The sequence below is a fragment of the Nonomuraea cypriaca genome (genome assembly GCF_015645445.1).
Taxonomy (GTDB): domain Bacteria; phylum Actinomycetota; class Actinomycetes; order Streptosporangiales; family Streptosporangiaceae; genus Nonomuraea; species Nonomuraea cypriaca.
The window spans coordinates 1-44479 of the sequence record NZ_JADOGI010000075.1 but is presented as its reverse complement, the minus strand read 5'-3'; the positions used below and the strand labels follow the sequence as shown (position 1 = coordinate 44479).

General features: G+C 69.8%; 43 protein-coding genes and 1 pseudogene. 23 read left to right on the top strand and 21 right to left on the bottom strand.

The features are described 5' to 3' along the window. The 3 genes from ITP53_RS24380 to ITP53_RS24370 all read right to left on the bottom strand — a co-directional run. Positions 1-1174, bottom strand: a 1174-nt coding sequence (locus ITP53_RS24380; protein WP_195897761.1) for a site-2 protease family protein, incomplete at its 3' end; no start/stop codon positions are given. 582 nt (positions 1175-1756) lie between these two features. Further along, a complete protein-coding gene (locus tag ITP53_RS24375; RefSeq protein WP_195897760.1) occupies positions 1757-2326 on the bottom strand; it encodes a hypothetical protein in 570 nt (189 codons plus the stop codon). 241 nt (positions 2327-2567) lie between these two features. Beyond that, positions 2568-4565: a SpoIIE family protein phosphatase gene (locus tag ITP53_RS24370; RefSeq protein ID WP_195897759.1), complete on the bottom strand. Its 1998-nt coding sequence runs from the start codon at positions 4563-4565 to the stop codon at positions 2568-2570. Positions 4566-4754: 189 nt separating this feature from the next. Between ITP53_RS24370 and ITP53_RS24365 the strand changes: the two genes are divergently transcribed. Continuing rightward, positions 4755-5282 carry a GNAT family N-acetyltransferase gene (locus tag ITP53_RS24365; RefSeq protein ID WP_195897758.1) on the top strand — a complete coding sequence of 176 codons (528 nt, stop codon included), beginning with the start codon at positions 4755-4757 and terminating at the stop codon, positions 5280-5282. 7 nt (positions 5283-5289) lie between these two features. Here ITP53_RS24365 and ITP53_RS24360 read toward each other — a convergent pair whose 3' ends face one another. The 3 genes from ITP53_RS24360 to ITP53_RS24350 form a co-directional block, all read right to left on the bottom strand. Next, a complete protein-coding gene (locus ITP53_RS24360; protein WP_207756363.1) occupies positions 5290-6630 on the bottom strand; it encodes an FAD-binding oxidoreductase in 1341 nt (446 codons plus the stop codon). A 2-nt stretch (positions 6631-6632) separates the two neighbouring features. Next, a complete protein-coding gene (locus ITP53_RS24355; RefSeq protein ID WP_195897756.1) occupies positions 6633-7532 on the bottom strand; it encodes an LLM class flavin-dependent oxidoreductase in 900 nt (299 codons plus the stop codon). A 111-nt stretch (positions 7533-7643) separates the two neighbouring features. Further along, a complete protein-coding gene (locus ITP53_RS24350) occupies positions 7644-8162 on the bottom strand; it encodes a MarR family winged helix-turn-helix transcriptional regulator (RefSeq protein ID WP_195897755.1) in 519 nt (172 codons plus the stop codon). A 124-nt stretch (positions 8163-8286) separates the two neighbouring features. Here ITP53_RS24350 and ITP53_RS24345 point away from each other — a divergent pair, with 124 nt between their 5' ends. The 13 genes from ITP53_RS24345 to ITP53_RS24285 all read left to right on the top strand — a co-directional run bounded on the left by ITP53_RS24345 (position 8287) and on the right by ITP53_RS24285 (position 22757). Then, positions 8287-9330, top strand: a complete 1044-nt coding sequence (locus ITP53_RS24345) for a LacI family DNA-binding transcriptional regulator (RefSeq protein ID WP_195897754.1) — start codon at positions 8287-8289, stop codon at positions 9328-9330. A gap of 190 nt (positions 9331-9520) precedes the next feature. After that, positions 9521-10441, top strand: coding sequence for a carbohydrate ABC transporter permease (locus ITP53_RS24340; RefSeq protein ID WP_195897764.1), 921 nt, complete (start codon positions 9521-9523; stop codon positions 10439-10441). Beyond that, positions 10434-11261, top strand: coding sequence for a carbohydrate ABC transporter permease (locus ITP53_RS24335; RefSeq protein WP_195897753.1), 828 nt, complete (start codon positions 10434-10436; stop codon positions 11259-11261). Before ITP53_RS24340 ends, ITP53_RS24335 begins: the two co-directional genes overlap by 8 nt. A gap of 35 nt (positions 11262-11296) precedes the next feature. Then, positions 11297-12583 carry an ABC transporter substrate-binding protein gene (locus ITP53_RS24330; protein ID WP_195897752.1) on the top strand — a complete coding sequence of 429 codons (1287 nt, stop codon included), beginning with the start codon at positions 11297-11299 and terminating at the stop codon, positions 12581-12583. 20 nt (positions 12584-12603) lie between these two features. Beyond that, the gene (locus ITP53_RS24325; protein ID WP_195897751.1) at positions 12604-13704 is read left to right on the top strand and encodes a Gfo/Idh/MocA family protein; all 1101 of its coding nucleotides are present in this window, start codon (positions 12604-12606) and stop codon (positions 13702-13704) included. Then, a complete protein-coding gene (locus tag ITP53_RS24320; protein WP_195897750.1) occupies positions 13701-14600 on the top strand; it encodes a DUF6807 domain-containing protein in 900 nt (299 codons plus the stop codon). The genes ITP53_RS24325 and ITP53_RS24320 overlap by 4 nt, the downstream gene beginning before the upstream one ends. Next, the gene (locus tag ITP53_RS24315; protein WP_195897749.1) at positions 14597-15301 is read left to right on the top strand and encodes a cupin domain-containing protein; all 705 of its coding nucleotides are present in this window, start codon (positions 14597-14599) and stop codon (positions 15299-15301) included. Before ITP53_RS24320 ends, ITP53_RS24315 begins: the two co-directional genes overlap by 4 nt. A 35-nt stretch (positions 15302-15336) precedes the next feature. Continuing rightward, the gene (locus tag ITP53_RS24310) at positions 15337-19062 is read left to right on the top strand and encodes a carboxypeptidase regulatory-like domain-containing protein (RefSeq protein ID WP_195897748.1); all 3726 of its coding nucleotides are present in this window, start codon (positions 15337-15339) and stop codon (positions 19060-19062) included. A 5-nt stretch (positions 19063-19067) separates the two neighbouring features. Next, positions 19068-20120: a LacI family DNA-binding transcriptional regulator gene (locus ITP53_RS24305; protein ID WP_195897747.1), complete on the top strand. Its 1053-nt coding sequence runs from the start codon at positions 19068-19070 to the stop codon at positions 20118-20120. A gap of 77 nt (positions 20121-20197) precedes the next feature. Then, positions 20198-20632, top strand: coding sequence for a CBS domain-containing protein (locus ITP53_RS24300; protein ID WP_195897746.1), 435 nt, complete (start codon positions 20198-20200; stop codon positions 20630-20632). A 171-nt stretch (positions 20633-20803) separates the two neighbouring features. Then, entirely contained in the window at positions 20804-21178 is a 375-nt protein-coding gene (locus tag ITP53_RS24295) for an SPW repeat protein (protein WP_236051138.1), read from the top strand. A 65-nt stretch (positions 21179-21243) separates the two neighbouring features. Beyond that, positions 21244-21915 (top strand): phosphoribosyltransferase, encoded by a 672-nt coding sequence (locus tag ITP53_RS24290; RefSeq protein ID WP_195897744.1) that lies wholly within the window; start codon positions 21244-21246, stop codon positions 21913-21915. Beyond that, positions 21912-22757, top strand: a complete 846-nt coding sequence (locus tag ITP53_RS24285) for a hypothetical protein (RefSeq protein WP_195897743.1) — start codon at positions 21912-21914, stop codon at positions 22755-22757. Before ITP53_RS24290 ends, ITP53_RS24285 begins: the two co-directional genes overlap by 4 nt. Positions 22758-22869: 112 nt before the next feature. On the opposite strand, the gene ITP53_RS24280 is transcribed toward ITP53_RS24285, so the two are convergent. The 3 genes from ITP53_RS24280 to ITP53_RS24270 form a co-directional block, all read right to left on the bottom strand. Further along, positions 22870-23772 carry a nickel/cobalt transporter gene (locus ITP53_RS24280; RefSeq protein WP_195897742.1) on the bottom strand — a complete coding sequence of 301 codons (903 nt, stop codon included), beginning with the start codon at positions 23770-23772 and terminating at the stop codon, positions 22870-22872. Beyond that, on the bottom strand, positions 23769-24443 hold the full coding sequence (locus tag ITP53_RS24275) for a hypothetical protein (protein ID WP_195897741.1): 675 nt from the start codon (positions 24441-24443) through the stop codon (positions 23769-23771). The genes ITP53_RS24280 and ITP53_RS24275 overlap by 4 nt, the downstream gene beginning before the upstream one ends. A 66-nt stretch (positions 24444-24509) precedes the next feature. Beyond that, positions 24510-26189, bottom strand: coding sequence for a metallophosphoesterase family protein (locus ITP53_RS24270; protein WP_328815587.1), 1680 nt, complete (start codon positions 26187-26189; stop codon positions 24510-24512). A 216-nt stretch (positions 26190-26405) separates the two neighbouring features. Between ITP53_RS24270 and ITP53_RS24265 the strand changes: the two genes are divergently transcribed. The 5 genes from ITP53_RS24265 to ITP53_RS24245 all read left to right on the top strand — a co-directional run bounded on the left by ITP53_RS24265 (position 26406) and on the right by ITP53_RS24245 (position 30976). Beyond that, on the top strand, positions 26406-26903 hold the full coding sequence (locus ITP53_RS24265) for a hypothetical protein (protein ID WP_195897740.1): 498 nt from the start codon (positions 26406-26408) through the stop codon (positions 26901-26903). Positions 26904-27071: 168 nt separating this feature from the next. Continuing rightward, positions 27072-27719 carry a class I SAM-dependent methyltransferase gene (locus tag ITP53_RS24260; RefSeq protein WP_195897739.1) on the top strand — a complete coding sequence of 216 codons (648 nt, stop codon included), beginning with the start codon at positions 27072-27074 and terminating at the stop codon, positions 27717-27719. Positions 27720-28022: 303 nt separating this feature from the next. Beyond that, a complete protein-coding gene (locus ITP53_RS24255) occupies positions 28023-29369 on the top strand; it encodes a TrkH family potassium uptake protein (protein ID WP_195897738.1) in 1347 nt (448 codons plus the stop codon). 73 nt (positions 29370-29442) lie between these two features. Continuing rightward, positions 29443-30333, top strand: a complete 891-nt coding sequence (locus tag ITP53_RS24250) for an aminoglycoside phosphotransferase family protein (RefSeq protein WP_195897737.1) — start codon at positions 29443-29445, stop codon at positions 30331-30333. A 145-nt stretch (positions 30334-30478) separates the two neighbouring features. Continuing rightward, positions 30479-30976: a hypothetical protein gene (locus ITP53_RS24245; protein ID WP_195897736.1), complete on the top strand. Its 498-nt coding sequence runs from the start codon at positions 30479-30481 to the stop codon at positions 30974-30976. A 281-nt stretch (positions 30977-31257) separates the two neighbouring features. Here the strand turns inward: ITP53_RS24245 and ITP53_RS24240 are convergent, their stop codons facing one another. The 10 genes and pseudogenes from ITP53_RS24240 to ITP53_RS61215 all read right to left on the bottom strand — a co-directional run. Continuing rightward, complete coding sequence (locus ITP53_RS24240; RefSeq protein WP_195897735.1) at positions 31258-32187, bottom strand: phosphotransferase family protein; 930 nt, start codon at positions 32185-32187, stop codon at positions 31258-31260. A 41-nt stretch (positions 32188-32228) separates the two neighbouring features. Continuing rightward, positions 32229-32714 (bottom strand): hypothetical protein, encoded by a 486-nt coding sequence (locus tag ITP53_RS24235; RefSeq protein WP_195897734.1) that lies wholly within the window; start codon positions 32712-32714, stop codon positions 32229-32231. Between the two features lie 119 nt (positions 32715-32833). Then, positions 32834-33637 carry a hypothetical protein gene (locus tag ITP53_RS24230; protein WP_195897733.1) on the bottom strand — a complete coding sequence of 268 codons (804 nt, stop codon included), beginning with the start codon at positions 33635-33637 and terminating at the stop codon, positions 32834-32836. 40 nt (positions 33638-33677) lie between these two features. Next, positions 33678-34055: a hypothetical protein gene (locus tag ITP53_RS24225; RefSeq protein ID WP_195897732.1), complete on the bottom strand. Its 378-nt coding sequence runs from the start codon at positions 34053-34055 to the stop codon at positions 33678-33680. An 86-nt stretch (positions 34056-34141) separates the two neighbouring features. Next, on the bottom strand, positions 34142-35422 hold the full coding sequence (locus ITP53_RS24220) for a TniQ family protein (protein WP_195897731.1): 1281 nt from the start codon (positions 35420-35422) through the stop codon (positions 34142-34144). Then, positions 35419-36618 carry a TniB family NTP-binding protein gene (locus ITP53_RS24215; protein WP_195897730.1) on the bottom strand — a complete coding sequence of 400 codons (1200 nt, stop codon included), beginning with the start codon at positions 36616-36618 and terminating at the stop codon, positions 35419-35421. The genes ITP53_RS24220 and ITP53_RS24215 overlap by 4 nt, the downstream gene beginning before the upstream one ends. A 10-nt stretch (positions 36619-36628) precedes the next feature. After that, positions 36629-38767 carry a Mu transposase C-terminal domain-containing protein gene (locus tag ITP53_RS24210; RefSeq protein WP_195897729.1) on the bottom strand — a complete coding sequence of 713 codons (2139 nt, stop codon included), beginning with the start codon at positions 38765-38767 and terminating at the stop codon, positions 36629-36631. After that, on the bottom strand, positions 38764-39441 hold the full coding sequence (locus ITP53_RS24205; protein ID WP_195897728.1) for a TnsA-like heteromeric transposase endonuclease subunit: 678 nt from the start codon (positions 39439-39441) through the stop codon (positions 38764-38766). Before ITP53_RS24205 ends, ITP53_RS24210 begins: the two co-directional genes overlap by 4 nt. Positions 39442-39705: 264 nt before the next feature. Continuing rightward, on the bottom strand, positions 39706-40191 hold the full coding sequence (locus ITP53_RS57830) for a hypothetical protein (RefSeq protein WP_236051141.1): 486 nt from the start codon (positions 40189-40191) through the stop codon (positions 39706-39708). A 171-nt stretch (positions 40192-40362) separates the two neighbouring features. Further along, positions 40363-40812, bottom strand: a pseudogene (locus ITP53_RS61215) (TniQ family protein); the annotation flags it as partial. Positions 40813-40940: 128 nt separating this feature from the next. Between ITP53_RS61215 and ITP53_RS24195 the strand changes: the two are divergent. The 3 genes from ITP53_RS24195 to ITP53_RS24185 are packed head-to-tail and all read left to right on the top strand — an operon-like array spanning position 40941 to position 43031. Then, positions 40941-41558 (top strand): TetR/AcrR family transcriptional regulator, encoded by a 618-nt coding sequence (locus ITP53_RS24195; protein WP_195897726.1) that lies wholly within the window; start codon positions 40941-40943, stop codon positions 41556-41558. Then, entirely contained in the window at positions 41555-41755 is a 201-nt protein-coding gene (locus tag ITP53_RS24190; protein WP_195897725.1) for a ferredoxin, read from the top strand. Before ITP53_RS24195 ends, ITP53_RS24190 begins: the two co-directional genes overlap by 4 nt. A 1-nt stretch (position 41756) precedes the next feature. Next, positions 41757-43031: a cytochrome P450 gene (locus ITP53_RS24185; protein WP_195897724.1), complete on the top strand. Its 1275-nt coding sequence runs from the start codon at positions 41757-41759 to the stop codon at positions 43029-43031. Positions 43032-43096: 65 nt separating this feature from the next. Here the strand turns inward: ITP53_RS24185 and ITP53_RS24180 are convergent, their stop codons facing one another. Further along, entirely contained in the window at positions 43097-43303 is a 207-nt protein-coding gene (locus ITP53_RS24180; RefSeq protein WP_139637865.1) for a cold-shock protein, read from the bottom strand. A 485-nt stretch (positions 43304-43788) separates the two neighbouring features. Here ITP53_RS24180 and ITP53_RS24175 point away from each other — a divergent pair, with 485 nt between their 5' ends. Next, positions 43789-43992 carry a cold-shock protein gene (locus ITP53_RS24175; protein WP_195897762.1) on the top strand — a complete coding sequence of 68 codons (204 nt, stop codon included), beginning with the start codon at positions 43789-43791 and terminating at the stop codon, positions 43990-43992. A 99-nt stretch (positions 43993-44091) separates the two neighbouring features. On the opposite strand, the gene ITP53_RS24170 is transcribed toward ITP53_RS24175, so the two are convergent. Continuing rightward, on the bottom strand, positions 44092-44322 hold the full coding sequence (locus tag ITP53_RS24170) for a hypothetical protein (protein ID WP_195897723.1): 231 nt from the start codon (positions 44320-44322) through the stop codon (positions 44092-44094). Positions 44323-44479: the final 157 nt, after the last annotated feature.

Below are 44479 nucleotides of genomic sequence, written 5' to 3'. Positions count from 1 at the left end.
GGTGGCGGGTGGTGAGGTCGGCGCCGCGGGGGCCGGGGTAGGGGTCGGAGGGGTGCAGGCCGGATGTCTGGATCACCCGGCTGATGTCGCTGGAGGTGAGGAGGCCGATCAGCCGCTCCTCGGGGTCGAGGACCACTGCTCGGCCGTCGGCGCATCCGTTCATCCTGCCGAGCAGGGCGACCAGCGGCTCCTCCGGCCGGGATCGGGGCACCTCCTGAGGCGGGCAGGCGATGTCGCGCAGCAGCGTCCCCGCGCGCTCCTCGGGCTTCACCCGCCGGATGCGGTTGAGCGTGACCAGCCCGGCGAAGCGGCCGTCCTGGTCCACGAGCGGGTACGTGGACAGCCGCTCGCGCATCACAACCCGGTCGATGAGCCCGGCCACGCTCTCGTCCGGATGCGCGACGATGAGCCGGTCCGACATCACGTCACCCACCTTGATGCCGTGCAGGGCGGCACCGACCTGGGCCTGCTGCTCCTCCGCTGTGGCGGCGTTGACCAGGAACAGGCCGATCAGGACCAGCCACAGCCCCTCGAACCCGCCGCCGGTGACGACTTGCAGGAAGCCCAGCGTGATGAGGGCGTAACCGAAGCCCCTGCCCGCGCGGGCGGCGGTGATAGCGGCCCTGGTCCGATCGCCCCACCGCCCCCACAGCAGGGCCCGCAGCACCCGCCCTCCGTCCAGCGGTGCGGCCGGGATCAGGTTGAACACGGCCAGAAGCACGTTGACGGCGGCCAGATAGACGAACATCCCGGACACCAGCGGTGTGCCCCCGGCTGCGGCGAGCAGCATCGCGATGCCCCCGAACACGACGCCGCACAGCAGGCTGGTGACCGGACCCACCACTGCGATCTTCAGGTCGGCGGCGGGCGAGCGCGGCTCTCCGCGCAGCTCCGCCACCCCGCCGAGCAGCCACAACGTGATCTGGGCGACTTCGATGCCGTGGCGCTTGGCCACCACGGCGTGGGAGAGCTCATGGGCCAGCAGAGACGCCAGGAACAGCACCGCCGTCACCAGCCCGGCCAGCACATAGACCACCGGGGACAAACCGGGGAAGTCCACGGGGAAACGCCCGAAGGCCAGCCCGACCACCAGGATCGCGACGATGATCAACACGCTGTAGTTGAGCCCGACCGGGACTCCCGCGAAACGGCCCAGACGGATCGATGAGCGCATCTGCCCTCCCTGGGAATGAGACCGTGGGCTCCAAGTACCCTCATCTCGGGGAACGTCACGCCGCCACGACCCCCAAACCACCCCCCATACCTCCCCAAGGACCTTTGCGGCGCCCCGCACCACTCCGGAGGGCCTGGCGCGCCCCGCACCACTTCCATCCGGAAGGGGCCGGGTGGCGGCCCACGCTCCGCCCCGTCGTCAGAGGCGGCGGTTCACGCCCCTGCCCTGTGGTCAGGCGCAGGTTCATGCCCTGGTTCGTGGTCGAGTCCGGCCCCAGGCCGCGCCCGTGGTCAGGCCGGCCCGTGGTCATGCCCTGGTTCGCGGTCAAGCCCGCCCCAGCGGTCCCAGGCCGCGCTCCTGGCAGGCCCAGCCCGTGGTCAGGCCCACGTTCATGCCCTGGCCCGTGGTCAAGTCCAGCCCCAGGCCACACTGGTCAGGCCCGTGTCCGTGCCAAGGTCCGTGTCCGTGTCCATGCCAAGGTCCGTGTTCGTGTCCGTGCCAAGGTCCGTGTTCGTGTCCGTGCCAAGGTCCGTGTTCGTGTCCGCGCCAAGGTCCGGGGCCGGGGCCGGGGCCTGGGCGTGGTCAGAGGTGGCGGCACTGGCCTTCCTTGTTGCCGCCGACGGTGTTGTCGCCGCCCGTCACCCGTGAGCCGTTGTCCTCGCACTGCAGGTTCTCATTGACCGAGTTGCGGGAGACCAGCAGGCCGTCGTGATTCTTCTTGAGCTGGATGTCGCCCTCCACCCGGTTGCGCTCGACCCACACGTGGCGATCGTTGTCCTCGAGTTGGATGTCGCCGTCGACCCGTGTCGAGGTCACCGCGACGGAGCCGCCGTTCTTCGCCTGGATGTTGCCGCCCACCGTCGAGCCGCCGGCCACCGACATCGAGCGCGCGCCCTCGGCCTGGATGTCGCCGTGCACGCGCACCTTGTGGGCCACCAGGGTCGCGTCCTGCCCCACCTTGACGTTGCCGCCCACGTGGGTCCCGAGGAGGGTGCAGGTCACGCCCTTCGGCACGCGCAGGTTGTCGACAGATACCGCGCGCATCATCCCCGAGCAGGTGTGCGTGTCGGCGAACGCCGGAGCGGTGGCCACCAGGCCGCCGAGCACACCGCCCAGGACGGCGCCGGCCACAGTCAGTTTGATCTTGTGCATGTCGAGACCCTTCGTCAGCGGGGGCGGGCGGTCTGCCCGGCACAAGAAGGATCCCGATTCGGCGTGGGGACTGCGTTGGAGACGCGTTAGGGCCTTCTCATGAATTGGGCAAGACACGCCCGGCCGCACGCGGCTTTCGCCGGGTGGGGCCGGACGACCACACGACCTCCGCCGGCCGGGCACTGAAGGCCGGTAACCGGTGGTTGGGAGCGGCCGGAACGACGCTCGGGAGAAGCCGAGTTCAGGACGACCCGCGGGTGCGGGCGATGACGAGGGCGACGTCGTCATCGACGGACGACCCCCCGGTCATGGCGTCGATCACGGCGCCGCACAGGGGCTCCAGCGGTCCCGTGGCCTCGGCCAGTACGGCGCCGAGGCGGCCCATGCCCACGTCGATGTCGGCCTCGCGGGTCTCGATCAGGCCGTCCGTGTAGAGGACGATCAGGCTGCCCTCGGAGAGTTCGAGATCGATGGACTCGAAGGCGCCGAGCCCGACGCCGATCGGGGCGCCGCCGGGCACGCGGGGGAAGGTGACCCGGCCGGACGGGTCCACGACGGCAGGCGGCGGGTGCCCGGCGCGGGCCATGGTGCAGCGCCGGGTGGCCGGGTCGTAGACGACGTACACGCAGGTGGCTCCCATGGCGTCGCGCGGGAAGCCCTCGGCGCCGTAGTCCTCGTCCATCAGGCGTACGACCAGGTCGTCGAGGTGGGTGAGCAGCTCGTCAGGCGGGAGATCCAGGTACGCGAGCGTGCGCACGGCGGTGCGCAGCCGCCCCATGGTCGCCGCGGCGTTGATGCCGTGCCCCGTCACGTCGCCGACGACCAGGGCGACCCGGTCGTCGCGCAGCGGGATGACGTCGTACCAGTCGCCGCCGACGCCGTCGTGGAGATCGGAGGGCAGGTAGCGCGAGGCCACCTCGACCGCCCTGCCGCCCATCAGCCGGCGCGGCAGGAGGTTGCGCTGCAGCGCGAGGGCGGTGGTGCGTTCGCGGGTGTACTGGCGCGCGTTGTCCAGGCTCATCGCGGCGCGGTTGGCGAGCTCCTCGGCGAGGATCAGGTCGTCCTTCGTGAACGGCGCCGGGTTGTCGGTGCGTACGAACACGGCGATGCCCAGCACCTCGCCACGGGACCGCAGCGGCACGATCATCAAGCTGTGCATGCCGGTGGCGCGGATGGTCTTCGCCCGGTCCGGGTCGTCGTCGAGCCAGGTGCCCGGCGAGGTGTCCAGCACCGGTTCGTAATGGGAGCGTCCCGAGGACAGGACCTGGGTGAAGGGCGAGAGCGGCGGGACGTAGACCGCCTGCCCACGCCCCCAGAGGGATTCGCGCAGGTCGGGGTGGATCGAGGCGACGCCCGCGCGGCGGAACACGGGGATGCTCACCTCCGAGGCGACCAGGCGTTGCAGGGGCTCGCCGCCGGGCAGGACCGACTCGGCGAGATCGACCGTGACGTAGTCGGCGAGGAACGGCACGGTCAGATCCGCCACCTCCTGCGCGGACCGCATGACGTCGAGACTGCTGCCGATCCGAGTGCTGGCCTCGCCGAGCAGCGCCAGGTGCTCGCGCGCCCGGCTGTGGGTGACGTCCAGGGTCAGCGTGCACACGCCCAGCGGCCACCCGTCCACGCCTTCGAAGCGGAAGAATGAGCTGGAGTACGTACGATTCGCGCGCTCGTCCGGCGAGGTCCAGCGGTATTCGCGGTCGATCATGGGCACCCCGCTGGCGAGCACCCGCCGCATCACGGTTCGCACGGCGTCGGTCCTGAAGTCCGTCGCCTCCAGTCGCCGTCCGAGCTGGACGAAGGGGAAGATCTCCTCCAGACGCTTCGCCGTCTCGTTCAGCCAGACGCAGCGCAGGTCACGATCCCAGATCGCCATGGCCGCCGGGGATCGGTCGATGAGCGGTCCCCGGATGGTCTCCCCCGAGGCGTCCGACCGCACCTCGGTCGCCGACAGGCACCAGCCGCCACGCGCCTCGTCGGCGTGCAGCCGGCTGCCTTGGACGTGCACCAGGACCCGGCTGCCGTCGCGGTGGCGCGCCTCGACCAGGCCCGACCAGTGCTCCCCGAGGCTCCCGGCCGCAACGCGGTCCGAGGGCATGAGCAGCATCGCGCCGGACCGGTTGAGCACCTCCGAGGCGGGGTAGCCGAGCAGTTCCTGGGCGGCGCGCGTCCATCCGGTCACGGTGCCGTCGGCGTCGACCGTGATGATCGCAGGCGAGGCCGCGTCATCGCCGTTCATCGCGCCTCGCCCGGTGAACGCCTATGAAGCTCGCCATCAAGACCCCCCGCCGCTTATGCGGACTTCGGGCACATTGTACCGATGACCTGGGAGAATTCCTGACCGTCGCGATGCTCTCTGGGTGAAAACCCTTTGCCTCGCGCGTCCCGGCCTTGGTAGAGGAGAGCGGTCGATCGTTAGGAGATCCCCATGCTGACCGGAGAGCGCGTACGCCTGCGAGCCCTCGAACCGGCCGACAGCGAGGCCATGTGGCGCTGGTACCACGATCCCGAGGTGGGCCGGTGGATGGACGTCGCGCCGCCCATCTCCCTCGCCCAGAACATGGACAAGGGTGCGAACCGGCCGCGTAACACGTTCGAGCAGATGGTGCTCGGCATCGAGACGCTCGACGGCGGGAAGCTGATCGGATATGTCGCACTCGGCGACACCGACTTCATCAACGGCGAGGCCACCCTGCAGAGCATCGCCATCGGCGACCGCGGCCACTGGGGCAGCGGCTACGCGACCGACGCGGTGCGGGTGATCTGCGGGTACGCCTTCGAGGAGATGGGCCTGCACCGGGTGACGCTCTGGGTGGTCGCCGGCAACACCGCGGCCGTGCGCGCGTACACGAAGGCCGGCTTCGTCGAGGAGGGCAGGCGCAGGGAGGCGTTCCGCGCCCGGGGGGAGCGGCACGACCTCCTCATGATGGGCCTGCTGGAGTCGGAGCTGACGTGAGGCGTGCTCATGGAGTGATGTTGAAGTTGTCGCGGAAGACGTTGTCCGGGTCGTGGCGGCGTTTGAGCGCGCGCAGCCGCCGCAGGGTGTCCTCCGGGAAGGCGTCGTGCAGGCGTCCGGGTCGCAGGTCCGTCTCGAAGTTGATGTAGATCCCGGAGAAGTGCCGCCGCATCGCGTCCCAGGCCGGGTCCAGGCGGGCACGGCTGGAGCCCATGGCGACGAGTTGGAAGTTGGCCGACCGGCCCGCGTACGCGGTCGCGTCCGGGGCGATGTCGGACGCCGCCCCACCGACCGCGCGGATCTGGAAAAAGTATGACTCGCCGCTCATGATCAGGCGGGCGGCCGCCTCGGCCAGTTCGGGGGTGAGGTGGTCGGCGAGCGCGGAGCGGGCCACCGGCTCGCCGTGGCCGTCGTGCGCGCCGGGCGGCACGTGCATGATCGCCGCGTACGGCGTGATCCGGATGTCGTGGTCGAGCAGCGGCGCGGCGGCGGCGATGGGCTGCAGGCGGCTGAGGACCGTCTCGGCGTCGCCGGCGTCGACGACCGTCATGACCTGGGCGATCACCGGCTGCCCCGGCCGGGGACGCCCGATGACGAGGGAGCCGGTCACGTCGCGGGGCGCGGCCTCGATCGCGGCCCCCCAGCGCCCCAGGAAGCCCGCCGTGTCGGTGGCGTCCACGACGAACCGGGCGAACCCCACCTCGCCCACCTCGTACGCCTCGAACTCGAACGCGGTCACGATGCCGAAGTTGGCCCCGGCGCCCCGCACGGCCCAGAACAGCTCGGCGTTCTCGTCGTCGCTCGCCCGCACCCGCGAGCCCTCGGCCAGCACCATGTCCACCGCGCGCAGGTGGTCGATGGTCAGGCCGTGCTCGCGTACAAGCCAGCCGATGCCGCCGGCGGTGGCCAGCCCGCCGACGCCCACGCCGCCGTAGTCGCCCGAGCTGAGCGCCCAGCCGTACGGCGCCAGGGCCCGCGCCACGTCGCTCCAGCGCGCGCCGGGACCGAGACGGACCCGGCGGGTGCGCTCGTCCAGCACCTCGATGGCGTTCAATCGGGAGACGTCGAGGACGATGCCGCCGTGGTTGGTCGATCGGCCGCTGATCCCGTGACCGCCGCTGCGTAACGACAGCTTCACCGGCTGGGCGCGGGCGAAGGCCAGGGCGTCGGCGACCTCGGCGGGCGTGCCCGGGCGCAGGACCAGGCCGGGCGACCCGCCGCGCAGGTAGGTGGAGCGGACGTGGGCGTAGCCGACGTCGCCCGGCTCGATCGCCGTCAGATGAGCGGGTACGCCGTCGTAGTCGATGCCCGCGTGCCGGCCGGCCCGCAGGGTGGAAGCGTGGTCCATCGTCACTTGGCCGTTCGCTCGGCGGCGACGAGTTCGCGCGTGGCCGGCGCGACCTCCTGGCCGAAGGTCTGGATCATGCCCGGGTCGTCGCTCATGAGGACGTAGGCGCTGAAGCCGTACTGGAGGGTGAGCTCGGCGAGTTGCCCGGCCCACAGCCGCGGCGGGCCGGACAGGAGCCGGCCGTCCTGCTCGCCGAACCTGCCGCTGACGTTGAGCAGCCGCCGCACCGCGCCGGGGTCGCGCCCGGCCTCGGCCGCGGCCTCGTCGATGATCGCGTTGCTCTCCGCGAGCTGGTCCAGGCTCTTCATGTAGGGCAGCGACGGCAGCCACCCGTCGGCCTTGCCGCCGACCAGCCGCAACATGCGCGGCTTGTACGCACCCAGCCAGATGCCGATGTCGTGCGCCGGCGCCGGCCCCCGCTTGGCGCCGTCGACCTGGTAGTACTGACCGTCCACGCGCAGCCGGGTCCGGTTGCCGGCGTCCCAGACGCCGCGGATGACGTCGATCGCCTCGCTGAGCGCGTCGACGCCCTGGCCCGGGGTCAGGCGGCGCCCGCCCATCGCCTCGATGGCGTCCCAGAACCCGCCCGCGCCCATCCCCAGCTCGAACCGGCCGTCGCTGAGCAGGTCCAGGCTGGCCGCCGCGCGGGCGAGCACGGCGGGCGGGCGCAGGGGCAGGTTGATCACGTTGCCCGACAGGTGGATCCGCTCGGTGCGGGCGGCGACGTAGGACAGCAGCGTCCAGGTGTCGAGGAAGGCGGGCTGGTACGGGTGGTCCTGGAACGTCACCAGGTCCAGCCCCGCGGCCTCGGACCCCACCGCGAGGTCGAGCACCTGTTTCGGCGCGGCGTCGGCGGGAGTGATGAACGAGCCGAAGATCAGATCGTGGCCGTAGTCGGGCATGGTGTCCCCCTCCGCGTCACAGACGCGTGGCTCGACAAACTGTATGTAAACAAGATGTGTTGTCAAACCACACGTTTTGCCCGGCTATTCCCGCACGCGTTCAGGGGCTGATCAGCGGGTGGCGGGCGAGTCCTGGCCGAGCATCTCCTCGGCCACCGCGCACGGATCGGTGGCCGGCTCGATGTCGGCCACGCCGCAGGCCACCCGCCGCAGCAGCGCGCGCAGGACGTCACGCTCGGCCGGGCTCAGCGTGCCCAGGACCATGTCCTCGACCTCCCGCACCCGGCGCTCCAGGTCACGCAGCGTGGCGGCGCCTTCGTCCGTGGCGACGATCTTGCGCTGCCGCCGGTCGGCAGGGTTGAGCCGCCGCTCCACCAGGCCCGCCTGGACCAGGTCGTCGATGAGATAGGTCATCACGGTCCGATCGATGCCCAGATGCGCGGCCAGCGCGAGCTGGCTCGGCTGATCGCCGTGCACCACGGTGGACAGCGTCTGGTAACCGCGTGGCCCGTGCGGCAGATCGCCGAGCACCTCCACCAGCGAGCCGTGGAACGCCCGCAACAACACGCCGAGAGACCAGCCGAAGTCCCCCTCGGCCGTGGGCACGGGCGCCGGCTTCTCGATGCTCATATGTCAAGCATACGTCTGTGGTACGGATCATCTGCCTTTGAGACGGTTAGCCGCCGGGTCAGCGCCCGGTGCGTCCAGTACGCTTCATGTCGGCCGGATCGCCCACGGGGAAGGACGCAAGCGGATGCCTCACGCGGCGAGACCCACGGTCACGCTGCATCAGGTGGCCGCGGCCGCCGGAGTGTCGGTGGCCACCGCGTCACGGGTGCTGAACGGCAGCACTCGCAAGGTGGCGCCGGAATACGAGGCCCGGGTCCTGGCCGCGGCGGCCACGCTGCGTTACACCGCCGACGCCTCCGCCAGGGCGATGCGCCGGGCGAGCGACTCGATCGCGCTCATCGCCGACGACCTCACGACACCGTCCATGGGCCTGGTGGTCGCCGCCATGGAACGCCAGGCGCGCACCGCAGGCGCGCTCGTCACCGTCTCCTCGACCATGGGCGCCCCCGAGCGGCAGATCGAGACCGTCCGCGTGCTGCGCTCTCTGCGCCCGCGCGCGCTCGTCCTGACCTCGAACAGGTTCACGGCCGAGGAGTTCGAGGGACGGCTGCGCAAGGAGCTCCTGCTGTACGAACGGGAAGGCGGGAGGGTCGTCGTGGTCGGCGAGACCAACCTGTCCTTCGACTCCATCGGCTTCGACGATCACGCCGCCGGCCGCGCCGCGGGCGCCCATGTCGCCGAGACCGGGCACCGGCGGGTCGTGATCTTCGCCGGCCGGGAAGAGCTGGGCAACATGGCCGCCCGCACCGCGGGTTGCGTCGAAGGACTGGTGTCCGGCGGCCTCGACCGGCGTGCCATCCGCGTCATGCACGGCGAGGTCAGCCGCCAGGGCGGATACGACGCCGCGCGGTCGCTGGCCGGCGAGGGCCTGGACGGGAGAGAGGCGATCCTCGCCGTCAACGACGTCATCGCCGTCGGCGCGCTGTCGGCGCTGCGGGCGGCCGGCGTCGACGTTCCCGCGGACGTCTCCGTCACGGGCATCGACGACATACCGCTCGCCGCCGACGTGACGCCGCGGCTGACGACCGTGGCGCTTCCGCTGGCGCACGCCGGTGCCGAGGCGATCAGGCTCGCGCTGAGCCCGGCGACGCGGCCGAGGCGGCTGGTCGCCGAAGGGCGGCTGCTCGTGCGCGACAGCACCCGGCCCCGCTACGATCGCCTGCGCTGATTCGGGACGCTCGGGTCGCACAGTTCTCCATCAGCACTCTTGACGCCCGCGTAACACGCGTGCAAACTGCGGAATACGTTTTCCCAACCCCCTACCCGGACCCGTCGGACTCGCGGCCCGTGGTGCAGAAAGGTCATGCGATGATCACGTCGAGGAGGCCCGCGTGAGCGCTCTCGGCGAGCTTCAGCGGATGCGCAAGGGCAGCGGCGGCCCCCTCGGCGGCGGCAGGCAAGACACCGGCAAGAAGGACAACAAGGCCGCTTTCGTGTTCCTGCTGCCCTGGTTCGCGGGCCTGCTGCTGATCACGGCAGGCCCCATCGTCGCCTCGCTCATCCTGGGCTTCACGGACTACAACCTGATCCAGCCGCCCACCTTCAACGGCCTGGACAACTTCACCCGCATGCTGTCGGACGCCCGGCTGCACAAGGCGCTGGGCGTCACGCTGGTCTACGTCGTCGTGTCCGTGCCGCTGCAACTGGCCTGCGCGCTGGGGCTGGCGCTGCTGCTGGACAGGGGCCTGCGCGGGCTGGCGTTCTACCGGTCGGCGTTCTACCTGCCGTCCCTGCTCGGGTCGAGCGTCGCCATCGCGGTGCTGTGGCGGCAGATCTTCGGCGCGGACGGCCTGTTCAACCAGGTCCTCGCCACGATCGGGGTCGAGGGCCGCGGCTGGATCTCCGACCCGGACACGGCGCTGTCGACCCTGATCGTCCTGAACGTGTGGACGTTCGGCGCGCCGATGGTCATCTTCCTGGCCGGCCTGCGCCAGATCCCCGCGATGTACTACGAGGCCGCGGCCACGGACGGAGCGGGCAAGTGGACGCTGTTCAGGCGGATCACGATCCCGTTGTTGTCGCCGATCATCTTCTTCAACCTGGTGCTGCAGGTCATCCACGCCTTCCAGTCGTTCACGCAGGCGTTCGTGGTCTCCGGAGGCAGCGGCGGGCCGTCGGACTCGACGCTCTTCTACACGCTCTACCTGTACCAGCGCGGATTCGCCAACTTCGACATGGGATACGCCTCCGCGCTCGCCTGGCTGCTGCTCCTGATCATCGCCGGGTTCACCGCGGTCAACTTCTGGGCCGCCAAATTCTGGGTCGTTTACGATGACTGAACTCCGCAAGGCGCTCAAGCACGCGGGTCTCATCCTGCTGGCGCTGATCATGCTCTATCCCGTGTTGTGGATGGTGGTCAGCTCCCTGCGCCCCAACAACGAGATCTTCCGCCGTCCCGGCCTGATCCTCGACAGCCTCCAGACCCAGAACTACACCGAGGGCTGGACCGCGCTCACCTCGTCGTTCGGCCACTACCTGCTGAACTCGGCGATCCTCGTGCTGGCCTGCGTCATCGGCAACCTGCTGTCGTGCTCGATGGCGGCGTACGCGTTCGCCAGGCTCGAGTTCACCGGCAAGCGCCTGTGGTTCGCGATCATGCTGGGCACGATCATGCTGCCGATCCACGTGATCATCGTGCCGCAGTACATCATGTTCTCCCAGCTCGACTGGGTGAACACGTTCCTGCCGCTGGTGGTGCCGAAGTTCCTGGCGACGGACGCGTTCTTCGTCTTCCTCATGGTGCAGTTCATCAGGGGACTGCCCCGCGAGCTGGACGAGGCGGCCAGGATCGACGGCTGCGGCCATCCGCGCATCTTCGTCAGGATCATCCTGCCGCTGATGACGCCGGCCCTGGCCACCACGGTGATCTTCACGTTCATCTGGACGTGGAACGACTTCTTCAGCCAGCTCATCTACCTGACCGACCCCGAGATGTACACGGTGCCGGTGGCGCTGCGCTCGTTCGTCGACGCCACGGTCTCCACCTCCTGGGGATCCATGTTCGCCATGAGCGTGGTGTCCCTGGCACCGGTCTTCCTCGCCTTCCTCGTCGGCCAGCGCTACCTCATCCGAGGCATCGCCACGACCGGCGGCAAGTGACCCCCCGCGAATCCCCCCGTGAACAGGGAAAAATCATGAGAAGAATCGCCCTTGCCGCCGCGGCGGCACTCATGCTCACCGCCTGCGGCGGCGGCGCAGGCGGCAGCGCGGACCAGGAGCTGTCGAAAGACCCGGTCACCCTCCGCTTCACCTGGTGGGGCGCGGACGAACGCCACAAGCGCACCCAGCAGGTCATCGACCTCTTTCAAAAGAAATATCCCAACATCACGGTCAAGGGGGAGTTCAAGGACTGGAACGGCTACTGGGAGAGCCTGGCGACGACCGTGGCCGCCAACGACGCCCCCGACGTCATCCAGATGGACGAGCTCTACCTCTCCTCGTACGCCGAGCGCGGCGCCCTGCTCGACCTCGGCACCGCGACCAAGCACCTCAAGACCGCCGACTTCGAGAAGTCCGCCCTGGACACCGGCGTCGTCAAGGGCAAGCAGTACGCGCTCCCCGTCGGCCTGACGACGTACGCGATCATCGCCAACACCGACCTCCTCGACCAGTTCAAGGTCAAGGACCCGGACGACGCCACGTGGTCCTGGGAGGACTTCAAGGCGGCCGGCGACCAGGTGTCGAAGGCGGGCGGCGGCAAGGTCACCGGCGTGCAGTCATTCGGCTTCGACGCCGGCAGCCTGAACATCTGGGCCCGCCAGCACGACGCCGCCCTGTTCGACGAGGCGGGCAACGTCGCCGTGCCGGAGGACGTGCTGGCGAGCTACTGGACCTACATCAGGGACCTGGCCAAGTCCGGCGTCTCCCCGGCGCCGTCGGTGACCATCGAACGGGCCGGCGGCGCGCTGGACCAGTCGGGCACGGCCACCAACGCCTCGGCCCTCGCCACCTGGTGGAACACCCAGCTCACCTCGCTGGCGGCGGCCAGCGGGTCCAAGCTGAAGCTGCTCAGGCTCCCCGGCGAGTCGCAGGCGGCCGCCCCTGGCGCGTACTACAAGCCCTCGATGTACTGGTCGATCTCCTCGCGCAGTGAACACCCCGCGGAGGCCGCGCTGTTCGTGGACTTCCTGGCCAACAGCGAGGAGTCGGCGAACGTCATGCTGACCGACCGCGGCATCCCAGCGAACACGAAGATCCGCGCCGCCATCACGCCGAAGCTCGGTGAGACCGACAAGGCAGCGGTCGAGTTCCTGGACACGGTCAAGGTCGGCACCGCCCCCCGGGTGACGCCCAACGGCGCCAGCAACCTGGAGGCGATCATCAAGCGGCACACCGAAGAGGTGCTGTTCGACCGGCAGACGCCCGAGCAGGCCGCCGCGTCGTTCAAGAAGGAACTGCAGGCCGAGATCGACGGCGCCTGACCCACCGAGTGAAGGAACCCATGTCTGAACGCAACTACCGGGCCGCGATCGTCGGCACCGGCGGGATCGCCGGCTCCCATGCCCGCGCCATCGCCGCGGCCGGCGACCGGGCCGCGCTCGTCGCCGTGGCCGACGTGGACCGCGGCCGGGCCAAGGAATTCGCGGACACCTGGAACGTCCCCCGGGCCCACGGCAGCCTGACCGAGCTGCTGCGGGAGGAGCGGGTGGACGTCGTCCACCTGTGCACCCCGCCGCGGCTGCACACGCCGCAGGCCGTCGAGTGCCTGGAAGCGGGGGCGACGGCGCTGGTGGAGAAGCCGCCGACGCTCTCCCTCGCCGAGTTCGACACCCTGATCGAGGCGGAGCGCCGCTCGACGGCGCACGTCGCGACCGTCCTGCAGCACCGCTTCGGGACGGGCGCGCTGCGCCTGCGCCGCCTCCAGGAGGCCGGTGGGCTGGGCCGCCCGTTGCTGGCGACCTGCGTCACGCAGTGGTACCGCGACGAGGCCTACTACGCGGTCCCGTGGCGCGGCACCTGGGAGTCCGAGGGCGGCGGGCCGACGATGGGGCACGGGATCCACCAGTTCGACCTGCTGTTCTCGGTGCTGGGCCCGTGGAGCGAGGTGACGGCGGTGGCCGCCCGCCGGGCCCGCGACGTGGACACCGAGGACGTGTCGATGGCGCTGGTGACGTTCGAGAGCGGCGCGGTCGCCACGATCGTGAACTCGGTGGTGTCGCCGCGCCAGACCTCGTCGCTCAGGTTCGACTACGAGCGCGCCACGGTCGAGGTGGAGCACCTGTACGGCTACACCGACGACGACTGGACGGTCACCCCGGCGCCGGGACACGAGAACGTGTCCGAGTCGTGGGGGCGGGACCACAGCACCGAGTCCAGCGGGCACACGGGCTGGCTCGCCGCCGTCCTGGACGCGCTCGACCAGGGCCAGGCGCCCCCGGTGACCGCCGGGGACGCCCGTCGCACGATGGAGTTCATCGCCGCCCTGTACGCCTCCGCCTTCACCGGCGAGCGCGTACGCAGCGGCCAGATCACAGCCGGCAGCCCGTTCGCACGGACGATGGAGGGCACCGGCGCCCCTTGGGAAAAGGTGAGGAACAAGTGACTCTGCGGGCCAACCACGCTCTCGGCCGATCGGTCACGGTGTCGGCGGGCGACGTCGAGCTGTTCAGCTACGTCTACCGCCCGGACACGCCCGTGCTGGAGTCGCCGAAGCCGTACCTGCACCCGATCCGCACCCTCGGCGGGCGGTCGGTGTCGCTGTTCCGGCCGCACGACCACGTGTGGCACAAGGGCATCGCCTGGTCGCTGCCGCACGTGGGGGAGCACAACTTCTGGGGCGGGCCGACGTTCGTGGCGGGGCGATACGTACAGCTCGGCAACAACGGCAGCGCCACGCACCGCGAGATGACCGCGCTGACCGCGACCGGCGACCGCGTCGAGATCGGGCACACGCTCGGCTGGGCCGCCCAGGACGGCGGGCCGGTCATCGAGGAGCGCCGCTCCCTGACGGCGACCGTGCTGGACGGGGCCTGGGCGCTGGTGTTCGACACGGCCATGACGAACGTGTCCGGAGGCACGATCGACTTCGGCTCCCCGACCACGAAGGGCCGCGAGAACGCCGGCTACGGCGGCCTGTTCTGGCGCGGCCCCAGGTCGTTCACCGGAGGCGTCATCCAGTCGCCCAAGGGAGCGGGCGGCGACGAGCTCCGCGGCATGCGCGCGGAGTGGTTCGGCTTCCGCGGCAGGCACGACGAGACCGGTGACCACTCGACGATCGTCATGGTCGACGACACGGCCAACCCGCAGCACCCGCCGCAGTGGTTCGCGCGCACCGAGAACTTCGCCTGCCTGTGCCCGGCGCCGTTCTTCAGCGAGGAGGTGCCGCTGCCGGACGGCGAGACGATCCGCTTCAGGTACGCCGTCGTGATCGCCGACGGCGACCGCGGCGAGGACGGCACGGCGCTGCTGGCCGAGCAGGGGCGGGCGGCGCTGGCATGACCTTCCCAGGCGGCACGTCGGTCAGCAGGCTGACGGTCTACACAGGGGCGTGCGCCGACGGCCTCGAAGGCGGCACGCCGCACCTGCACACCGCCTCCACAGAGGCGTACGTGGTCGTCGGCGGGCGCGGCGCGCTGCAGACCCTAGACGCGAACGGCTTCAAGGAGACCGAACTGCGCGCCGGCTCGGCCGTGTGGTTCACGCCCGGCACCATCCACCGGGCGATCAACAGGGGCGGCCTGGAGGTGGTGGTCGTCATGTCGAACGCGGGCCTGCCGGAGGCCGGCGACGCGGTCATGACGTTCCCGCCCGAGATCGTGGCCGACCCCGACCGCTACCTGGCCGCGGCCACGCTACCCGCCGTGAACGTCGAGGAGGCCGTCGTACGGCGGCGCGAGCTGGCCGTGGACGGGTTCCTCAGGATCGCGGGCGCGCTGCGCGACGGCGACACCGGCCCGCTCCAGCGCCTCTACGACAGCGCCGTCGCCCTCGTACGCCCCAAGGTGACCGGCTGGCGGGAGACCTGGGAGGGCACGGTCGCCGAGGAGACCCGCCGTACCGGGGAGATCCTCGACGCGCTCGGCCGCGGCGACGGCTCGCACCTGCTGCGCTCCGCGCTGATGGAGAGCCCGCCGGTCGAGCGGTGGGGCATGTGCGGCCACCTGCGCGCCCACGACGTCGCCCACCCGACCGTGCACTGAAGCAGCCACCACACCCCCCACTGAGGAGCGCGGCGATGATCACCCGCATGATGACGACCGCCGCCATGGTCGCGGCGCTCGCCCTGCCTGTCCTGCCCGCCCCGCCCGCCGCGGCGGCGCAGGCCGGCACGACCTACTACGTCGATGCCACCGCCGGCGACGACACGGCGTCGGGCACGGACGAGGCGCACGCCTGGAAGAGCCTGACCAAGGTCAGCGAGACCACGTTCCAGCCCGGCGACCGCATCCTGCTGCGCGCCGGGCAGCGGTGGAGCGGCCAGCAGCTCTGGCCCAAGGGCTCGGGCGAGAGCGGCGCCCCGATCACCGTCGACACGTACGGCGAGGGCGCCAGGCCCCGCATCGACGCCGCCGGGCAGGTGAACGACGCCGTCCGGCTGTTCAACCAGGAGTTCTGGACCATCCGCGGCCTGGAGGTCACCAACGAGGTCCCGGCCACCGGCAACCCCGGCGAGAACCTGCGCGACCTGCGCGGCATCCACGTCTCCGGCGACAACAGCCAGACGCTCGACGGGTTCGTCGTCGACGGCGTGGCCGTGCACGACGTCACCGGCCAGGTCAACTGGATCGGCGGCAGCGTCGAGGACAACGAGCCTGGCGTGCGCTTCCAGACCGGCTGGGACGGCTCGAAGAAGACCGGCGGCATCGTGTTCGACACGACCGTGCCCGACGTCCACGCGCCGCCGGAGCAGGCGACCGTGCTGAACGACGTGCTGATCCAGAACTCCACGGTCGCCAACACGTCGTTCGCCGGGATCGTGCTCAAGCAGTACACCGGGGACGGCAAGAACGACGCGGGGGAGACGATCGCCGAGCCCACCGGCTGGGGCACCAGGGAGAGCAGGGACGACCCGAAGTTCACCCCGCACACGAACATCGTCATCAGGAACAACCACATCACCCAGGCCGGCACCGCGTACGGGTGCAACGGCATGTACCTCACCAACGTCCGCGGCGCCCTCGTCGAACGCAACGTCGTCTACCGCACCGGCACCTCTGGCATCGAGTCGTACTACTCCGACGACGTGACGTTCCAGTTCAACGAGGTTTACGAGACGCAGCAGAAGGCCGGCGGCGCGGACTCCAACGGCATCGACCCGGACAAGGGCACCACCAGGCACGTCATCCAGTACAACTACCTGCACGACAACGGTGACGGCGTGCTGCTGTGCCAGTTCGCCTTCGGTGACGCCGTCGTCAGGAACAACGTCATCACCGGCAACAGCCGCTACCAGATCTACCTGCACTCGGACAAAGCAGCCACCGCGCAGATCTACAACAACACGATTTACAACGACAAATCCGAATACCTCATCTACGGGTACGGCAGCTACCTCGAAGCCCGCTACGACATCACCGGCAACCTCCTCCACTCGACCAAAGCCGGCGCGGTGCTGTCGACCAGCCCGACCATCGCCTACAGCCACAACCTCTACGGCGGCGCCACCCTCACGGTGCCCCCAGGCGACGAGGACGCCGTGGTCACCGCCGCCCCGCTCTTCGCCGACGCCCCGCTCGACGGCCCCTACGGCACCCCGGAGACCGGCCCGGCCCTCGAAACCGCGTACGGCCTGCGCGTCACCTCGGGCTCGTACGCGATCGACACGGGCACCGAGATCACCGGCAACGGCGGCCGCGACTACGCCGGCACGCCCCTCTACAACGGCGCCCCCGACCTCGGCGCCTTCGAGTACGTCACCCCCGATGGGGCCACCACCGAGTCCGTCACCGGTACCGTCCGCTCCCCTTCCGGCGCCCCCATCTCCGGCGTGGCCGTGACGGCGGGCGGCGGCATGGCCACCACCGGCCAGGACGGCCGCTTCGCGATCAGGAACCTGCCCTTCGCCGACGGCGTCGAGGTCACCGCGACCAGGAACGGCTACGCCACCGCCACCGGCACCGCCGACGTGCGGCCGGGCAACGTGACCACCGTCCACCTGACCATGACCTCGACCAGCACGGTCGGCTCGATCACCGGCCGCGTCCTGGACCAGGCCGCCAGGCCGCTGCCCGGCGCGGCCGTCACCGTCGAGGACGGAGACCAGACGCTCGCCACCGCCACCAGCGGGGCCGACGGGGCCTTCACGGCCGAGAACGTGCCGGTGGGCGAGGGATACACGCTGCGCGCCGCCGCCGACGGCTTCGGTGCGAAGACCAGGACCGGCATGAACGTCGAGGCGGCCACCGCGACCGACGCGGGATCACTCCTCCTCGTCCGCCCCATGCCCGACTACGTGGCCGTCCACGACTTCGAGCACCTGCCCACCGGCCCGCTCTCCGGCGGCGACGGCCTCGTCGTCAGCGGCGCGGGCGGCGGCGTCGAGGTCGTCGAGACCACGAGAGGCAGGAACGTCAGGCTGACGCGCACCAGGAACAGCGGTGTCACAAGTTTGACCCAGGCCTTCGCGCTCAAGGGCATCGTGACCGTCGAGACGAACGTCATGAGCGAGCAGCCCTACACCTCCGGCAACCACTGGTGGTCCATCCCGTACGTCAAGGACGCGAGCGGCCTGAACGCCGTCAGCCTCGCCTTCACCAAGGACACGATCGTCGCCTACGCGGGCACCACGACGAAAACCGTCGGCGCGTACGAGCCCGGCCGCTGGTACCACGTCGCGGCGGTGCTCGACACCGTGAACAAGCGCTTCGACCTGCTGATCGACGGCCGCAGGGTGCTCGAAGGAGCCGGCTTCAGAGCCGCCGCCGACACCGTCGAGCTGATCGACTACAGCGCCACCAGCAGCAACTACGGCACCATCGACCTCGACGACATCCGGGTCTCCCAGGGCGTCGGGCTCGCCCGCGACGAGGCCGGCCTGCTCAGCCTGGACACCAGCGAGGGCACGTCCGCCGACGGCGTTCTCGAGGTGCCCGCGCGGGTGTCCGAGGTGACGGTGACCGCCGTGGCGCGCAGCCCGTTCGCCAGGTCGGTGGCCATCGACGGAGAGCGTGCCGACGGGGCCCAGGCCACGCGGCGGGTCGCGCTCGGCGAGACCGGGGCCGAGGTACGCGTCGTGGTCACCGCCGAGGACGGCACCGAGGCCGCCCACAGCCTGCGGATCAAGCGCAGTCCGCTGGCCCAGGACACCACCCTGTCCGCCCTCGTCCCCGGCGCGGGCACACTCGACCCGGCCTTCGACCCGGACGTCCGCGCGTACACCCTCACCATCACGGGGGACCAGCGGCCACGCGAACGGCCTGCGCGACGGCACCTACGACGTCACCATGAACCTCTGGTACGGCGTCAACGCGAGCGTCTTCATCCTGTACGAGAACGGCAAGGAGATCGCCAGGCGCGACCTGACCCCGCGGACCCCCGGCGCTCAGAAGGCCACCGTCCCCGTCACCGGACGCCGCGACGGCTCCTACGTCTACACCGGCGAGCTGCTGAACCAGGCAGGCCGTACCGCCACCACGTCCGTCACGGTCCAGGTGACCGACGCCGCCCCTGGCAGGCCCATGCTCAGCAGCGACAACTGGGACGGGGACGGCGACCACACCGCGCGCATGAACATGTGGTGGGGCACCAACGCCACCGAGTACCGCCTCTACGAGAACGGCGTCCTCGTCGACACCCAGGCGCTGGTGGCCGCCACCCCGGACGCCCAGCACGCCGCCACCGTCGTGACCGGACGCCCGGCCGGCACGTACACGTACGTCGCCGAGCTGGTGAACCCCGCGGGCGTGACGAGGAGCGCCCCCTTGAAGGTCGAGGTGACCCGGTGAGCCCGATGGCACAATGACCGGCATGGAGGACGCGTCGAAGACGGCGCCGTCACCGCCGACCCTGCACGACGTCGCCCGGGAGGCAGGCGTCTCCGTGGCCACGGCGTCGCGCGCGCTCAACGGCAGCGCCCGCAACGTCCGCTCGGAGAACGTCCGCCGGGTGCGGGCGGCGGCGGCCAAGCTCAACTACGAGCCGCACCTGTCGGCGCAGGCGATCGCGAAGGGCTCGACGAGGACCGTCGCGCTGGTGGTCGGCGACGTGGCGGACCCGTACTTCTCCGCCATCGCCGCCGGGGTCAGCGGCGCGGCGGAGGAGGCAGGGCTGATCGTCACCATGGCGGTCGCCGACCGGTCGCCGGACCGGGAGCTGGAGATCGTCAGGACGCTCCGCGGCCAGCGGCCACGCGTCCTCATCATCGCCGGCAGCCGCGTCGACGGCACCGACACGCGCGCCCCGCTCATCGAGGAGCTCGAGGAATACCGTACGACCGGCGGCCGGGTCATCATGATCAGCCAGCGGGACCTGCCGTTCGCCACCGTCACCGTCGACAACCACGGCGGCGCCCGGCGGCTCGCTCACGCGCTGGCCCGCCTCGGCTACCGGCGGTACGCGATCTTCCGCGCCCCCGAGCGGGTCCGCACCTCCACCGACCGGTGCGCGGGCTTCCTCGCCGGGCTCCGCGAGTCCGGCGCCGGCGGCGCGCCTCCCGTCGTCGTCGAAGCCGAGTTCACCCGCTCCGGCGGTCACGAAGCGGCCCGTCGGCTGCTCGAACGCGGCTACGAGGACGTGGAGGCCGTGTTCGCGGTCAACGACGTCATGGCGATCGGGGCCATGACGGCCCTGCGCGAGTCCGGGGTCGTCCCCGGAAGGGACCTCGCCGTCGCGGGCTTCGACGACATCGGTTCGGCGGTGGACGTCGTCCCGCCGCTCACCTCCGTGGCCGTGCCGCTGAAGGAGGCGGGGCTGCGCGCGATGCGGTTGGCGCTCTCCCCGGACGACCGGGCGGCCGAGGAGCGGATCGCGACGCACGTCGTGGTGCGCGAGAGCACGCCGGTCCTGCGGCCGTCCGGGTAGGTGCGTGGTTCGCCCGTTGATGGGTAGGTGTGACCCTTGACACAAGCAAGCCATCGATCCTTCTCGGGGAGGCAGAGATGACCACTTCAGGTGTCGGCAAGACGGTCAAGGACGTGATGCACGAAGGCGCGGAGTGCATCGGCGAGCGTGACAGCCTGCGCACAGCCACGCAGATGATGCGCGACCTGTCGGTCGGCGCGCTGCCGATCTGCGGGGAAGACGACCGGCTCAAGGGGATCCTCACCGACCGGGACATCGTCGTGAAGTGCTGCGCCGAGGGCAAGGACCTCGACAACACCACGGCGGGCGAGTTCGCCCGCGGACTGGTGTGGGTGGAGGCGAGCAACACCGTCGAGGACGCGCTGCAGAAGATGGAGCAGCACCAGATCAAGCGCCTGCCAGTGATCGACCAGCATCGGATCGTCGGCATGATCAGCGAGGCCGATCTGGCCAAGGAACTGCCCGACAGCAAGCTGGCGGAGTTCGTGCACCGCGTCTACGCGTCCGCCTGACCCGCACGTGACCAGCAGCGCCGTGGCCTCCTTGGCCTCGGCGCCCCTGGCATGCTTATAGCCCGTTCGGGTAGATGACGGCGGACGACGGGAAAAGGTCCCGTCATCGCAAAGGGGGAGGTGATGTCACTGATGACCCGCGAAATGGAGTCTCATCCCGACATCATCCGCATGCGTGAAAGGTACGAGGCCGCCGCGGCCAACCCCGCGGTTCAGGTGGCCGACGGGCTGACCCTGCTGGCGGGGCTGTTCCTGGCACTGTCACCGTGGATCATAGGGTTCACCGGGTGGTCAGGGCTGACCGTGAACAACCTGGTCACCGGCCTCACGGTGGCGCTGCTCGCGTTGGGCTTCAGCTCCGCGTTCGGCCGTACGTACGGCATCGCCTGGACTGCGCCGCTCATCGGCATCTGGACGATACTGGCGCCGTGGCTGGTCAGGGGTGCGGCCACCAGCCAGACGATCTTCACCAACGTGATCGTCGGGGCGATCATCACCATCCTGGGGCTGATCACCCTGGGCATGGGCATGGCGAGAAGGCGGTGAGAGAGCTCCCGGCCCGGCCGGTGGCCGGGCCGGGAGACAGCACGCTGGGATTGAGGTGATCCTCGATGTTCGCCGACCGGAGTGAGGCCGGACGTCGCGTGGCCGCCCTGCTGGGGCACCTGCGCGGCGGCGATGTCGTGGTGCTCGGACTGCCCAGGGGCGGGGTCGTGGTGGCGGTCGAGGTGGCCGACGCCCTGAAGGCGCCGCTCGATGTGATCCTGGTCCGCAAGCTCGGCGTTCCGATCCAGCCGGAGCTGGGGTTCGGCGCGCTCGGCGAGGACGGCGTACGCGTCGTCAACCCCGACGTGGTGCGTATGGCCCAGCTGCGGCAGGACGAGATGGAACGCGTCGAGGAACGCGAACGCGGCATCCTCCGGCAGCGCGCCGAGCGCCTGCGCGCCGGCCGGCCGAGGATCCCGCTGACCGGCAGGACCGCGGTGATCGTGGACGACGGGATCGCCACCGGATCGACCGCGCGGGCCGCCTGCGAGGTCGCCCGCGCCCATGGCGCGGCCCGGGTCGTCGTGGCGGTGCCGGTCTGCCCCGAGGACGGGACCGAGCGGCTGCGGGGTGCCGCCGACGAGGTGATCTGCGCGGAGACGCCCGCGGACCTCGGCGGAATCGGCCTGTGGTACGAAGACTTCACCCAGGTCACCGACGACCAGGTCACCGACCTGCTCACCCGCCACCCCAGCCCCTTCCAGCCGGCCCAGCGCCCCCGCATGGAACCCGATTGACCGTCGGGCTTCGCCTGGTGGGGGTCGGCGCGATGAATTCACCGCGCTACCACCCGGCGGGTCTCCTGGTCATGTGGCCCGGCCACCACGTCCTCCTGGACGCCGGCCCCGAGGCCGCAGGCCTGATCGCGCACACCGAGGTCATCGGTCCCGGCGCAAACCACGTCGGTCTGGGTCCGGAGGGCGTGGGCGCGAACGGCGAGGACGTCGGTCTGGGCGCAGACGGTGTCGGTAGAGGCACGAACGGCGAGATAGCCCGTCTGGACGCGAAGGGCGTCGGTTCGGGGGCGGACGGTGCAGCTTCTGGGCGTGACGCGGAGGGTGCTGCTTCTGGGCGTGACGCGGAGGGTGCTTCTGGGCGTGACGCGCGGGTCGGCGACTGGCTGGTCTGTGATGAGCGTGCCGAGTTGATGTCTCGGATCCGCCTCGCCGCGCGGGCACTCGGGCTAACCGCCGGGGTGCGGGAATACCGTGCCGACGGCGTGGACATCGTGCCGCTGCCCGTCACCCACACCTCCCACCCCACTTACGGCTACCTCATCTCGACGCCGCACGCCCGCGCCGCCTGGGCGCCGGAATTCTGGTCCTTCCCCGAGTGGGCGGCCGAGACCGACCTGATGTTCGCCGACGCCGCCGGCTGGAACCGTCCCATCCGCTTCGCCGGCGGTGTGGGCGGTCACGCCGGCGTGCTCCAGGTCGCGCGGGACGCTCGCGACCACGGCGTCCGGCGCCTGATCTTCGCCCACATCGGCCGCCCCACCATCCGTGCCATCGACCGCCTCGAACACCCCCCGTACGGTGAGTGGGGCGTGGAAGGCCGCACCTACCGCCTGACGGCATGATCCCCTTACGAGTGTGGGCCGTGGAAGGCCGCACCTACCGCCTGACGGTGTGATCCGCTTGCGAGAGTGGGGCGCGTGGAGGGCCGCGCCTACCGCCTGACGGCGTGGTCTCTTATGAGGCCAGGGTCGTGACTGCGGTGGCCAGGTAGAGGCAGCCGCCGATGGCCACCGCGACGCCTGCCAGCGCGGGCGTCCAGGCCGCCGCGGCGCGCAGCAGTCGCAGGTTCGGGGCGCGGTGGAGCAGCAGCGTGGCCCCGCGCACGGTCACCACCCCGACGGCGGTCAGCGTGACGGCCATCCCCACGCCGAACGCCAGCACCAGCACCACGGCGTCCAGCGCCCGTCCGGTGAGCAGCCCGCTGACCAGCACGATAAACGCCGACGGCGACGGCACCAACCCACCGGAGAGCGCGAGCGCGACAAGCCCCCGCCGCGACCACGGATCCATCACCTGATCACCGCTCTCATGCCCGTGCCCGTGCCCGTGCCCATGCCCATGCCCGTGTCCGTGGCCGTCGTCGTGGCCATGCCCACGGTCAGGACCATGCCGACGGTCAGGGCCGTGCTCGTGGTCAGGGGCATGCTGACGGTGAGGGCCGTGCTCGTGGTCAGGGGCATGCTCGTGAACGTGGGAGTGGTAGTGGGTGCCGTGGTGGCGGAGGTGGCGGTATGTGAGGTGGGTGCCGACGCCGATCACGACGGCGCCCGCGATCACCTGGAGCCAGGCCGTGACCGCCTCGGTGCCCACCGCGGCGCTGCTCAGCCCCACCCAGGCCAGCGCGAGCGCGAGGACCGACACCGTGTGCATCAGGGCGACGACCACGCCGAGGCGCGCCGCGTCACGGTAGCGGCCGTGCGTCCCGATCAGGTACGCCGCCGTCACACTCTTGCCGTGCCCCGGCGCGACCGCGTGCAACGCGCCCACCCCCAGCGCGACGGCCAGCACCAGCCAGAACGCGCCCGCGCCGTCGAACAGCGCGATCAGGTAGTTCTCCTGCCCGGTGGTGCCGTTCATCCGCGCGCGCCCGCGTGCCGTCGCCGGCGTACCAGGAACGCGGCCAGCGCCCCGAGCGCCGCCACCAGCGCGACGGCGGGCACCACGAGCGACACGCCGCCCGCCGCCGACGGGTCGAAGCGCAGGCGCCGGGTGGCGGTCGCCGCGGTGAGCATCGCCTGCGCGGGCGTGGCCGGCGTCTCGGCGGTGAGCACGGTGCGGTACGCCTCATGCAGGTCCGTCAGCGCGTCGATCCGAACGTCGATCTCGACGACCGGGTTCGCGCACTCGAAGCTGAACCTGGCGCCCTCGGCGAGCAACCGCTCCAGCGGCGCCAGCCCGGCCGCGCAGGGCCGTCCCGCCTGGGTCACGCCGACCCGGGCCAGCAGGTAGTCGCGCACGGCGGGGGAGCGGGCCAGCTTCTCCTCGCCGGTCAACGTGGTGTCGGTACCCACGGCGGGATCCTCGAACGCGCCGACCGAGCGGCCGAGCGCCACCCAGTCGTCCTCGGCGGGCATCCAGGCGAGGGTCACCCGCGAGCCCTCCGCGCCGATCCTGGCCGTGGACGGCGGCCCGAACGGGTGCGCCGCCGCGGCCTGAGCGGGCGCGACGACCATGGTGACGAACATGGCGGCGAACATGGTGACGACGACGAGCGGCACGCGGACGCGTGCGATGAAGGAAAGGATCACGAGGCGGCTCCTGCGCCCGGCCCGGTGCGGCCGCAGGGACGCACCGGGCCGGATCATTCGGTCAGATCACTTGGTCACGGTGATGGCGGGGCTGGTGATCTTCTGGTTCTGGCTGTCCAGGTAGACCACGTAGGTGCCGTTCTTCTTGACGAGAACGGGCACGCGGACGGTCTCCTCCAGCCGGCCCAGCTCATCGGCCTTCTCGTAGCCGATCAGCGTGCCGTTCCTGCCGCCGCCCCCGCGGCGCGCGTCGTCGTCGTCCTGCTCGCGCCACCAGACGGCCACCTTCTCGCCCGGGTCGTAGCCGTAGGCCGAGACCTTGACCTGCTCCAGCCGCCGGACCGAGGTCTTGTCGACGGTGACCTGCTCGCCGACCGTGTTCTCGGCGGTGCGGATCTCGTTGACGGTGCGCTCGCCCTTGTCGTTCTTGCGGATGGTGAACCCGTCGTGGTGCTCGCCGTTGGCGTAGCGCGCCTCGAACGTGATCGTGTCGTCCGCCACGTCGATGAGCTGGTAGAGCTGCGTGTTCTGGCTGCTGCTGCGCACCTCGGCGCCGTTGCCCGTCCAGTTCTCGCCGCCGTTGAGCGCGTACATCTTGCCGCCGGAGACCGACACCACGTAGGCCACGCCGTTGTGCACGGTCGCCGACTTGCGCGCCGCGACCTGGTTGCCGCGTCCGTACGAGTGGTCGTGGCCCTGGAGGACCAGGTCCACGCCGTACTTCTCGAGGAGCGGCGCCCACTGGGCGCGGACGTTCGGGTTGTTGCGGGTGCCGGTGGTGGAGTAGACGGGGTGGTGGAAGGTCACCACGGTCCACTTGTTCGGGTTGTCCTTGAGCAGCCCTTCCAGCCAGGTGGTCTGCGCGGCCATCAGCGCGGCGTTGCTCTGGACGTTGCTGTCCAGGCCGATGAAGCGGACGCCCTGGTAGTCAAGGGTGTAGACGGTCTGCTTGAGCTCGGCGTCGCCCGGCCCGTTGTCCGGGTACGGGAACTGCGGCCGCCAGAAGGTGGACAGGCCGCCGCTGTACTCGTGGTTGCCGGGGATCGAGATGTTGTTGACCTGGCCGTCGATGAAGCCGCCCGCCTTGAACCACTGGCCCCACTGCTCCTCGCTGTTGGCGGAGTCGATGAGGTCGCCGGCGTTGACGATCGCCTTGGCCTGCGGCCGGTCGGCGAACGCCTGGCGGAACACGCGCGGCACCGCGGAGTCGATGTAGTTCTGCGCGTCGCCGTAGTAGATGAACGAGAACGGCTCGAAGCCGTCGGCCGCGGTGGTGAAGTCGGTCCACGCGCTCCAGTTGGTGCCGTCGCCGACCCGGTAGGTGTAGCGGGTGTTCGGCTTCAGACCGGTGAACTCGACGGTGTGGTACGTCGAGGCGTACCCGAGCGTGGTGTTCACCGGCGTGCTCGCGATGGCCGGTACGGTGGCCACCGCGCCAGGGGCCGGCGCGACCTGGCCGAGCGCGCGCGGCGCCTCCAGGATCTGGGCCTGGGCGGTGTCCGCGGTGGCCTCGGCCCGCCACGACACGCGCTGGCCGGTGGCCGGCGTGGCGGTCGGGATGAGGATCATGCGGTCCGGGATGGGGGAGGGCTTGTGCACCTCGGCGGCGGGGTAGACCGGGGGCGCCGCCGCGCCGACGGCGGCGGGGGCTAACGCGAATCCGGCGAAGAGTAACGCGCCGGCGCCGATCGCCGCCAGCTTCGCCTGCCGGGACCTGATGGGCCGCGGCTTCCTGGGCTCATTCACTTCTGGCTCTCCATGAGGGGTGCGACTCGCCGGCCCGCGAGCGCGGGCCGGACGCGAGCGAATTCACCCAGGCAGCGTTGACGATCTCCTGTCCGGCGGTGGTCCTGCAGATGAATTCATGATCGTCAATGTGCCGGCCATCCGGTGTTGGCCCGGCGTTTCCCCTGCCGCGCCTACGATCGGCCGCGAATCGCAGGCGAACACGGAGGTGAACGGATGGCGCCGACCGGCCGGGCGGTGACCCGTCGCTGGGGGCTGCTGCCCGCCATCGCCGCACTGGGCACGCTGTTCGTGATGCCGGCCGAGCGGCCCGTGGTCAAGTCGGACACCTTCATCACCGCGGAGACGACCGGGATCCTGCTGATCGAGGGCGGCGAGTGCTTCGGCGATCCTGCGTACTCGCCGGGCGCGGGTGAGCCGATCGTGCTCTACACCCCCTGCGCGGGCGGCGCGGACAACCAGTCGTACGGCTTCACCCACGTCCCCGACGGCCCGTACGACCGGGCGGCGTTGTCGGCGTTCGCCTGGCGCAGCTGCGGCGAGCGCTACACCGAGCTGTGGCGCGGCGGCCGGGACGACCTGGCCTACTACCCGATCATGCCCACCATGGAGACCTGGGCCGACGGGGACCGCGACGTGATGTGCGCCGTCTACCGCCGTACCGGCCGCCTCGCCGGATCGGCGCTGCCCGCCCCGGACCAGGCGCGGCCCTGACCCCCGTGAAGGCGCGGGCGCGTCAAGAGAACGTATGAATCGGTGCTGCGCGCGTCAGGGTCCCGTAGTGAAGGCGCTCTCCTCCGGCCTCGCGGCGCGATAGTGGGGATGTCGTTCCGGGTTGAGGCGATGAGGCGATGAGGCGATGAGGCGAGGAGACGAGGAGACATGGTCACAGGCGTCGGCGAGTTCACCGTCCCGCCCGATACCGGGGTCCTTCTCGGCACGGGGATGGAGCAGTTCCATCATCCGCGGCCCGTGTGCGCGGGGGACCGCCCGACCGCGCAGCGCCGGCGGCTGCTCGCGGGCATGTCGGGACGCGTCATGGAGCTGGGCGCGGGCGACGGGGTCAAACTGACCTGCTATCCGGGGGACGTCGATGAGATCGTGCTGGTGGAGGCCGATCCGTTCCTGCGCGCGGCGGCCAAGTCGGTCGCCGTCGGCGTCACGACTCCGGTACGGATCCTCGACGGCGACCTGGCGCGGCTGCCGGTTCCCGACGCCTCCTGCGACGCCGTCGTGTGCTCGCTGGTCCTGTGCTGCGCCCCGTGCCCGCTGGAGACTCTGAGCGAGGTACGCAGGGTCCTGCGGCCGGGCGGCGAGCTGCGTTTCTACGAGCACCAGCGATCAGACCGCCCGGCGGTCGCGCTGGCCGCCGGCCTGCTGACGCCGCTCTGGTCGCGCCTCGCCGGAGGCTGCCACCCGGCCCGCGACACCCTCGCCGCCGTCCAGCGCGCGGGTTTCGTCGTCAACGCTCTGGACCGGTTCGCCTTCCGCCACGTCGGTCACATCCTCGGCGTCGCCAGGCCCATCTGACGGGCACGGGCGCGAGCACCAGCACGGGCGCGAGCACCAGCACGGGCGCGAGCACCAGCACGGGCGCGAGGACCAGCACGGGCGCGAGGACCAGCACGGGCGCGAGCACCAGCACGGGCTCGGGCCGGCGCGGGAGCGCGGGGCCGCGGTCGCCACCGCCGGAATGCCGCCACATGGCGACTGTTAAGGTGAGGCCGCTGTGTGCCGGAAAGTCCGTCCGGCGAACACGTTCGTGAGCCCGGCCGGAGGCAGTGGTGACCCGTTCGTTGCGGTGCGGCTGATGGGACGCGGAGAGCCGGCCCCATGATCCGCGCGTCCATGTTCGACTGGTTGCGCCATCCCGCCCAGGTCATCGTCCTCGGCTTCGGCGCGGCCGTCCTGCTCGGCAGTCTCCTCCTCGCGCTGCCGGCCGCCACCACGTCGGGTGAGTCGGCGGGCTGGCTGACGGCCCTGTTCACGGCGACGTCCGCGGTGTGCGTCACCGGGCTGGCGGTCGTCGACACCGAGTCGCACTGGTCGGCGTTCGGCGAAGTCGTGATCGCGGGGCTGATCCAGGTGGGCGGGCTCGGGATCATGACCTTGGCGACCCTGTTCACGGTCCTGGTCTCCGGCCGGATCGGGTTACGCGCCAAGATCTTCGCGCAGGCGGAGACCAAGACGCTCAGCATGACCGACGTCCGCTCGGTCGTACGCAAGGTGGTCCTGTTCAGCCTCGCGTGCGAGGCGATCGCCGCGGTGATCCTCGCCGGACGCTTCTTGATCGGGTACGGCGAGTCCCCGGGACGGGCGGTCTACCTCGGGATCTTCCACGCCATCTCATCCTTCAACAACGCCGGGTTCGCCCTGTGGCCGGACAGCCTGATCCGGTTCGTGGCCGATCCGTGGATCTGCCTGACCGTGGCCATCGCGGTGATCGCCGGCGGGCTGGGCTTCCCGGTGGTGTTCGAGCTGCTGAAGAGCTGGCGTCACCCGCACCGCTGGTCGGTGCTCACCCGGATCACCGTGGCTGTGACGGTGGTGCTGCTGGTCGCCGGCACGCTGGTCTTCCTGGCGACCGAGTGGCGCAATCCCAGGACGCTGGGCGCGCTCGACGATCCTGCCAAGTTCCTGGCCGCGTTCTTCACCGCCGTGATGCCGCGTACGGCGGGCTTCAACAGCCTGGACGTCTCCCAGATGTACCCCTCCAGCTGGCTGGCCACCGACCTGCTGATGTTCATCGGCGGCGGCAGCGCGAGCACGGCGGGCGGCATCAAGGTGACCACCTTCGGCCTGCTGGCCTTCGTCATCTGGGCCGAGATGCGCGGCGAACCGCAGGTGAACGTGGGCCACCGCCGCCTGCCCGAGCCGGTCCAGCGCCAGGCGATCTCGCTCACCCTGGTCAGCGTGACGCTCGTCGCGCTCTCCACGTACGTCCTGCTGACGCTGACCCCGCACGGGCTGGACCAGGTGCTGTTCGAGGTGGTGTCGGCGTTCGGCACGGTCGGCCTGTCCACCGGCATCACCGCCGCCACCGGCGTCACCGGGCAACTGCTGCTGGTGCTGCTCATGTTCATCGGCAGGACCGGCCCGCTCACCCTCGGCTCCGCGCTCGCGCTCAAGGAACGCACCCGCCGCTACCAACTGCCGGAAGAGCGGGTCATCGTCGGTTAAGCCGGGTCCGCCGGACCGACGCGCCCGGAAAATCGATTGCCGTGATCGGGAGCCACGGTCAAGGATGACGGCGATGAAAACCACCAGGATGCACCGCGACGAAGTCCGGACCGACACCGCGCTCGTACGCCGGTTGCTCGCGGGGCAGTTCCCGCAGTGGGCCGGCCTGCCGATCGAACGAGTCGACTCCTACGGGACTGACCACGACATCTACCGGCTCGGCGATCACTTGTCCGTCCGGCTCCCACGCATCGCGTGGGCGACCGGGCAGGCCTCCAAGGAGGCGCGGTGGCTGCCGAAGCTCGCGCCGCATCTGCCGCTCGCCGTCCCGGTGCAGCTCGCGGCGGGTGAGCCGGCGGAGGACTATCCCTTCGGCTGGTCGGTGTACGAGTGGCTGCCCGGCGACGACGCCAACGGCACGATCCGCGATCTGGACCAGGCTGCCACCGACCTCGCCGCGTTCGTGAAGGCGCTGCGCCGGGTCGGCACGGCCGGCGCGCATCCCCGCGCCCCGCACTCGCGCGGCGGCCCGCTCGCGGAGAGCGACGAGCATGTCCGCCGGTCGATCGCCCAGCTCGGCGACCGCATCGACGGCGCGGGGGCGCTCCGCTCGTGGGAGGAGTCGCTCGGGGCCCCGGCCTGGGACGGCCCGGAGGTCTGGGTCCACGGCGACCTCCTGCCGGGCAACCTGCTCGTCGTCGACGGCCGCCTGTCGGCGGTCATCGACTTCGGCGGCCTCAACGTGGGCGATCCCGCCTGTGATCTCCAGCCCGCATGGAACGTGTTCGCGGGCGACAACCGCCGGCGCTTCCGTGCCGAACTTGACGTGGACGACGCGTCCTGGCTACGCGGCCGAGGTTGGGCGCTCTCCCAGGCCGTGGCGGCGCTGGCGTACTACTGGGACACCAACCCGGGCATGGTCCGCCAGACCACCCACGCTCTGACCCAGGTCCTCGCCGTCTGACATCACCGATACCGGCTCGTCACCACGGGATAATCGGGTGAATCCGGCTTGGGGCGTTGAGTACTGTTCCAGGATGCGGCAGTGCGGGGAATGCGATCATTGGGAGCCTGCCGGGGCTCCTGACTGCGGGAGATGCGCCGGGATCGTGGACGAGATCGTCGAATCCGGATGGCGGGAGTTCGTCGCGCGGGAGTTCGGCACCGTGACGGCCCAGGAGGAGCGCGGCGTCGCCGAGATGGTGATCGACGAGCCCAACCGGCACCAGTGGCGGGTGGTGGACGCCGCCTACGACCGGTTCACCTGCACCGAGTGCGGCAACAGGCTGAGCCGGGGTCCGGCCGGCTGCGACGCCTGCGACCTGGCCAACGGATTCCGGTACGTCGCCATCGAGATCGACCGTCCCGGTGTCCCGGCGGGCAACGAGCACGCGCTGCGGGTCAACGTGTCCGTGGTGCGCAGGCCGTCGTGGGTCTCGTGGCGTGAGATGCTCGGGCGGCGGCTCCTGCTCCCCCTCCTGCTCGACGGTCATGTGCCCACGACCAGGGAGGCCCAGTCCGCCCGCGCCCTCCTCAACAAAGCGGGCACGGCCGAGGAGCTGACGGAGCTCATCTACAGCACCTGGCGCCGCGACGGGCACATCTAGCCGCCCGACGGTCCGGGGGCCGAGCCGGTCGCCCTCCCTCAAGGCCCCACCACTTTCCGGGCTCCGGCTCGTCGCCCTCCGAGCAGTGTGCGTCCTCCCACACGATCGCCAGGCGGAGACGGTCATTTGGTCTTTGTAGTCAGGTCGACCTGAGGTCGCCCGAGGCGTTGGCGCAGGAGTCGCAGCCACCTGACTCTGCGCCAACAGCATTCGGTCGCATTGCCAGCACTTTCGGTTCCTATAGGATGGTTGCCGAAACTCCTGGTTTCGTCAAGTGTTGATCAGGCCAGATCGGCCCAGGGGGCTGGTGGAGCTGAGGTGAAGAAACGGAGCAGCCCCAGAAGCCGACTGGCTGGAGGGGCGGTCCAGTGGCGTTCGCCCGGGTGCGGGACGGGATCTGCCAGGCGGCCGAGGGCCCACGTGAGGTGGAACCACAGCACGCGAGCTTCCCAGGTACTCATCGAGGTTTCCTCGCCGATTTCCTGACGGTAGCCGTCGAGCATGGCTGGGATGCCGGTGAGGGGCATCTTGGCGAAGTCGACGGCAGGGTCGGCCCATTGGGCATCGCCCCAATCCACGATTCCGTTGAGCCGAGCCGTCTTCGGCGAGATGAGCAGGTTCTGCGGAGCGATGTCGCCGTGGACCAAAACCACAGGCGGGTCCGCGGGGAGATGCGTCGAGAGCCGGTCGAACCAGCCGGTGAGCCAGCGGGCCGCCTCGGCGTCGATCCAGCCTTCCTCGAGAAGACGGTTGGTGAGCGCCCAGGGGTCTGCGGTGCCGTCCTCCACAGGCACGGCAGCAAGGGCCGGTGCGGTGGCCGGGGACAGCCGGTGCAGCGTGGCCAGCTCCCGCCCCACCTGGTGGAAGACCACGTCCGTGTCGGCGGCAGACAGTTCGAGGCGTGCGAGATCTACTCCCTGCGCTCGGGCAAGCACCATGTAGGGCACGTCCACCACAGAACAGGTGTCATCGAAGGTGACGACTTCCGGAGTGCGCACGCCTGCGTGGAGGGCGACGGGGATGACTGCGGCCTCCTTGGCCAAGTCCGGGAGGAATTGCTTGGTCCGTGGGACGCGCAGGACCAGGTCGTCTCCGAGTAGGAAGACGCGGTTGGCCACCCCTGCGGGAAGGGGCCGCACCTGCTCGGCTGTGGTCCCGTGCCGGCCGGCGATGGCGGCCAGTGTTTCGTCGCTCGTCTCGTATTCCACCATGAACGTGCATGCTGACACGGACGGCCGGGACCCGTCTCACCCTATTCGCCAGTGCTGGCAGGCGCGTCGAGCCATCGGCTCAGCGCGGTTGCGGCCTCGGTGATGTCGTCGGCGCCCATCCTCCAGCGCAGTGCGGTTCCTCCCTGCTGTCGGAAGGCGGCGCAGTTGTCCTCTCGGTCATCAATGAGCAGCGCGTCGTGGAAGGTCATGCCGTGCCGACTCAGCCAAGGCCCGAAGAATCCGACGGGACCCTCGCTCTTGAGTACTGCGACGTCGCTGGAACAGATCATGTCGTCGCAGAAGAAGGCCCACTGAGCCAACGTTGCCGCCGAACGGTGGCCTGCCGGGCGCCGGGTCTTGCGTACCCGCCTGAAAGTGTCGGCGAAGCAGTCCATGTTGTCATCGCCTCCGGCGCCGCTGCTGGTGTGGTCGCCGTGCATGGCGTGGATACTCACGCACATGTTCTTGCCGAAGACCTTGACCGGGCCCGCGTAGTACTTGAACGCGTGTCTGGAGCCACTGAACATGACAGTGGGGCCTGCGGCTGACCTGGGCACTGTCATTTCGACGGGTGTCGAAATACCAGCATTCGCGTCATCGAAGTTGACAGTACCCAGCCGAAGATCATGCGTGCGTGGGTTGAGGGCTATGGCTCCAGGCTTCGAAGTATCTGGCCGAAAGTTGCTGGCGGAGCCTCCAGACGGGTGTCTCTATCCGTCTCCTCGCGAGCGGCAGCGTAGGAAAGTTCGGATGCGGCAGACCCGTCGAGCCATCGGCTGAGCGTGGTTGCGGCCTCGGTGATGTCGTCGGCGCCCATCTTCCAGCACAGAGCGGTTCCTCCCTGCTCTTGGAAGGCGGCGCAGTTGTTCACTGAGTCATCAATGAGCAGCGCGTCTTGGAAGGTCATGCCGTGCCGGCTCAGCCAAGGTCCGAAGAATCCGTCGATCCCTTCACTCTTGAGCATTGTGACGTCGCTGGAACAGATCATGTCGTCGCAGACGAAGGCCCATTCGGCCAACGTTGCCGCCGGACGGTGGCCTGCCGGGCGCTGGGTCTTGCGTGCCCGCCTGAAAGTGTCGGCGAAGCAGTCCGCGTTGTCGGTGGACACGACGATCGAGGCACGTGTCTTGATCTCGCGGAGCATCTCGAACAACGGAACGTTGACCCGCATCCGGGCGCAGTCGGCCAGTAGCCGGCGCTGGAGGAAGTCGCCGCGGAACCGGCGGTCCAGCTTGATGCCCATGCCTGCGATCACCTGAGCGGAGGACACCTGACCCTTCATCCAGGCGTGAGCTCCGTCGCCGGTGAAGATCAGCGAAAGGCTCTCCACCAGTTGCGAGTGAAGCGGATGCCGCGTGTTGTCTCGGATTGACGCCCAGAAGGGGTCGCAGGAAAGCACACCGTGCCAATCGACGAACACCACCCTGTTCGGGAACGGCACTGGCTTCATCGCTTCGGTTCCTTCCGTTGGCAAGCACGTTGCGGGGGCCTCAGTGAGCCTGAACGCCGTGCGTTTGAAGCCGAGAGATGATCAGCTCTCGGAGCTCGCGTTCTTGGACGGCGGCTTCGTGACGCCCGGTGCGATCGGCGGCTGCCGCCCAGCGTTCGAGGACATCGATCGTGAGAAGCCACTGGGCGATCGTGAGCTTGGGTTTCACGATCTCGTCCGGCGGCGGCCATGAGCCGGAGCCGGGAACGCCGGGTGTCCAGCGGAAGATCTGATCCAAACCGGCCTGGCGGATGCTGCGCGCAAGATCGGCCCGCTGGCGATTGCCGTTCACCGTCTCGACGCTGGCGTCATTGTCCATGGATGCGTCGATGAGTCCCCACTGGCGCAGGGACATTGCGATGATCAGGCCGACACTCATGCGGGCATGGTGCCGAGATCAGGAGGAGCGGTCAAGGCGACGGTCGGAAAGGCTCCGATGCTCAGCTGTGTGTCAACCACGATGAGTCACTGAAGGGACGACCGGACGCCTGCGACGGACTGCCAGGGGCGAATGCCTTCGCCAGCCAGGAGCAGCGCGGCCTCGGGCAAGTCCAGGTCGTCGACGGTTTCGGGTGGGTGCAGGTGGTGGGGTGCGCCCGGTTCCCAGAGTTGGAGGGGTTTGAGTGGGCCGGCGTCAAGCACGTTGATGTGGAGGTGGCCGAGCATGCGGTCGGTCAGAGCGACATTGTTGCGCTGTTCACAGAATTCGTGCCAAAGGGTGCCGGCCCAGGGGTCGTAACGGCGTTGGTCCATGAAGCAGCGCAACCCGTCCAGAAGCGTGCCGCCCAGGCAGATCTCATCAACGATGAGCATCCCGGCGGCGGTCAGCAGAGGTCCTGGCTGGTAGAAGGTCAGTTCGCGGCAGCGCTCCCGGGCGGAGTATCCGGCGCTGAGGGCGAGCTGGTCGCGTAGGTGGCAGAACTCGTGGAAGGTCCACCACAGGTGGGCGTCGGTTCCGGTGGGCAGCATCTCCGGGGTGCCCAGATAGATGGCCAGGCGAAAGAGCACTTCGTAGAGTTCCCAGAAATCCTTGGTGAGCTCGAATGGACCATCCCGCGGGCGATGGAGGCGGGCGCGAAGGTCGTGCTGGATGGTGAGGAGACGCTCGTCGCCGAGCTTGTGGCCGGGCAGCTGCGCCAGCACCTGGCGGCAGTTGCGGGCACCGACGATGCGTCCTTGCGGGCCGAAGGGGCCGTTGCATTCGCGCCGGTAGCGGGGTGTGTCGCCGACGCTGATCCGGGTGTGGCAGCTCGGGCACCAGCCGACCAGATAGACGCGGTGAAGAGGGCAGACCACCGTGGGCAGCAGTTGCCAGGCGATGGGCCAGATCGGGTCGGGCCCTGCCAGGCAGCGGGGGCAGACGGCCGCGGTTTCGATGCGCCAGGGCCAGGGGCGCGCGGTGGTGATGCCGGTCCAGCTGTGGGTGATGTAGCGGCCGCCCTGGCCGGGCAGCAGCATGGCGGTCATGGCGCGGGCGCGCAGGCCGGTGGCGTCGCGCAGGTTCTCGAAGACGTACTCGCCATCGTGGATGGTGAAGAAGTCCTCGCCCAGGGTGTAGCGCTGGGGCGTGTAGGAGGGCAGACCGAGCAGGGACGTCATCGTGTCGCGGTGGCTGTGATGGGCCTCGACCAGGCGGAAGAACCAGGAGTGGAACGCCTCGCCGTCGGCCGGCGGCGGCACCAGGCCCAACCGGCGCAGCAGCGGCCGCGGCGGCTCGGCCAGCTCAGCGGTGTAGCGCGGGATCATCCGGTGCCCGTCTCCTGGCTGGGCGGGGGCGGGGCGCTTTTGGCCCGGCGCTTGGCGGCGGTCTGACGGCGGGCTTTGGTCTTGGCGTAGTCGACCTCGTCGTCGTGGCCCAGCACCACCCGGTTCATGACGTCCAGGGTGAGCGCTTCGACACCTGAGTCCATCGCCAGGTGGGCGGCGTCTTTGAACAGCATGGTCAGCCCGCCGATGTAGCCGGAGGTGCGTTCATGCAGATAGCGCCAGTGCTTCAGGGTGAGGGAGCCCTGCGGGTGATCCAGCAGGATCAGATTGCTCTCGAAGTGACGCACCAGCGACATCCAGGTGCGCTGCTGCGCCGCGGTGGCGATCGGGAAGGGCGCCAGGTGCTGCAGATCGGCGAAGCGGGAGCCGAACTGCCCGGCCCGGCCGCGCTCACGCGCGCCGGGGGCGGTGCCGGCCTTGCCCGGACGGGTGCGGGGCGGGGCCCCGTCGCTGAACAGGTTGCCCTGCTCCAGCAGGATCCCGGCGCCGACGATGGTGACGGCGGCGTGGTTGGCCAGGTTCTTGATGTGGTCGTTCATTTCCTGGCCCTCGTCGCGGAACTTGTCCAGCATGTGCAGGTCATCCAGCAGGAGCAGCTCGGCGCCGCAGGCCTCCATCGCATCCAGCACCGGATCGGTCAGCGTCCACTTGTTCGCCGCCCGGCCGGGGTTTGGGACGTGCAGGAACTTGCCGACGGCCTGGGAGAGCATGCCGGCGGTGGCGCCGGTGCTGACGCTGACGTAGATGACCGGCACCCGGTCGCCGAAGAAGTCGCCGCGAAACTCCGAGGCGGAGATCCCCGGCGGGGGCGCCCAGCCGGGGTGGCGCTCACGCCAGGCCAGCTCATATTCCTTGCCGATCATCTTCAGCAGCGACGTCTTCCCGCAGTGCCCGGGCCCGTTGATGATCGCACTGTGGTAGGTGCCGTCCTCGCTGTATTGCCCCTGGGTCAGTTTCGGCTTCAGCACCGCCAGCACCTGCAGGATCTGCGGATGCTTGAGGAACGGCGGGTTGGCGTTGCAGCGCCGGCGCTGCTCATCGAACGGGCCCCGGCGTTCGTCGGGCCAGTTGCCGTACTCGCTGCGACTGACCAGTTCCGGCCGCGGCGGCGCCTGGCGAGCGCAGAGCTCGCGCCACTGCTCCTTGGTGCGCGGCTGCGCGACACGCTTGCTCATGCCGTGTTGTTCATGCGCTGTCAGAACCTCGCGGGGGTGCGCCGGGATCCCAGATCTCGAACTCCTCCAGCTCGCTCAGGTCCACCACGACCGCGTCCCCCGCATCGTCCGGGTCTTCTGCCTGGGCGGGCGGGACCAGGGTCAGTGCCGGAGGCGGCTCCTCCTGGTCACCGAACTGGGCGCGAGCTTGATCACGCTTGATGGCGCGCGCGTCCTCCCTGGCCCGCACCAGCTCGCGGCGGGTGCGCGCGGTCGCCGACTCCGGGGCGTCCATCCGGCGCTGCAGATCCACCAGGGCCTCGGCGATCTCCTGCTGGCTCGGCTCCCGTAGCCCGCCGTCGCGCAGCAGTTTGCGGGCTTCTTCGACCATCCGCGCGGTGAACGGGATGGCCGGGTCCGGCAGATGTGTCCAGAACAGCACCTGCCAGGCATTTTCGAGGAAGATGAACACCCGGCTGGGGTCGCCCGGGTTATAACGGATCGGCCACTTCCGGCCCTTGCCCGGGACGGGCGAGATCGCCCGCCGGTAGCTGTCCAGGATCGGATCGTCGTAGATGAGGTAGTCGAGCTGCATCCCCTCCGGGCGGATCGTCCGGTATTCGATCGGCAGCCGCTTGCAGTAGTGATGCGATCTCGGTGGGCAGATGATGTAGCCGTAGCGGGCCACCATCAGGCTGTAGGCCCGGTTCGGCGACATCTCCAGCTCGGGAAAGCCCGGAATGATGAGCCCGGAATGCACCCGCCGCTGATAGATGGCCACCACGTACTCGGCGAAGAACTCCTCCAAATCTTCCAGGCTCCACCGGGCGGCGTGCTCCACCAACCGGCCCCGACTGGCGGTGTCCGAACCCTTGTAGCCGGCGACATGCTTGGCGAAATCTTCACGGATCGTGCCGAAGGCGCGTTCGATATTGGCCTTGTCGGTGGGGTTGGCCTTGCGAGCCAGCCCCAGGTTGATGCCCAGATCCAGACAGGCCTCGCGCAGCGCGTCGGACAGGTTGACCTTGGCGTGGTCGACCAGGATCGTCTCCGGCCAGATCACCGGCCGGGCCGCGGCCAGCTCCAGCCGCTCCTCCATGTCGACCTCGCGGGTGATGGGCAGGCGCAGCATCCGGTAGGCCAGCGCCTGCTTCCAGCCTGGCCGCATCGGCTCCGGGGTGACCGCGTCGTTGAGCAGCATCACCACGTCGACCGCCCGGGTGTCGCCGACCGTCATCCGCCAGGCCAGCAGCGTCCGGGTCGCAACATCGATCGCCAGCACCAGATGCACCTTGTGGGTGACGTCGCCGATCGGGTCGTAGGCGATCACGTCCAGCGGGGTGGCGTCGATCATCACCACCTGCCCCGGCCGCACCGCCTCATCCGGCCGGTAGGAACGCTGCGGCCGCGCCGCCGCGCTGCGCCGCGACGGCGCCCGGCCGAAGGTGTACTGACCCGGCAGCAGCACCTCGACATAGCGGGCGATGGTCGAACCCGAGGGCAGCTTCACCACGCCCGGCCCGTGCTCATGATCCAGCCGATCCTGCAGCCGCCGATAGAACCGATTCAGGCCGCCGGTGGAGTCTTCCCGTTCCCCGACCCGATGCTGGGCGAGGATCGCATCCAGCACGCGCTGATCAGCGCGTGCCAGCGGATTGCCAACCTCGGGGCCGCGCCCGTCGACCAGCCCTTCGCGCCGCGCGGCGCGATAACGTCGCAGTTTGCGCCACATCGTGGCCGAACTCACTCCCAGCTCAGCCGCCTTAGTCTCTAAACGATCACTCAAGTTCGGCACCAGGACCGGATCGTAAGGCGGGCGTGGCTCCCCCGGTTCCGCCCGTTCCGACTCGCCGCTTCGGTAGCCCTTCCACATCTCGTTCAGATGCGCTTCGAGGTCCCGCACCGCTGCCGCCTTGTCGTCAGACAGAGCGTCCAGCAGCGCCCCGGTATCGACGTCGGGCGAGAGCAGCTCGACGGAACTTTCGCTCACCAGCCGAAAACCAGGCGCCGCCGCCAAGGCCGCGATGTAGATGGTTGTCCACTCCCCGGCGGCCGACCGTAGGTGAACCTGGCCGCCACCGTGACCGACCACCTGGTGGCGTTCGTCGTTGAAACACACCCACGTGCCCATCACCAGTCGCCGACCGGCCGCCTCGACGTCTTCGCTCACTGCCGTGCCCCAGCATCACTGTGCACCGCTGCCCGAACCAAGCTGGTGTCCTCCAGCGGGCGGGTCAGGTCCACCGCCAGTTCGCCGGTCCAGCACAGATGCAGCACGACCGCGCGAGCCACCAGCGGTTCGGCGGCGAAGCTGACCAGCTGCCCCAGCGGCACCGGCTCGCCGGCCAGCGACAGCAACTGCGCGCGGTAGTCGCTCACCCCCACCATCTCGCGGCGATAGCCCGCCAACGCCAGCACGTTGATCGTGCGCTGCCGCCCAGGCGGCTCGCCGACCAGCTCATAGCCCCAGCCCGCCACCGCGCAGCAGGCCGCGACCCGCTCAGCGGTCAATCTCACCTTCGGGTCGTTCAACCGGCCGGGGTTCTTGACCTCCATCACCGTCGCCGAGCCGTCCACCCGGCGAACGAACAGGTCCGGCGTGGCCTTCCACGCGCCGCGATCATCCACGCCGGACAGCTGCATCGGCTGGCCGGAGAACCCGGTCACCTCGGGATCGAAGTCCAGCATCGTCATCCAGACGCTCTCCAGATACGACTCGCACTCGATCATCCGATTCGTCGTGGACGACCAGTGCGTACTCGGTGTGTGCGCCTGATCAGCCCGATGCGGGATCCGCCGGATCGCGCCGCAGTTCTCGAACGCCACCCAGGCGGCAGCTTCCAACGAGCACCGCTCTTCCTGCCCATCCGGATGCAGAAAGCGCACCTGGACGCTGCGTAACTGAAGGTCGGCAGCCTTCAACGCGCCTCCCGAGACCGTAAGAAGCGGCTGCTCGCCTCCATGCAGAGCGTCGGCACGCCGAGCAGAACCGTGTGACGAAGGTCACGGTAGCGCTCCGTGGTCGACTTCGTCATCACTTTCCCGGCCTAAGCACCTGAAGCCAAGCCCGTCAGGCTCACAACCATCGAGCCACCACGCTTGCCTCGCTCACAACCGGCGAGCTTGCCCACCGAGCACGGCCTCCAGGGCTGCTGTGAAAACCGCTGGCAGATCCATCCGCGTCAACGGATCTGGCCGCCGCTCCTTCCACCGAATCCGCGCGGCGCCAGCCAGTGGCATCAACCGGGCCACCAACGCCGACTCCCCTTCCGCCGCTGCCACCTTCAAGGCCACCGCCAGGAGTCCCGCGGCCACCAACGCCGTCCGCGGAGCCATTCCGAAACGGCCCGCTGGCCCCGCCCGGTTCCGCCGGCGCCCAGCAGCGGCCTCTGCGGCCAGCGCGCCCAGGCCATCCGCAGTCGCATCCAACAGGGGGAGAACCTCCGGCACCCCCAGCCGGACCAGCATCGCCGTCGCTTTCAAGGCCGCGAACCACTGACCGGCACTCACCACCTGGCCCGCGAACAGCGCGGGCTGGCGGCGCATCGCCACCTCCAGTACGAGTTGTTGCTGATCAGCGAGTTCGCCACTCACCGCCCTCGTACTGATCTGTGGGATCGGCTGATCGCATATGGCCCCGCTGAGGAGCGCGCCGCATTGCAACGGTGCCGGCATCCGTGAGCGAGACAGACGTGCCGGCTGGCCGGCTGGCCCCCGTCGCAGGGAAACGCGGCACTTCGGGCAGAGATCCACCAGCAGCATCCGATGCTCGGGACAAACCATGGCCCAGCCCAGCTTCCACCAGACCGGCCACGCTCCGCCCGAAGCCGCCAAGCACCTCGGGCATGCCCGGCTGCCGAAGAACTGCACCCACTCACGGCCCTCTGCCAGGCGGACTGAGTCCTTATCCCCCACGCGGACACCTGCCAGCTCCACAGCCGAGCCGTCGAACACCTCCAGGTGCATCCCACGCACGACCTCGGCACTCACGCCTGTGGCAGCCCAGATCGCCCTGCAAGTCTCCGGCGTCACAACAACGCCGTACGCCAGCGAACGGACCTCACCTGACGCACGTACATCCAGCCCCAACGCCTCGGCCATCATCCACAGCGGACACCCGTTACGCACCGCCATCCGATCAACCCACGAAGCGAACGATTCACCGGGCTGCGGCTCAACCACCAGTGCCAGACGCCGAGGGAGGCCAACTGTCATCTTGAGCTCTCACTATCAGGCCAACTATCAAGAACCGTGCCGAACTATCAACTTGAGCGGCGCCAGACAAACGCGCCACGTTCCTTGTCATAGTTGACGAATGAAATGAACGAACTTTTAATTCGTGCATGGGGCGTATCGCGGGCGTCACCGCCGCCGAGACCCGTGAGCGGCTGCTGAGGGCGGCCGCCGACGTGTTCGCCGAGCGCGGCTACGACGGCACGCGCGTCGCCGACATCGCCGCCGCCGCGGGGGTGAGCAACGGAGCCCTCTACACGCACTTCGGCTCGAAGGCGGACCTGCTCGTGGCGGCGCTGCGCGCGCACGGGCGGCGGCTGCTGGCCGGACTGCTCGCCGCCGACCCGGACCGGTCGGTCACCGAGACGCTCCTGCTTCTCGGCCGCTGGCTGCCGCGCCGTCGTGACGCGCCGGGTTACCTGATCGTCGAGGCGCTGGTCGCCGCCCGCCGCGACGAGGACGTCGCCGGCCCGACGCGCGACTACTTGGGCGAGCGCGCCGACTGGATCGCCGAGCTCGTACGCGTGGCCCAGCGCGACGGCGAGCTGGACCCCGCGCTGTCCCCGGCCGCGCTGGCCCACTTCTGCCTGCTGCTCGCCACGGGCAGCGCGCTCGTCACGCCGCGGCTGCACGCCGTCGACGAGGCGCAGTGGTCGGCGTTGCTCACCCGCGTCGTGGGCGCCCTCGCCCCACCGACGTCATCACCAGAGCGGAGCACCACGCAGTGAAAGTACGCATCGATCCCGAACGCTGCCAAGGTCACGGCCGCTGCTACGACCTGACCCCTGGCCTGTTCACCGAGGACGACGAGGGTTACGGGCAGGTCGTCCGCGACGGCGTCGTGCCGCCGGGGGAGGAGCGGGCGGCACGCCTGGCCGCGTCCAACTGCCCCGAACGAGCGATCGACATGAGCGAGGAGGCGTGAGATGACCGTTGACGATCGCTTCGACCCGGAGTCTCAGGAATCGCAGCGAGAGGACCGGCCCCTCGGCACGCGTAACGAGATCATCACCGGCCCGGTCTCCGACTGGGCGACCGACTTCTCCCATCACGAACCCGAGTGGGCGGCCGACCCGTACCCCATTCAGGATGAGTTGCGGCAGCGCTGTCCGATCGCACGCACCGAGCGGTTCGGCGGCGGCTGGCTGCCCACCCGTTACGAGGACGTCGCGGCCATCGCGTACGACACCGAGCGCTTCTCCTCGCGGTCGATCATCATGAGCAACTTCAGGCCGCCCCGCGAGCTCGCCCCGATGGGCGGCTCGCCGCCGATCTCCTCCGACCCGCCGTTCCACCACGACGCGCGCAAGCTGCTGCTGCCCGCCTTCACCAAGAGCGCGGTCGTCAGGCGGGAGGCGGCGACCCGCGCGTTCTGCCACCAGCTCATCGACACGATGGAGGGGCAGGACGTCGTCGACGCCGCCCGTGACTACGCCCAGCACATCCCGATGCGGGTCATCGCCGACATGCTCGGCTTCCCGCCCGAGGACGGGCCGCGGTTCCGGGTGTTCATCGAGAGCGTGCTCGAAGGTGTCAACCTGCCGCCGGACGAACGCGTCGAGCGGGTGGAGAAGCTGTTCGACTACCTGCTCGTCCAGATCCGCGACCACGTGGACGATCCGCGTGACGACCTGACGACCTACCTCATCAACGCCGAGCTCTACGGCCGCAAGCTCGAGCCCTCGCACGTGGCCGGGACGATCGCCCTGCTGCTCATCGCCGGCATCGACACGACGTGGAGCGCGATCGGCGCGTCGCTGTGGCACCTGGCCAGGACGCCGGCCGACCGCGAGCGCCTGGTCGCCGAGCCTGGGCTGCTGCCGGCCGCGATGGAGGAGCTCCTGCGGGTCTACGCGCCGGTGACGATGGCCCGGCTGGTGAAGGAGGACATGCGCTGGAACGGCGTCGACATGAAGGCCGACGACTGGGTGCTGCTGTCGTTTCCCGCGGCCAACCGCGATCCGGCGCAGTTCGACCGGGCGGCCGAGGTCGTCATCGATCGCGAGGTCAACCGGCACGTCGCGTTCGGGCTGGGGATCCACCGCTGCGTGGGCTCGCACCTGGCGCGCATGGAGTTGCGGGTCGCCCTGGAGGTCTGGCTGGAGCGGATCCCGAGGTTCGGCCTCGCTGATCCGGCAGCGGTGACCTGGGCTCCCGGGCAGGTCCGCGGGCCGCGTACGCTGCCGCTGCGCATCGGCTGACCCCCGGCGAAGAAACGGGCCCGCACCCTGTGTGGGTGCGGGCCCGAATCACGATCTGCGCCGGGTCAGGCGGCGACGATGTTCTCCGCCTGCGGGCCCTTCTGGCCCTGGACGACGTCGAAGGACACCTTCTGACCCTCGGTCAGCTCACGGTAGCCGCCGTTGGCGACGATGTTGGAGTAGTGGGCGAAGACGTCGGCGCCGCCGCCGTCCTGCGCGATGAAGCCGAAGCCCTTTTCCGAGTTGAACCACTTCACGGTGCCAGTTGCCATGTCTATCTCCTTCAAATGTGTGCAGAAATACGAGTCCGCACCCTTGCGAATCCGTGTCGCCGCGATGAGCCCATCCGGAGATGACCGGCAAAACATAAACGCGCCTGAAGAGCAAACTCTGTCAGGCGCGCACAAAGTCTTTTATGGGTACCACAACTGCAACGCTTGAAAGGCTAGCACACCTCCCTGGCGCGTCGTGCGGTGGCCGGAGGCTGGTCTGCGCTCCCAAAACGGACATACAAAAGGTCCTCGGTATAACTGCCGCCGACGGCGGCCTCAGCGGCTGCCTCGGGGAGGCCACACGGAGGCCGCCGCGTGCTAGCTTGATGGCGTTGCGGTTCTGGACCCATGAACTCTGTGCGCCTGACGGCTGCGGCCCCGGGCGCATTTCTGTTTCACCGGTCGTTGCCGGATGGGCCATAACGGCGACGGGGGAGCCCGTGACGTTCGGGTTCCCGCTCTGCGCCGGATCGAAAGGGATCGACATGGCGACCGGTACCGTCAAGTGGTTCAACTCGGAAAAGGGCTTCGGCTTCATCGCGCAGGACGGCGGCGGCCCCGACGTCTTCGCCCACTACTCCAACATCGCGGCCGAAGGCTACCGCGAGCTGCGGGAAGGCCAGAAGGTGAGCTTCGAAGTGACGCAGGGGCAGAAGGGCCCCCAGGCCGAGAACATCGTGCCCGCCTGACACCCCTCGCGCGACCCCTCGGCGGGCCGCGGACCACCTCCCACCGCTGTCCCCGGGCACGCGGGCGTGCCCGGGGGAGCGGCCGATCATGAGTGGTGGTCAGAGTTTGAACAGCTTGGCGTACGGTGCGGTGATGCGGTGGGTCTCGGCACCGAAATCGACGAGGACGGCGACACCTTCCTCGACGCCGATGACCGAGCCGAGGCCGTACTTGTCATGACTGACCCTGTCCTGCAACGCGAAGTTTTCGACGGGCGGCGCGGGTACCTCGGGAACGTTGAACGGGCTTCCAGGCAAGCGCTGCCGGGCCGCGGCTCGTTTTGGCCTCATTGGAGCAGTATGCGCCCTCCAGAGGGCCAACCTCAATCTTTCACGATCTTGAGTGGGTCTGTTCCGCCTCTGGTTGATCATGGTTTAGGGCGCCGTCAGGGTTGACGAGCATGCCGGAAGCCCGGCGGGGCGCGCCGGTATGGGCCCTGGTGTCCCC

What these genes read in the sequence shown, in the direction of transcription:
- ITP53_RS24195 (WP_195897726.1), top strand. Translation starts at nt 40,941, where the DNA reads ATGGGGCGTATCGCGGGCGTCACCGCCGCCGAGACCCGTGAGCGGCTG.
- ITP53_RS24215 (WP_195897730.1), bottom strand. Translation starts at nt 36,618, where the DNA reads ATGAGCAAGCGTGTCGCGCAGCCGCGCACCAAGGAGCAGTGGCGCGAG.
- ITP53_RS24255 (WP_195897738.1), top strand. Translation starts at nt 28,023, where the DNA reads ATGATCCGCGCGTCCATGTTCGACTGGTTGCGCCATCCCGCCCAGGTC.
- ITP53_RS24180 (WP_139637865.1), bottom strand. Translation starts at nt 43,303, where the DNA reads ATGGCAACTGGCACCGTGAAGTGGTTCAACTCGGAAAAGGGCTTCGGC.
- ITP53_RS24185 (WP_195897724.1), top strand. Translation starts at nt 41,757, where the DNA reads ATGACCGTTGACGATCGCTTCGACCCGGAGTCTCAGGAATCGCAGCGA.
- ITP53_RS24280 (WP_195897742.1), bottom strand. Translation starts at nt 23,772, where the DNA reads ATGAACGGCACCACCGGGCAGGAGAACTACCTGATCGCGCTGTTCGAC.
- ITP53_RS24355 (WP_195897756.1), bottom strand. Translation starts at nt 7,532, where the DNA reads ATGCCCGACTACGGCCACGATCTGATCTTCGGCTCGTTCATCACTCCC.
- ITP53_RS24225 (WP_195897732.1), bottom strand. Translation starts at nt 34,055, where the DNA reads ATGAGTGTCGGCCTGATCATCGCAATGTCCCTGCGCCAGTGGGGACTC.
- ITP53_RS24290 (WP_195897744.1), top strand. Translation starts at nt 21,244, where the DNA reads ATGTTCGCCGACCGGAGTGAGGCCGGACGTCGCGTGGCCGCCCTGCTG.
- ITP53_RS24250 (WP_195897737.1), top strand. Translation starts at nt 29,443, where the DNA reads ATGAAAACCACCAGGATGCACCGCGACGAAGTCCGGACCGACACCGCG.
- ITP53_RS24265 (WP_195897740.1), top strand. Translation starts at nt 26,406, where the DNA reads ATGGCGCCGACCGGCCGGGCGGTGACCCGTCGCTGGGGGCTGCTGCCC.
- ITP53_RS24220 (WP_195897731.1), bottom strand. Translation starts at nt 35,422, where the DNA reads ATGATCCCGCGCTACACCGCTGAGCTGGCCGAGCCGCCGCGGCCGCTG.
- ITP53_RS24370 (WP_195897759.1), bottom strand. Translation starts at nt 4,565, where the DNA reads ATGAACGGCGATGACGCGGCCTCGCCTGCGATCATCACGGTCGACGCC.
- ITP53_RS24315 (WP_195897749.1), top strand. Translation starts at nt 14,597, where the DNA reads ATGACCTTCCCAGGCGGCACGTCGGTCAGCAGGCTGACGGTCTACACA.
- ITP53_RS24305 (WP_195897747.1), top strand. Translation starts at nt 19,068, where the DNA reads ATGGAGGACGCGTCGAAGACGGCGCCGTCACCGCCGACCCTGCACGAC.
- ITP53_RS24335 (WP_195897753.1), top strand. Translation starts at nt 10,434, where the DNA reads ATGACTGAACTCCGCAAGGCGCTCAAGCACGCGGGTCTCATCCTGCTG.
- ITP53_RS24375 (WP_195897760.1), bottom strand. Translation starts at nt 2,326, where the DNA reads ATGCACAAGATCAAACTGACTGTGGCCGGCGCCGTCCTGGGCGGTGTG.
- ITP53_RS24175 (WP_195897762.1), top strand. Translation starts at nt 43,789, where the DNA reads ATGGCGACCGGTACCGTCAAGTGGTTCAACTCGGAAAAGGGCTTCGGC.
- ITP53_RS24310 (WP_195897748.1), top strand. Translation starts at nt 15,337, where the DNA reads ATGATCACCCGCATGATGACGACCGCCGCCATGGTCGCGGCGCTCGCC.
- ITP53_RS24365 (WP_195897758.1), top strand. Translation starts at nt 4,755, where the DNA reads ATGCTGACCGGAGAGCGCGTACGCCTGCGAGCCCTCGAACCGGCCGAC.
- ITP53_RS24325 (WP_195897751.1), top strand. Translation starts at nt 12,604, where the DNA reads ATGTCTGAACGCAACTACCGGGCCGCGATCGTCGGCACCGGCGGGATC.
- ITP53_RS24350 (WP_195897755.1), bottom strand. Translation starts at nt 8,162, where the DNA reads ATGAGCATCGAGAAGCCGGCGCCCGTGCCCACGGCCGAGGGGGACTTC.
- ITP53_RS24330 (WP_195897752.1), top strand. Translation starts at nt 11,297, where the DNA reads ATGAGAAGAATCGCCCTTGCCGCCGCGGCGGCACTCATGCTCACCGCC.
- ITP53_RS24340 (WP_195897764.1), top strand. Translation starts at nt 9,521, where the DNA reads ATGCGCAAGGGCAGCGGCGGCCCCCTCGGCGGCGGCAGGCAAGACACC.
- ITP53_RS24240 (WP_195897735.1), bottom strand. Translation starts at nt 32,187, where the DNA reads ATGGTGGAATACGAGACGAGCGACGAAACACTGGCCGCCATCGCCGGC.
- ITP53_RS24260 (WP_195897739.1), top strand. Translation starts at nt 27,072, where the DNA reads ATGGTCACAGGCGTCGGCGAGTTCACCGTCCCGCCCGATACCGGGGTC.
- ITP53_RS24300 (WP_195897746.1), top strand. Translation starts at nt 20,198, where the DNA reads ATGACCACTTCAGGTGTCGGCAAGACGGTCAAGGACGTGATGCACGAA.
- ITP53_RS24345 (WP_195897754.1), top strand. Translation starts at nt 8,287, where the DNA reads ATGCCTCACGCGGCGAGACCCACGGTCACGCTGCATCAGGTGGCCGCG.
- ITP53_RS24235 (WP_195897734.1), bottom strand. Translation starts at nt 32,714, where the DNA reads ATGTTCAGTGGCTCCAGACACGCGTTCAAGTACTACGCGGGCCCGGTC.
- ITP53_RS24230 (WP_195897733.1), bottom strand. Translation starts at nt 33,637, where the DNA reads ATGAAGCCAGTGCCGTTCCCGAACAGGGTGGTGTTCGTCGATTGGCAC.
- ITP53_RS24295 (WP_236051138.1), top strand. Translation starts at nt 20,804, where the DNA reads ATGCGTGAAAGGTACGAGGCCGCCGCGGCCAACCCCGCGGTTCAGGTG.
- ITP53_RS24360 (WP_207756363.1), bottom strand. Translation starts at nt 6,630, where the DNA reads ATGGACCACGCTTCCACCCTGCGGGCCGGCCGGCACGCGGGCATCGAC.
- ITP53_RS24170 (WP_195897723.1), bottom strand. Translation starts at nt 44,322, where the DNA reads ATGAGGCCAAAACGAGCCGCGGCCCGGCAGCGCTTGCCTGGAAGCCCG.